Below are 57,671 nucleotides of genomic sequence, written 5' to 3'. Positions count from 1 at the left end.
AATGATTTATATGAAGTATTTAGACAAAATATTAAAAATTGCTGCAAATTTGAGATTTATATTCACTTTTATGAGGAAACTTTAAGAGCATATTGTTTCAGCAAAAATTTCAGGAGCAAACCCGGTGTTGACATCTTTACTCGCTGTTGTACCCGCACCCCTAGAATGGAGTCCTACTGTTGGCATCATCATGATTATTGCCAATATTATTGCGATCGCTTTCGGCAAATTTACAATCCAATATCCTAGCGCAGAACCAGCCGCTCCAGCCCCCAATTTCTTTGGCGGTTTTGGCTTACCTGCCATACTAGCAACTACCGCTTTTGGTCATATCTTAGGAGCAGGTATCATTTTAGGACTACACAACATTGGACGCATCTAGGCTTTAGCTCCAAACCGCCCTGCATTCAACGATTCATTGTTTAGAGTTTTACAGCCAAGAGCCAGAGAGCAAGTTCTCTGGCCTCTCCTGTTTGTACTAAGTAGGTAGACAGAATAAAGCCAAACTGTGTAAAGAAAAGTAAATAAGGCTCAAACCCTTTTTCCCCCCTTTCCCTGAGCGAAGTCAGAGGGCTGCTATTTTTGGTCAAACTATACTGGTAAAGGTGCTAAACCATGTAACTGACGCACAGAACTGATGCAGGCTGGACAATCACAGCCAAACAACTTGATAGCCTCATCACTTTCTGCTTCTGTGAATTCTAATTCATCTGGCTGATTTTGCTGCTCTGGCTCATTTTTAATAGTTTGATTTTCCTCCCCTTCAACTTGAGCTAGTTGCATGGTTGGTTTAGCTGTCGATGGAGTGGTATTATCTACCTGTATACATACCTGACGTGGTGTTGCTGAATGGTTAGAACGGACACAAGATAGATGAGTACCTATAGGGGTAACTGTTTGACCGGCATGAATAGGTCTAGCTATCATGACTGTAGATAGCATGGACATAAAAATAACGGGGCTAGAAAGCAAGGTCAAAACAAATTTTTTGTTCATTTACTTTAAAAATTTTGTAACCATAGGAACAAACCAATTGACCTTGTTAGATCAATGAGTTGTTGATCAGTCCATCTTATACAAATTCTCTGAAAATGTCTTAGTTATTCAATAGAAACAATAGAATTTTTCTATAGTTCGTATCTTGGCAGGAAACAAACTTAAAGAAGAATCCTGAATTCTGTTCGATAATTGTCATGAGTCTGTTTTTAGATTACCAAACACAGATTTACAAGTGTCTGATGTATCTTACAGCGGATTGCAGATCAATGAGGCTTCGCCGTGAGCGTCAGCTGATAGCTTGCGTGGCGTAGCCATACGGTACAGAATCTAAATTCAAAGCCAGACACCAAGCCGGTTTTACTTCTGACTCCTGACTCCTGACTCCTGACTCCTGAATTCTGTTCGATAAGACTAAGTTCCTGAGACGTAGTAAATGCTTGATTGTTAAAAAATATCTATTCTTGCTCAGGTCTAACACTTAAATATCTATCTTTGCGAATAGTTTTGATAACAGTTTGGATGTAACTTTCTGCTGCACCTAATGTTTTTAGTAAATGATTTCCTAACTCTAATGCTGCCTCAAATTCAGGTTGTACCACTTCTTTAGCACCCATTTGGGTTAAAAGATCAATTTCTTTGTTACTGTGTGAACGAGCAATTACATCTAAATTAGGTGCAATAGCCAGAGCATTTTTTAGAAGTAAGCGAGTGCTGGCAGGGTCTGGAAGGGCAATTGCTAAAGCTTTAGCAGTTGCTAAATGTGCTTTTTCTAAAACTAATTCAGAATCTGCATCTCCGAAAATATAAGGTATTTGGTGCATTCGCAGTCTTTGTACAGATGCTTCACTATTTTCAATTACTAAAACGGGATATCCTTCGGTTTGTAATATTTTGACTATTACTTGACCAACTCTGCCGTAACCTGCTACTACTACATGACCAGTCATTATTTCTGGCATGGATATTGTTTTGGGTGCAGAAAAGCGTTGTAATAACTTTGCCAGTAAGGGGTTTCGATGCAAATTATCGGCAATTAAAGGTGCGACTTGGAGGGATAAAGGAGTGAGTAGGAGAGTAATTGCTGTTGTCCCTAATAATAGAGAATAGGTTTGTTGAGATATCAACTCTAATTTTAATCCTACCAAGGCTAATACAAAAGAAAATTCTCCAATTTGGTTGATACCAAAACTGACTATAATAGCGTTTTTTAGAGAGTAGCCAAACTTTAAAACAATACCTAAGATAATTGCTGCTTTACCTAGCATTACTAAAGCTACAAGTCCTAAGATTAGTCCAAAATTGTTGATGAGAATGGCAGGATCAATCAGCATTCCAATTGATGAAAAAAACAGACTTGCAAATGTATCTCGTAAAGGTAAAATTTTTGCTAATGCCTGGTCGGCATAATCAATTTCAGAAATCATTAAACCAGCAACAAATGCCCCCATTGCAATAGAAAGACCTAAGTATGCAGTTGTTAAGGCAACTCCTAAACATAGAGCAATTACAACTAATAAAAATAATTCATTACTTTCCGTAGCGGCGATATTACTTAAAATATAGGGAACTATCCAGCAACTGAATATAATTGCTACTATTACAAATAGTACAATTTTGATGAGAGCAAAGCCCAGTGCTACAGCAATATTTTCTGGTTGTTGTAAAGCTGGTAGTATTGCTAACATCACTCCCAAGGCTAAATCTTGGGTAATTAAAATTGCCAGCATAATTTGCCCATGTACTGTATTAATTTCACCCCTTTCTGTGAGGGTTTTTAACACAATTGCTGTGGACGAAAGAGATAAAACTGCTCCTAAGAAGATTCCTTGGGTGATTCCCGCAGCCCAACCTGTAATTGACGTTACTATGGTTACTAAAGCGATTGTCAAGCCAAGTTGTAATAAACTACCTTTGATGGCAATTTCTTTAACTCGTTTTAATTCTGCTAAGGAGAATTCTACACCTAGTGCAAATAGCAGGAAAGCGACACCAATTTCGGCTAAAGATTTAATGTCAGTAACATTGGCTAATAATTTGAAACCAAAAGGGCCAATTGCAAATCCACTCACTAAATAACCAAGTATGACAGGTTGATGCAGCCGATGTGCTAAAAATCCGCCTAGTGCTGTACCTACTAAAACGATTGTCAAATCAAGGATTAAACTATGTTCATTTATCATGTCGTTTTTTATTCAGTTTAAGTAAATTATAAAAAAACTTGGAGTGTTTAAATTCCAAGTCTCAAATTAATATTTATTGGTAAGTCATAAGTGGCGTGTGGTAGCGTCACTGACCATTATCCCGATTATCCCTTAAGTTTATGGCGGGTTACGGACTATAGTCTTAACCCAGCCTACAAATTGGAGATTTTTTATTTGGAAGTACCTGATTGGCCTGTAAAGTTTTTGGTTAAAGTGCCAAAGATTGAGGTTCAGTTTCAATCAATTTCGCCAAATCTTTCAAGAATGCTGCTGCATGAGCGCCGTAAATAATGCGGTGGTCACAGGTGATATTAACTGTCATTTGTGAACGCACACCAAATAAACCATCTGCTGTGGCTACTACTTGCGGACGGGATGCAGCGATCGCTAAAATTGAACCTTGTCCAGGTGGCAAAATTGCATCAAATGTATCTACACCAAACATTCCCAGGTTAGAGAGGGTAAATGTCCCACTGTTGTATTCCTCTGGTTGTAGTTGTTTAGCTCTAGCTTTTTCTACCAAAGATTTCCAATTGCGAGATAAAGAATAGATATCTACCTGATCTGCTTTTTGCAAGACTGGTGTAATTAATCCACCATCATCCATTGCTACTGCAACAGCAACGTTGATATGAGGATGATACACAATTCCTTGATCAGAATAGCTGGCATTTAATAAAGGGTGTTTTTGCAATGTCACTGCTACAGCTTTTGCTAATAGCGCCGTCATTGTCACACCTTTAGATTTGATTTGCTTGTAAAGCTTATCTAGTCCATCGGTGGTAATTGTGTAACCAACATGGAATGTGGGTACAGATAGACTGGGTAGCATATTCCGTGCTACGGCATTTTGCAAAGTCGTTAATGGTACTGTTTGACCAGGAACGGCATTGCTGACCACTGGAGCCGGTGCAGGTGTTGGTTTTGCAGGTGCTACTGTAGGGGTAACAGGTGGTGTCGGTTGAGTTGGAGTAATAGCAGGGGTAGTAGGTTGTGGCGCTTTACCCACGGCAGCTTCTACATCTTCGGCGACGATGCGACCATAGGGGCCACTACCTGTGAGATTATTTAAATCAACCCGGAGTTCTTTGGCTAACTTGCGAGCGCGGGGTGAAACTACTAACCGTCCTTCCCGATGGTTGGAACCATTTTGAGAAACTGTAGCGGGTGTTGTCAATGAGGCAGATACGGCAACTAGTTCGGGTTCGGGTGCGGATGTTTCAGCCACAGCACCACCACCACCCATAGCCTTGGCGGTTTCGATTTCTGCTTCTGTTTCGGCTACGTAAGCGATCGCTGCGCCGACAGGTGCGGTTTCACCAGCGGGAACTATAATATGGGCGAGAAATCCCTCATAAAAGGATTCCACATCCATATCGGCCTTATCCGACTCGACAACCACCACTGTTTCGCCTTTTTCCACTTTATCCCCTGGTGATTTCTCCCAAGAGACAATTTTGCCTTCGGTCATGGTGGAACTCAGCGCCGGCATAAATACTTCATGAATGCTCATAATGGTGGTTTCAGAATCAATAATTTTATGGACTTTAACAGCTGCTGCCAGATTGAATTGTATCTTGGCACGAAAATTTTTGATAAGAAATGATGGAGGGAACAGGGAGCAGGGGGAGAATTATTTACAATTTATCCCCAATTCTCAATTGGAACCTAAAGCTGAGGGTGATGTCTATAGATCAAGAGCGCCAGCGCTGTCTCTTGGATGCCTGAAGGGCTTTTGTCAGTTCGCTGATAGTTTGTCGATAGAAACTAGGATTTCCATAGATATCCATGCTCCTCACCCGGATTTCTCACACAAAAGCTGAACATTAGCTATAGCTAGGGGTGAGGGTTGAATCTAAAAATTCAAAATTGGTCATTCACCTGTTTGAAATTCCCCTTTAATACTATTACTATGTCGGCAAAGTTTAAATTGTTTTTGATTTTAACACTCAGTATGTTGGCTGCTACTGCTGGGGTTTATGTGATTCAGAATCAACCACCTGCATTGATAACTGGAACTGCTAATGGACATCAACAACAGTTAACATCTGTCTTAGAAAAGTCTTCGCAACTGCTGGCTTACCCTGAGCGTGACAATTATCAAACCATACCTTTAGAAAGTATCAATTCTGCCATGCAAGGCAGTGATCCTGCGAATCTAGCTCTGAATATGCTGAATGAGGTGACATCGGTGGCAGGAAAAAGCCAGATAGAAGTAGCTTATCCTCAACCGAATCAGGCGTTAGTGACGATTACCCAAATCAATCGGACTAAAAATAATACGGTGGGTGCGATTAAATATCGGGTAGAAATGAACCGCTTTGGGCGATCGCTCTTAGTTAGCTCACCACCAGTCTGGGAAATTATCTGGGCTGGCTCTCAAGTGCAATGTTTCTCTAAAGGTTCAGTCCAAAATAAACTTGGACAAAACTGTAATTAGGATTTGTTGAAAAAGTCTTTCCGTTAGGGCTAGGAGTCAGGAGTCAGGAGTCAGGAGTCAGGAAGAAGAATTAGAAGGAGATCAGAATATTCTCAAATCTGGGTAAATGAACGGTTTTTGATGCTTTCATCGCTTATTTTTTTACACCTTCTCCAACTTTTTCAGCCTGAAACTGTTGATATATCTATGTTTTATATTGAGATTTTCGGGAAATATCATAACAGGGAATAGGAAAAAGGAAGAAAAATATTTTTCCTATTTGCCCGTATTCCCTGTTTCTAATGATCGATAACTAGATGTTAAATATCGCCGCGAATTTCTTCGACAACGCCATCTCTTAACACAATTTCCACCTGCATTTTACTAATCAAGTTATCCCCGATTTCTGCCCGGAAAAAGCCTTCCATTTGGAATTGGTTGACTTCTTGATCTAATTCCAGAAACTGCACTTGCTGAAGATTTTGTAGTAGTTGATTTTTTTGTTCTAGCAGTTCACTTTTCTTTTGATTTACCTGGAGTTGGATATTGTCAATTTGTTGGAGGGTTTGGGGTCCTGGTGGTTGTAAACTTTGTTTTTGAATTGCTGCAACTGCTCTTTGTCCTTCTACATCTAATTGTTGCAGTTGCTGATCAAGTTGATTGATCTGAGCTTGCAGTTGTTGTTGCACTTCCTCTTTCCAGAGAGGAGTGACGATGACTTTGACATTAACGCCACGTTTGAGAAGCAATTGAGGGTTGGAAACATCCATAAATATTTTACGTTCACTTTTATAGTTTGCAGGAGAAAAGAGACTAGTACTGCTTTGCGTAATTTGTAATTAGCATTGCGTCAGGGTTTTAGACTTTTGAAATGGGTGGCTTATTTTCGCCATTGTGTACTAGTCACCATTCTCGTCGCGGAGGAAATCCGCGAACTGGAGAATTAATTGGCAAACATTCCGTCAATAATATCTCGATACCGATCCATGACAACATGACGACGAACTTTTAAGGTTTGTGTCATCAGGCCATTTTCAATGGAAAATGGTTCGAGAATTAATTTGAAGGGGCCAATGCGGTCATCAGCTCGATAGCCTGGACGGTCTTTGACTTCCCGATTCAATTCTTGGCGAAATAAATCCTGGATTATTTTACTCTCTAAGTCAATTTTTTGACTGGTTGAGGCAGTAATTTTATCATTCTGAGTTTCTGCCCATTTTTCCAAGGCTTCGAGATTGGGAACAATTAAAGCGCCAATGCTACGTTGATCTTGTCCTACTAGCATAATTTGATCAACATAGGGCGATCGCAAACAAGCATCTTCTATTGGTTGCGGTTCAATGTTTTCCCCATTGGTTAACACAATTGTATCTTTGGCTCTACCAGTCAACACTAAGTCATTTTGGGGAGTCACCCAACCCAAATCACCGCTATCAAACCAACCTTCAGCGTCTATTACTTTTTTGGTTGCTTCGGGATTTTGGTAATAGCCTTGCATAATTTGCGGCCCCTTCAGCAGCACTAAACCACGTTCTCCTACTGGTAGTGGCTGACGAGTTTCTGGATTGACAATTTTCACTTCTGTGCCGGGAATTGGTTGTCCAGATGAACCTCGTAAATTTCGCCAAGGACGACGCGCATTAGTGACTGGTGAGGTTTCTGTCAAACCATAGCCTTGTAAAATCTCTACACCAACAATTTCAAAAAAGTTATCTATGTGCCGGGGTAGCGCACCCCCACCACTAATTACTTGCTTAATTTTGCCACCTGTCGCTTCCCGCACTTTGGCATAAACTAATTTTTCTCCCAATGCCTGGAACGGCCACAAGGCTATTTCTCGGATCTTCGCACCTAATCGCTCACCAGATGAGGCATGAATATGATCTAAACTCAATCCCTGGGTAATTCGTCGTGCTGTGATATATTTCTGACTCATATCCAGCAAAAATTGAATCAGCTGTTGTTTTTTGGCTGGTTGTTCGCGGAACTGCTTCTGCACTCCTTCATAGATCGATTCCCACAGCCGGGGTACAGCAATCATGTAATTGGGTTTGAATTTTTTTAAATCTTGTTTGACAGCACGTAAATTTGTGTAAATTTGTGTGCAGCCTTGAGAAAGCAAGAAATACTCTCCGCTGCGTTCGTAACTGTGCCATGTGGGGAGAATGCTGAGGACTATATTTCCTTTTTGTGGTTGTACGACTGTTCCCAAGCTTTTTACTTGGTGTAGCAAGTTCTGATGAGATAGCATTACACCTTTGGGTTTGCCTGTAGTCCCAGATGTATAAATTAATGTTGCTAAAGTTTCGCTGCTTTGTTTAACGGTGGCTAAGGTGTGATTACTACCAATTTCTAGCACCTGGAGAAAGTTCACCACGCGAAAATTTTCTGTTGTTGGTGGGGTTTCATCGGCAAGTAAGATAACCAGTTTAATGGGTAAGTCGTTCAGACCTTCTTTGATTTTATTGAATGTTTTGATATCTTCGACTACTACGACGGTACTACCACTATTAGCGATGATAAATAGTAGTTCTTCTCGTTCTGCTTGGGCGCTGCGGACTGCATTCACTGCCCCCGCAGTCATAATACCTTGGTCAGCAATAAACCAACGCGGGCTATTGTCGGCAATTAGGGAAATGCGATCGCCAAATGTAGGCGTTTCACCATTACCTACATCCATGATTAATGCCTGTAACCCAGATGCAAATCGTTGGATCTGTTCTGCTAACTGATTATAAGTGATCTGGATTTCTGGTTTAGCATGGGGGTTATGGAGAGCGATCGTATTACCAAATTCCTTGGCCGCCAAGGGCCAAATTTCTGGTAGCGACTCCACATTTGTATAATCTACCAAACGCTGTAATTCTCGGTATTCTCGCTCGGTGATGTTAGATAAGTAAGAAGATGCAGGTTGTATTTTTGTCATAAAACAATGATTGAGCAGTAAATGGGTTGTTCTTGTTAATAACAGTATTTAATAGGCACTTTCCCTACTGTGTATAACAATAGCGTAATCGTCACATCCATATTTACAAAACTTTATGCTAAACTACATTTATATAAGTAAAATTCAATGGTTCAGTTGTCATGCGGTTCCATGAGTTTTGCTTTCAGCCCTGCAATGATGTCCAAATAATTGCTAATTCGTAATTAGCTAAGATGCAAATGCGGAAATCTTTAATTACGAATTACTGTTATCACTACAATTATCAAGGAGGTGATCAGTTATAGGTTTAATGGATGCATTATTAATCACAGTCATCAATGCTGTTGCTTGTCTAGCTTTACCCAAGTTGCTATCTATGTTTCTGGCTTTTCAAGTCAAACCTCTTCAGCCATCATTGATAGACTCTAGGCTACATACAGCTAAGATAGAAACTACTAGTTTCCCCTATTGTACAGTCTATGCGTTGACTGGTAGTCAGTTCTGTAAATTCAGTCCTCGATTTTGTTCCCAGTGTTCTCCTAATGGACAGGAATAGCGGCATTTCATAAATGCTAATTTGAGATTTTTAATGGGAAAATCAGTCGTAAATCAAGACTATTTTGCAATAATTTTGGTTTTCAAATAGGGGGAGGTTTGATCAATTCTGACAGGATAAGTATTTGGTGCTAGGTTTTTTAACCCTACATTGACTTGAAAATAAATCCCTTCCCCTAACCTCTCTCCCTCATTCACTTCAATAGTCCGAGAGAGACATTCCACCGGAACGTCTCTACCAGGGTTTCAAGCCACGCACATTTAATTTTTGGAGATTTTCCAGAAATATTTGGCAGATAACTCATTAAGTTTAAGTTTTTTGAAGATATGTATTTTTATATCAATATTTCAATAGTTTTTTAAACATATTTAATTCACTTATACATACCAAAAGAAATTCAAAAACTTAGATGTCATCACTCACACCTCTTTTGATTCAAAATAATAATTAGTAATCAGAACCAATTTTTATAAAGGGGTATTATCTATGAGTTTCATGGATGGTGTACTTTTGACTCTCTTAAATACTGCTGCTTGTCTGGTATTACCTAAGCTACTATCTGTAATTTTTGGTACGCAAGACCAAGGCGAAAGTGCTACATAATCGTCATTGGTCAACAAGAAGCAAAGGGGCTGAGGAAAAAAGTTGTTTCCCTAATTATTTGGTCAGCAGTCAAGATTTAGAATTACGTTTTTTCTGCCGCCAAATTCCCCTCACTAGGCGAATTTCATCAAAACTGTAACTTTCACCTAAATGATCTCGGATCGGTGTCAGGGAAATATCGCCTAGTACTTCTAAAACTTGCCAAATCTTTTGTTGATGTTCTAGAGGTACTAATTTGTTTAAATCTATGGGTTGATTTTTTTCAATTAAATCTGAGATGTGACGGATAATTGTGGTGGGACGAATGTTGCGTTTTTGGGCAATCTCTTCTATGCTCAGACCCTGTTGATATAACTCTAATGTCGTTAATTCGGTATCAGAGGGGAAATTAGGCAGTGGTGCGTAATCAACTTGATTTATTGTTAATGGCTGTAAACCTTGTTCTTGACGATAGGCTTGAATTTCGGTTAGGAACTTTGCACCATATTGGGCTAATTTGTGACTACCTACACCTGAGAGTTCACCAAATTCATGTAAGGTTTTGGGTTGTACTTGCGCCATTAATTTCAGGGTAGAATCATGAAAAATGACGTAAGGTGGAACTGCTTGCTCATCAGCAATTTGTTTGCGGAGCGATCGCAATCTGTGCATGAGAACTTCGACTTCAGCCTCTTTAACATTCCCCTCCTCGTAGCTGATTTTTTGGGCTATGGGAACCGCAATAGAGACAGTACGCTGTTTTCGCATTACTTCCCAACTGAGGGGGTTAAGCTTCAAAACCGAGTAACCATCAGGGGTTTGCTCTAGTATACCTTGATGTAAGAGCGATCGCCCCAACATCCTCCACTCATCTACAGTTTTATCTTTACCAATCCCGTAAGTGGATAATTGATCATGTCCATTCAGGGCAATTTTTTGGTTTTTCGCGCCTCGCAACACATCAATTATATAAAGCATTCCATATCTTTCTTTGCACCTAGCCACACAAGATAAAAACTTCATCGCTTCAATAGTCCAATCTTGCACAGGTTTGGGATAACGACAATTATCACAATTGCCACAATTACCTGCAAATCTTTCCCCAAAATAACCTAATTGAATAGTGCGTCTACAGTCTGTCCCTTCTGCATAATCAATTACCTGTCGTAGTTGCTGTTTCGCAATTAATTGTTCTTGTGGATCTGTTTTTTGATTAATACTCCATTCAATCGTTTTCACATCAGCAAAACTAAAAAAGAGCGTACACCGTGAAGGTTCATCATCTCTCCCCGCCCTTCCTGATTCTTGATAATAACCCTCAATATTACGCGGTAAGTCAGAATGAATTACAAACCGCACATCAGGCTTATTAATTCCCATTCCAAAAGCAATTGTCGCCACCATTACCCGCACATCATCCCGAATAAATCGAGTTTGATTTTTAGAGCGTTCATCATCACTTAATCCCGCATGATATGGTAAGGCTGCAACTTTATCTTTTTGTAATTTAAAAGTTAATTCATCAACCTTTTTACGGGTTAAACAATAGATAATTCCTGAACCTTCATTTTCTCTAACAATTTCTAATATTTCAGCGTAAGCGCGTTTACTTTTAGCCCTAACTTCATAATAAAGATTTTGGCGGTTAAAACTAGCAATATGAATACTTGGTTGCTTTAATCCTAATTGTTCAATAATATCAGCCCGGACGCGATCTGTAGCGGTAGCAGTGAGGGCGATAGTAGGAACATCAGGATAGCGTTTCCGCAGTAACTTTAACTGGCGATATTCTGGACGAAAATCATGTCCCCATTCGGAAACACAGTGCGCTTCATCAATAGCAAAGGTAGAAATGCCAATTTTCTCTTTAACTACATCCAAAAGCGGCAGAAATCTATCACTAACTAACCGTTCTGGGGCGACGTAGAGTAACCTAACTTTACCATTCATAATTGCCTCTTCACGCGATCGCACTTTATAGGAGTTGAGGCTACTATTGAGAAATGTGGCAGAAATGTTATTATTTCGCAATGCTTCCACTTGGTCTTGCATCAATGCTATCAACGGCGACACCACCACCGTTAAACCTGGTTTTAGCAGTGCAGGTAATTGAAAGCACAAAGACTTACCCCCACCAGTCGGCATCACCACCATTAAATCACGATTTTGCAGCGCATCTTCAATAATTTGCCTTTGTCCAGGGCGGAATTGATCATAACCAAAGTGATATTTAAGCTTTTTTTCGAGTTCAGGATACTGAAGCATGGTAGATGGCTGTTTCTCTGTTGTCTGCGTGGGTTGTGATAAAGATATTAGGATTTTAACTCACGTTGACGAATAGGGAGAGGGAATAGTAGCTATGATTATAGAGAAAGATGATAAAAAATTGTCTGAATCATGATTTCCAGGATTTAAGGATGAACAGGATGAAGATGAGAACTTGATCACAAAATTACCAATTATAGTAAATAACTATGACACAAGAATTAATAGATTTAAGACAAAGCATTTTAGAAGGTCGTTATGATGATGCTTTGGAAATTATTGATGATTTGGAGGAGATGAGTAAACAGGGAACATTGCGAAAGATAGAAGCTTTTTTAGTTAGGTTGGTTATTCATCTAATTCAAAATCAAGTTGAACAACGTTTAACTAATTCTTGGATTGCTTCTATTTCTGATTCTGTGATTCAAATCGATAAATTAAATGTTAAAGATAATCAAAAATCTTATTATATTCAATCTAATAAATGGGGAGAATATTTAGCATAAGCAGTAGAAATGGCAATTCGTCCAGCTAGTGCAGAGATTTTTGGAGGTACTTTAAAAGCGAGTCAGATTTCTCAAAGATTGAATCGAGAAGAATTGATTGATTTTGCTCAAAATCTCTTGTTGTTAACTTATGAATATTCACCCAAAGATTTAGCAAATATAATTGATAATTATTTAGCACAATTACCAGGTGGTGAGGATTGGTTTGAGTAATCTTAGGGCGGGTTGGCAACAGCGTAATGCACTACCACAATAGTCACATTTGCTGTTTCGCAAAAATTTTCATTAAACTCAGTATATAGCAATTCCCAAGCTCATGAAATACACCCCACCCGCGCTGTCGCGCACCCTCCCCTTACCAAGGGGAGGGTTGGGGAGGGGTAATTTTGTATCTAACTAGAGTGGGAAAGGCTATATCACGCAAAGAAATGATGAATTTAAGCTGTTTCCATAAATTTTATAATTACCACACAGTATTCAACATTAAAATGTAACAATATAAATTGTTAACTTTCTTTGCAAACTCACTTATGAAAGCAATTTGGAACGGCACAGTTTTAGCCGAAAGCGACAAAACCGTAGTTGTGGAAGGAAATCATTACTTCCCTGCTGATGCTATTAACAAGGAATATTTTACAGAAAGCAACACCCACAGCACTTGTCCTTGGAAAGGTGTTGCTAGTTACTACAGTATTGACGTAAATGGACAAGTTAACAAAGATGCTGCTTGGTATTATCCCACAACGAAAGAGAAAGCGAAAAATATAGAAGGTTATATTGCTTTCTGGAAAGGTGTAAAAGTCGAAGCTTAAGAAAGTTTCTGGGAATATTTTGGTGGTTGATACGACTCAACCACCATATTTAACAAGTTGAAGATGTTTAAAAAGTTTACGCTTGTATCCATGTCCCCCTTTAAAAAGAAATAACTTTCTCAAAGTCATCCTTATTAAGGAAGATTGATGAAGATCTAAGGTTTTAGATTATCTAGCGATTTTAAAATTAACACTAAGTAGCTAAAGTCTGTCAAGTGCATCAATTTTGTCATAGATGCTACTTCAACTTCTAAAATTTAAATCAAAATTAATTCTCAAGATAGAAGGCTGTTATAAATAACAGTTCTAGCTTAGAAAGTAGATAAGTCACTTACGATTCGGTAAGGAGAATTTTATGTCTACTAAATCACAAGCAGGACGTGAACATCAACGCGGCCCTGATAAAGGTGAAGCTTATGGAGTTGCAGCAGTAACTCAAGCACTTGCAGGTATTGATTTTCCTGCAAGTAAAAAAGAAATACTCCAACAAGCAAAAGGTCACGAAGAAATTCACTGGACAAAAGACAAAACCATAGATTTAAGATCATTACTTGATCAAACAGGTCAAGATAGGTTTGAAAGTATGCCGGAGTTGGTCGAAGCTATTAGTCAAAGGTCGAGAGAAGAAGAACTATCATAGCTGCTTTGGCTTGCAAATTCTAACACTTGTATTTGTAAGCCACAACAACAAATTCCAGAGGATGTTTGATAGCTTGCGTGGCGTAGCCATAAACTTTTTGCTGTGGTATCTAGCATTTGTAGATTTCCCTCAATCCTCCTTGGGAAGGGGGAATCTCAATCAATTCTGATACTAATCAAACATCCTCTAATATTGATTGGTTTATGATTTATATCTAGAAATAATCTTAAGACTGATCTTATGAAAGGTAGGCAGAGCCTACTAAGTTGCATTCCCAGTCAGAGACTGGGAACGAGATATACTATAGCGATATGCACTTGAATGAGATAGATCATAGCCCCCTCATCGCTTGCGGGGAGGGGGTTGGGGTTCTTGTATATCACTCAACCGAGAACCGCTATAATCAAACATCCTCTAATATTAATTGGTTTATGATTTATATCTAGAAACAATCTTAAGACTGATCTTATGAAAGGTAGGCAGAGCCTACTAAGTTGCATTCCCAGTCAGAGACTGGGAACGAGGTAAAACCTATCTTAATATAGATTGGTTTATTATTTACGCATCATTTTAAAGTAACTATCCCACAATTTTCTTTGTGTGTCTATTGAGAAACGATTTACCTGTTCTTGGAAATCTAATGAGTTTTTTACTAGGTCTTCTTGTAGTTTTACACTTTGTTCTAAAGTTTCTGGTGGATCTGATAAGTTTAGATTCTGCATACTCGATAGGGTTGAAGTCCAGTTATGAAAAACTATACTTTGGAATTCGCTTAATTGTCTAAAAAACTGTTCAAAGCTGTTAAACCAATCCATTGTGAATACTCCTATTGGCTAGTGTTGTTTATTTTATTTAGCCTCAATTTTTAAGTTACTAAATGTGGATTATTTTATTTATTTCTTAGGAGTGATTTATTGAGAAATATTTGGGGATATTCTAAAGCTTAAAATAGTTGATTATTAAATTTAAAAAAACAAAACGATTTGTTAGATAATCTGACAATGAAAATCTATGATTGTGATTTATTTGAGACTAATGAAGCCTTTGCTCTGAGTAACGTGTTGTTTAATCGCTTGCTGAGAGTTCCTGAAGAAGAATTAAATGTTTTTGAGCGATCGCTCTAGGATATCCTTGAGGAGCTTCAGGAGCGCAAGTCTTGGTCACTTTACTCTGACAGTGGCAGTGTTAATTAACCCTATTCCTTTGCAATCACAATGTCATTAGATTTAATCACAGCATAAGCTTCAACTCCCTCAACCAATTCCAAATCCTCAGCCGAAACTCTAGTAATCATCGAAGTTAACTCAACTTTATGCACAATTTCCAAGGTCACTTCCGTATTCACACTTCCTGTAGTGACTCTTTTCACAACTCCCTTGAGAACATTGCGCGAACTAACTTTTAATGATTTTTTGGGATTAATAATTTCCATCTCAGGAGTATGAGTTTCCACTTTCTCTGGTTGAGTTGGTAGAGGTACTGGTGGTGAGGAGTATTTATTCAGTCCACGTACTAATTCTCGCAAAATCTCAGTTTTAGTTCGCTGAGAGTGCTGACAGAACTCTTCTAAAATCTTGCGTTCTTCTTCTGATGTTTGAAATGTCACCCAACCTTGTTCTTTTCTCGGCATAAATTTACCAATTTATTTGGTATATATAATCTTGATCTAATCCTAGCAATCATCAATCCTTTTTAAATCTACTCGTGTTCGTTACCACCTGGAAAGAGCTTTCTGCTGTTCGAGGTAAAATTGCAAAAGAAATCCTCAAACATTTTATTTTGTGAACTTTTTTCTTGGTTGTGCAGTTTGGGCATATAAAGGTTGGGTGGGCGAACTTTATCCCCCAGGAACTCGCACCACTGAGTTTCTACGTCTCTACAGTCGTCGCTTTACCACGGTAGAAGGTAATACGACTTTTTACGCCGTTCCTAACTCTGAAACTGTCACTCGTTGGGCTACAGAAACACCTCCAGGCTTTGAATTTTGCTTGAAGTTACCGCGAGAAATTACCCATCAAGGATTATTGCGATCGCATATCCCTGAAGCTTTAACATTTTTAGAACAGATGCGCCCTCTAGGTAAGCACTTGGGGCCAATATTTGCCCAATTACCCCCAAGCTACTCACCTGCATTATTGGATGATTTAACGGCTTTTTTGACAGCTTGGCCACGCACAGATATCCCTTTAGCATTAGAAGTTAGGCATCGTGATTGGTTTCAAGAACCCCATGCTAGTAATTTGAATGCGCTGTTAGAACAGTTAGGGGTAGGGAGAGTATTGTTAGATACACGACCAATTTATACTGGGGATGATGACCCACAATTAACATCAGAACGGCGTAAACCTCAGCTTCCAGTGCATTTTAGTGTGACTGCGCCTTTTACTTTGGTGCGCTTTATTTCTCATCCACAGTTGTTAGTTAATCAGCCATTTATGGCAGAATGGGTAACGCAGATTCAAACCTGGCTTAGATCAGGAGTACGGATTTATTTCTTTGTCCATTGTCCTACTGAAGATATATCTCCTCAGAATGCTCAGTATTTTCAACAGCTATTAGAACAAAGTGGGGTAGCAGTTCCACCTTTACCTTGGAACAATCTGAATCAGCCACCGAATCAACTTAGTCTGTGGTGACTATAATTTGATACCGTATATTGTAATATAACAATTCCCAAGCTCATGAAATACACCCCACCCGCGCTGTCGCGCACCCTCCCCTTGCTAAGGGGAGGGTTGGGTAGGGGTAATTTTGTATCTTACTAGAGTGGGAAAGGCTATATACGTAAATTGCAGGAAGAATTTTCAGGATTTAATAAATGCTCAAAAAGAGCGATAATTAGACATAGGCTGGAAAAATTAGAACCGAAATCCCTGCCTATAAAGGTTTCTAGAGATATCTAATGCGATCGCACAATTTTTGCTGTGTTAATTGAGTAAATATATGGAAGAATTTACGTCAAAGGAGATTGAGATGAGCCGTCTTCTTTATGAAAGCTCTGTTTCATATCAAGGATATCTCATCATTCCATTTGTTTTTGGTAAAATAGATAATTATGAAATTTTCTCATACAAATTATTGTCAGAGATTGGACGTAAAAGTAATTTTCATAAATTAGAAAATCCTGCAAAAATATATGATAAAAGCATCAGCAATATAGTTGATATTGCCAAAGAACATATTGACAGAAATGCAGAATTTATAAATTATGAGGATGGATTTAAATCGCGTTATGTTTACCGCCACAATTTAATAATTGTGTACACAGAGAATAATAAAATTTTTTATGACCACTATCCGCCAAATTCTTTAAATAATATTGCAGCACCAAAATTATTTTCATCAGAATATGAATGTTTGCAATGGGTTCAGCAAGGACTTGAAGGACGAGATATTAAAGAGAAAGCGCAATAATTTTGACAATTGGTAATTAATAAGTAGGTAGGCAGAATAAAACCAAACTGTGTAAAAAAAGTAAACAAGGCTAAAACCCTTTTTCTCCCTGCTCCCTGCCCCCTTCCCCCTGCCTTATCCCAACGACAATTTTTAACGCCAACCTACTTATCTCGTTCCCTCTATCTCGTTTAAAGAACAATTTCCTCACCTTTTTCAGTGAAGCGTACCTCTTTGATTTTCCATTCAGCATTACTAGTTAAGGTTTTGCGGAGACTACCAAACAGTGCAAACTGCTCACAACTAGAAAGAGACGCTATTTGCCGTTTTGATTCAGGAGAGATTCGCAAATCAATTGTAGCCACACCATTATTGACGTTGACACGATACCCAGACAAGCTAAAATCGGCTGTATCTCCTTGTTCTAAGACTTTACCCACTGTTTCATTCATGGGTTCATCTGCTGAGACTGAAGCTGTTTTAGCAACGTAATCTTGACATTGAGCATCACTTGTGTATAGGGTAACTTTGGTAGTTTTACCAGAGATAGTTTTAGAAGTTGAAGTCGGTGGCTGTTCAGTGGGGGTTGGTTGAGTTGAAAATGGTTGAGTTTCGACTTGAGAATTAGAAGGACTTGGGGAAGTTGTGTTTTTTGGTATTGTTGGTGTTGAGGTTAAGCTATCACTGCTATCAGGTGTACAACTGCTGATGCTGGCACAAACTGCTACTAAAATTAGGGGGAAAATATATCTTTTTTTGGTGTTCATAGCTGGGAAGAAATCTACCGGAGTTTCCAGGCTTATTATAAATAATCAGCGTTGCTAAATCAAAGATGAATTTATATGTAGACACTTGACAAGAAGTATAGCGGTGTCTAAAAGTCTATAAATTTTAGTCCAGTGTTGAACGATGACTTTATGCGCCTAACCCAAACTATCGGTTAAAATATTGCTATTCAGTAGATACTATCCCAAAAAATATCCAACTAAATATCAATTATATGACAGCCATCACCGTTAACTTAAATCCTATCATCACACTCACAGACAATCAATTTTATCAACTTTGTCGGGAAAATCCTGATGTTAAATTTGAACGTAATTCAGAAGGAGAATTATTAATTATGTCACCCACTGGCGGAGAAACTGGAAAACGTAATTTTGAAATTGATATTGATTTGGGAATTTGGAACCGCAAAACTAAACTAGGAGTTTGTTTCGATTCTTCAACCTGCTTTAAACTCCCTAATGGTGCAAATCGTTCTCCTGATGTCGCTTGGATAAAAAAAGATAGATGGGATGCACTTACACAAGAAGAACAAGCCAAGTTTCCGCCTATTGCACCCGATTTTGTATTAGAGTTAATGTCACCAAGTGATGGTTTGCAAGAAGTCCAAAATAAAATGCAGGAATATATAAATAATGGTGTAAAATTGGGTTGGTTAATTAATTCTAAAATACGTCAGGTGGAAATATATCGTCTTCATCAACCAGTAGAAATATTAGAATCTCCTATTGAATTATTTGGAGAAGATATTTTGCCAGGATTTATTTTAAATTTACAGACAGTTTGGTGAAAGGTAAGAATTCAGAATTCAGAAGTCAGGAGTCAGAAGATTTGCTTACAACAGTAATCTAGAGGAGCAAGTGTTTCTATGAATTATCAATAACGACTTTAAAACCCTAATTTATACTGAATCATATATCCTGACAACTTACAAATTGCAAACAAAATATGGAGAAACAAATATAGATGGTGCAACCGCGCAAGCAATTTGCTCAACATTGGTTAAAAAGTGAAAAGGCACTAGATGCAATTGTCAAAGCAGCACAGTGTCGAGAGGGTGATAGGATTTTGGAAATTGGCCCTGGTACAGGAATTTTAACTCGGCGTTTATTACCTTTAGCTAAGTCACTAGTTGCTGTAGAAATTGACCGCGATTTGTGTAAATTATTGGTCAAACAACTAGGTCAAAAAGAAAATTTTTTACTGCTGCAAGGGGATTTTCTGACATTAGATGTACCATCTCAATTGTTAGCATTTAACAATTTCCAAAAGCAAAATAAAGTTGTTGCCAATATTCCCTACAACATTACTGGGCCAATTATTGAGAAGTTACTCGGTACTATCACTCAACCCAACCCAGAACCCTATGATTCTATTGTGCTACTGGTACAAAAAGAAGTAGCAGAACGATTATATGCTAAACCAGGTTCAAGAACTTTTGGGGCGTTGTCGGTACGGGTGCAGTATTTAGCTGATTGTGAGCTAATTTGCACAGTCCCTGCTAGTGCATTTCACCCACCTCCAAAAGTAGATTCGGCTGTAGTGCGGTTGCTCCCTCGACAGATAGAAATTCCGGCAAATAGCCCCAAAAAGTTAGAAAATCTGGTTAAATTGGGGTTTGGGGCAAAACGAAAAATGTTAAGAAATAACTTACAATCGGTCATTGACCGCGATCTCTTGACCCAATTACTGGAACAATTAGGAATAAACCCCCAAGTACGCGCCGAAGACCTCAGCGTTGCACAATGGGTAAACTTAAGTAACTGTCTAACTTTTGAGTAAATCCACTAAAGCCGAAGCACTAAAAATGCATTCTTATAGCTTAATTGCACCTGCCAAAATTAACTTATATTTGGAAATCATTGGTAATCGTCCTGATGGATATCATGAGTTAGCAATGATACTCCAAAGTATTGACCTTGCAGACCAAATTGATGTCCATGCTGCCAGCACTCAAACAATTCGCGTTTACTGCGATCACCCACAAGTACCCATAGATCAAACCAATCTAGCATACCGGGCTGCGGAACTGATGGCCAGGAAATTTCCTGACGCTTTTAGTAACTTTGGCGGTATTGATATTACTATCAAAAAACGGATTCCTGTCGCTGCGGGTTTAGCTGGAGGTTCGACAAATGCAGCAGCAGTTTTGGTAGGAATAGATTTACTCTGGAACCTGGGACTAACTAAATCAGAATTAGAAGAATTGGGAGCTACCCTGGGTTCAGATGTGCCGTTTTGTATTTCTGGGGGAACAGTAATTGCAACAGGTAGAGGTGAGCAACTTTCCCCTTTACCAAATTTAAATCACATAAATATAGTATTGGCAAAATATCGCAGTTTAGAAGTTTCTACTCCTTGGGCATATCAAACCTATCGACAAGTATTTGGTAGTACTTATATTAAAGATACCAAAGATTTAGTTGCCCGTGCCAATGCAGTCCATTCGGGAGAAATGGTGAAAGCCATCGTGGCTAAAGATGCAGCAGAAATTTCTCAAAAACTGCACAATGATTTAGAAAAAGTCGTATTGCCAGCTTATCCCCAAGTTCTACAACTGCGAGAATTATTTGCTAGTCAAGAAGGAGTTTTAGGAACCATGATGTCTGGTTCTGGCCCTTCTGTATTCGCAATTGTCGAATCTCCAGCACAAGCAGAAGTAGTCAAGCAGCAGATACGCACAGCAATCCCTGACGAAGATTTAGAATTGTTTGTGACTGGGACAATTACAACTGGAATTCAAATAATTCGTAATTCGTAATTCGTAATTCGTAATTCCGCTACGAAGAAGCAAGCTATACCTTATACCCCACAACCTTTTATGAATGAACCAAATATCACACCATCAACAGATACTAGCGGACAAGTACCACCAACTCCATTACGCTGTATAACTGGGGCTATCATGTCAGGAGGGCTGGGATTTGCGATGTATTCTCTCATGATAGCGATCGCAACTACATTTGCTGCAAAGCCTATCCATTCTGATAACTTACTTGCCATCAAGATTAGCGCGGCTGTTCGTACCCTAGTTGTGGGTATCGTAGCTTTGGGAGCGGGGATATTTGGCATAGTGGGTATTGGTTTGTTAGCCTTAGCCATACAATTAGTATTTCAGCAGCTAACAAAACCCAAAGAGACTAATTCGTAATTCGTAATTCGTAATTCGTAATTCGTAATTCGTAATTCGTAATTCTAACTACTCCGAACTCCTGACTCCTTAAATTAACAAGAAATACGGTTTGTTAAATCAGAATGAGATTTAATAACTTGCAGCTTTGCATTTGCAGACACATGAACTAATTGATGTTGTTTTCGCCAAATTGTTGGTGACAAACCGTGATGTTGACGAAACTGGCGGGAAAAATGACAAGCATTTTGATAGCCTAGTTTTGTGGCAACTGCTTCAATTGTCTGATTAGTATTTTTTAGTAAAGGACGAGCGGCAGCCATACGACGCTTAACAATCCAAGTATTAACACTTTCTCCCGTCTCTTTACCAACTAGTGTAGTCAAGTAAGCAGGAGAATAACCCACAGCTTCTGCGACATCTGACAAAGTAATCCCTTGATGGAAATGAAGTTCAATATAGTCGAAAACTTTTTTGAGATGGGGAACAGTTGGAAAAATTGATTCTGAATTAACTACAATATCTGGAACCGCTGAAATTTGGGGAGATTTATTAGCATACCAATTCTTAAAAAGAGCTTGTTTTTCTAATCGGATAGAAATTGCTTTTAGTAATTCATCCACAGTAGAAGGTTTACTCAAATAATCATCTGCTCCCAACTCCATCGCTTTTCTCATAGATATCTTAGAATTACTAGCAGTGAGAAAAATAAAAGGAATAATTGCTGTGAAATGATTTTGACGTAACTTAGTTAAAACACCGTAACCATCTATATGCGGCATGATCAAATCACAAATTACCAAATCAGGTAAATTCTCTTCTGCCTGCTGGATACCAACCAGACCATTTTCTGCTCCTATCGTAACAAAACCTTCAGCCTCAAGACCGTCTAAGAAGAGATTGCGGGTAGTAGCATCATCTTCAATTACAAGAATTTTTTTCGACGATTCGCGTATCATTTTGCAACCAATATAAAGTGTTAACAGCGATTTATTAAAAAATTCTGAGCATTAAGCTATTCAAAAATCAGAACAGGGAACAGATGGTAATACCACAGTAAATGTACTACCTACATCAACTTCACTTACCACCATAATTTTACCTCCATGTAAATTAACAAGAGTGTTGACAATTGATAAACCCAAGCCTGTACCAGGAATTGCATCAACATTACTACCTCGATAAAACAGTTCAAATAATTTTTGTTGATCTACTTTAGGAATACCAATTCCCTGATCTTGAATCTGAAACATAACTTTCTCATGTTCACAATAAACAGTGAAATGTATAACATTATTGTTAGGAGAGTATTTAATAGCATTTGCGAGCAAATTATTCAAAATTGGTTTCAGCAGTTTCGTGTCGATCCAGACTTTTGCACAGTTACCTTGGTGATAAAACTTAATATGGTATTCACTATTAATTAACAGGAAATTTTTGATTAAATCATGGCAGAATTCAACTAAATCAACCTGTTGAGGGTCAATTTGAACTTTTTCTAAATCTGTTGTAGAGAAAAACCAAATATCATCTAATACCTGGGTTATTTCTTTGACTGATATGGCAATTTTCTCCAAAAATAGTTGAATTTTTTCTCCTTTCCATTTATTGATATGTCGTTTGAGTAAGCTATTAGAAAAAGAAATAACATTTAGTGGTGTGCGGAATTGATGGGAGACTATAGCCACAAGATGCGCTCTTAGTTCGCTGTTTTTTTTGGCTTCTTCCAAAGTATTTTGTAATTTTGATTCTGCATATTTGTAGTCTGTAATATCAATAGTAGTCAGTACTTCAACATCTTCACCTTCAAAATTCAGCACTTTATCAAGTCGAGTCCAAACACCCACTAACCATCGTTCTTTACCCTGTTTAGTGAGTATTTTTAACTCTTGATATTCAGAATTAGTTTCCTGACTTTGTTGTGATTTTCTACTCTTGATGACTTGGTTAAATTCAACCCCTGCTAACAGTTCCCTGTTTGAATAGCCAGTCAGTAACTCCGCAGCAGAATTAGCATAACAAATTTTTTTACCTTGAATTAGAAAAATATTCGCATTAATAGCTTCTACTAAACTAAGAAATCCAGACTCTTTCAGCCATAGTAAGTTATTAAACTGCTTATATTTGAGTTCAGCAATATTTTCTTGTAAATGCACCGGAGATTGCTTATGTTCTAGCAACTCCCAATTCTGCATACTCAATTCAACCAATTCGTCACTAATTTCTCTAAAAATAGCACAGTTAAACTCTCTACCTTGGTGTTTTATATAAGTAAGATTTATTTCTCCTAAAAATATTCTTCCTGTTTTTGTACAGTAGCGAGATTTAAATGTGCGGTGATAGATGTTTGTATCTTTCCATAGTTCTGACCAATTCTGTAACGAAAAATCTATATCTAAATCACCTAAATTCATGGAAAGTAATTCATCGCGGGAATACTCTGTCAGGTAACAGGTGGGATTATTAACATAAAGAAACTGTGCGTTTTTTCCTAGACAAAAAGCAGCATCTACAACTTGATTGATAAGAAAATCAGCAAATTCCAACTTCACCTCTGGCTGTAAACTCAATTGGGAATTGGATGTTTCTAATGTGGAATCGCCATAATTCATCTCTCTACTCACTCCTGGTTATCAGATGGTAATGTAAGCGGTATTGAGTTGATCATCAGAAAGTTACAAAATTTTGATTTTACTATTCATTCACAACTTAAATTGAATAAGTTGATTTTAACAATAAAAAAACTCTAAGTTTCATTTAGTTGCATATCAAAATGAAATTGTTGTTTTGATTAAGTACCTTGTTGGTGATAAGACAATACAAGCATTGGCTAAATTGTATTTTTAATCGGCTAACAGAGAGTAAAGTTGATTATATATGGCCTTTCCCACTCTAGTTAGATACAAAATTACTCCTCCCCAACCCTCCCCTTGGTAAGGGGAGGGTGCGCGACAGCGCGGGTGGGGTGTATTTCATGAGCTTGGGAATTGCTATAAATGAGGATGAATGTGGGGAATAATCTCAGATCCTTAATTGTTTTCAGGTTAATACCTTTTTTGTAATGAATATTCTCAGTGTATTTATTTGCAAGTTAAGTTATAAAACTATAGAAATTTGATTTTATTAGCTTATAGCCTTTCCCACTCTAGTTAGATACAAAATTACCCCTCCCCAACCCTCCCCTTGGTAAGGGGAGGGTGCGCGACAGCGCGGGTGGGGTGTATTTAATGAGCTTGGAAATTGCTATAATACAGATCAATGAGGTACAGAATCTAAATTCAAAGCCAGACACAAAGCCAGTTTTACTCCTAATTCCTGACTTCTGCTGTAATAAGGCTTTAGTGCTGTAAAACTAACACTGTATGGAGAATACATCTCATACAACAAAACGTCTATTTTGTCAAGATTGAAATGTTTACATATTACCTCGAATTGGTGACATCAAGGGAGAAAATGGTATTTTTGACTTGAATTATTGTAATTCTCTTTTTAACGCATTTAACTATATAAAAATATGCCTAGTCATCTTTCTTGAGATATAGATCTTTCTCAATAAAATCCTACTAATGACAGAGCATCTGACAAAAGGCATATAAAATAATAAGAATAAGTGTGTTGACCTATACAAAAGCTTCAATATATGCTTTTTATTATCAAAAATATTACTACAAAGGCCAGACATCAACTAGAGGAAACAGAAGAGAAAAATATTCTTCTTCCTCCTGACTCCCGAATTCTTACAAAAAATTTAAGAGCGAAAAAATAGACAAGTTGATCAAAAAATAGTTCATGTATCCGGTGTTGAACTTTTAGTAGGCTTAAACAAAGAAGCTACTTTGGCAATACGATTAACTTGATCAGCAGATTAAGCTAGATATATATTAGGTAATAAAATGTTATATCACCTAATTAAATCTGCTTCTGCTTTTCATAATCATCAATATCTATCATGGAGACTTTTAACCCCAGTGTATTGGAGGGAAATAAAATACAAAATAAGCATAAAAATTCATTTGATTAGAGGATGTAAGGGTTGCACAGATAAATTGCAATAATATGTCCTTCTGACCTGTAATAACCTCTGTGCGTAAGAATTACATTTTTTTTCTTTGTGGTGAGAATTTGGCAATCTGATTAAAAACCTTATAGGCCATTGACTAGTTTTTTTGTTCATACATAGGAGTGCATACTATGAACCAGAATGTTGCCGATTATAATAGACCAGCCAATAAGAAAATTAATACTGAACAAATAGAACAAATAGTCAAAGCAATTATATCTGGAAAGTATTCTTGGGCTTGTGTATTACTTTTGCGTTTTTCTGGACACAATCCTATAGACTATATACCCTACCGTACTTATATCAGATTGCTGAAAAATAATTGCCTACTGGGTGGTTATCAGCAAAATAAAACTTCTAAAAAGGATGTGGAAATGTTTGACCTCAAGTCAAGTTGGATTCACTTCTAAGAATACACACAGTTGAGGATATGCCAATTTGGGTGAGTGCAAAGTAGCAGAAAGAAAAAAGCGAGCTTTTGCAACTATTTTGGCTGTTCTGTACTAGCTGGTGTTGATGAAAATTTTCTAGCCATCTGTGGATGGTTTGACAACTCCTTTTGACAGTGAATCTAAAATCCTAACTTGGTACAGTACTTGTCGGTTAAGCTCAAAAAATAAAATTATGTAGGTCTATGTAGGTTGGGTTGTTCGTTTTGTTCGTTGCGAAGCAATGGAATGTATCCCTTCGGGACACTGCGTGAACAAGAAGTGTGGTATTCGCAAAGCGTCTCGAAGAGAAGCCATAACCTAAATATTTACAGGCATTTGTTGGGTTTCGTTCCTCAACCCAACCTACAAAAATTCTTAACCGAGCATTATTGCAACTTGGTATTATCCTCAGATAAATTTCTCATAATTGCCTGTGAGAAAAAATGAAGGATGAAATTTCTTAATTCTTAATTCTTAATTTATTCTCATCATGATTTACCCACTTAGTATATCTAATAGTCGCCTGCAACCTATACTCAGAGAGATTGTATGGCAGAAGAAGCTAGAAGTAGCCCAAATGCAGCAAGAAATGTCTTTGGCTTCCTTACAACGCCAATTAACTGCTGCTCCGACTGTACGAGATTTTTTTACTGCTTTGCAGCAGAGTTTTTATAAACCCAGTTTGATTGCAGAGGTAAAAAAAGTATTACCTAATCAAGATACTCTCAATCAAGATTTTGATCCTTTAGCGATCGCAAAATCCTATGAGCGTGGTGGTGCTACTTGTCTGTCTGTTGTCACTGACCAAAAGTTCTTCCAGGGAGGTTTTGAGCATTTACGTACTATCCGATATCGGATAGCGTTACCTCTGTTGTGTAAAGATTTTATTCTTGATCCTTGCCAAATTTATTTAGCCAGATCTGCTGGTGCTGATGCGGTATTATTGATTGCTGCTATTCTTACAGACCAGGAGATACATAATTTTCTGCGGGTAATTCACTATTTGGGAATGAATGCTGTCATTGAAGTTCATAACTTGACCGAATTAGATCGGGTACTCAAGTTAGATGATGTCCGCATCATCTCTATTAATAACCGCAGTTTAGAAGATTTTAGCGTTAATCTTAGCACTACTCAGCAATTAATGGCAGCTAGGCGATCGCAATTACAAAATTTGAGTATTCTTGTCGTTAGCGAGTCAGGAATTGAAACATCTGCTGATATAGCTTTAATAGCTGATGCTGGTGCTAATGCAGTGTTAATGGGAGATTCTTTGCTGCAACAAGACAATGTAGAGGAAGGTGTGCGTAGTCTAATCAAGGCAAAAGTTCCAGTTTATAAAGACCTTGTGAAAAAGGGAGCTTAATTAATTAGTTGCTAAAGTAATTCGTAATTTGTAAGAGTTTTATATTTTCCAAATGGGGAGCTTATTTACAACATAGCTGTATTATAGCAATTCCCAAGCTCATGAAATACACCCCACCCGCGCTGTCGCGCACCCTCCCCTTACCAAGGGGAGGGTTGGGGAGGGGTAATTTTGTATCTAACTAGAGTGGGAAAGGCTATAGCCTATTTGATAATTGCTCTTACCAATTACCAATTACCAATTACCAATTACCTATTACCCTTTTCATGTTTTTACTACTTTTAAAGTTCTCAAACTAGTATCTGCACAACCGTTAATAAATCCCCCTAAAGCCTGAATTTGTTGCAGATATTCTAAGGCTGATTTTGTAATAATTTCTCCCGGCATTAAAACAGGTATTCCTGGGGGATATGGACAAACTATTTCCGCGCAAATTCGTTGCGGTGTTTTCTCCAAAGGTAATGTTTCACTATTAGCAAAAAAAGCCTCACGGGGAGAAATGCATATAAATTGGCTAATCATAGCATCGTTTCTATATTTACATATTTTGTACTGACTTGTCAATTGTGGTATCCGAATCAAATTTTTCAACTCCTGCACTAATGCATTAATATCAGGTTCTATATTACCCAAACTAATAATAAAAGTAAGATTTTGTAAGGATGAAAATTCTGGAGTTACACCCATTTCATTGAGGATTTCTTCAGCTGCAAAACCTGTTAAACCTAATTTAGAAACGTTTACAGTTAAGCGTGTTTGATCTAAATCCACAAAACCTGGACTGCTGGTATGGAGAGGAATAGATAAACCAGGAATTTGACTGATTTGACTTTTTGCTGAAGCTGCTAATTGCAAAGTCTGAGACATCAACTTTTCCCCATTCATTGCCATTTGTTGACGTGCGGCATCGAGAGAAGCTAAAAGTATAAAGCTGGGACTAGTAGATTGTACTAGCTGCAAAGCTTTATTAATTTTGTTAACGTCGATTCTGTTACCTTGGATGTGTAACATTGATGCCTGTGTCATCGCACCGAGGGTTTTGTGGATAGATTGCACAGTTAAATCTGCACCTGCGGCTAAAGCTGGTGTGGGTAATTGAGGGTGAAAAGCAAAATGTGCGCCATGTGCTTCATCTACGAGCAAGGGAATATTATATTGATGGGTAAGAAGTGCGATCGCACTCAAATCTCCACAAACACCGTAATATGTAGGGTAAACTGTCAGCACCGCTTTTGCGTCAGGATGTGTTTCCAATGCTGTTTTTACCGCTTCCGGTGTAATACTGTGAGCAATATCTAAATCCTCATCATATTCAGGCTGAATAAAAATAGGAATTGCACCAGAAAGAATTAACCCAGAAATCACCGAAGAATGCACATTTCTCGGCAGAATAATTTTATCCCCCATACCACAAGTAGCGAGAATAGCCGCTTCAATTCCACAGGTAGAACCATTAACTAAAAACCATGTTTTCTCAGCCCCAAAAGCTTCCGCTGCCAGTTCTTGTGCTGCGAGAATCGCATTTTCAGGAGTAAATAAATTATCTAATTCAGCCAATTCCGTTAAATCAGCGCGAAAAACTTCTTTACCAAGTAAATCGGTTAAAACTGAGGAAATTCCAGCACCGCGTTTATGTCCTGGAGTGTAAAACGGTGCATGGGGACGAGAGATGGAGTTTTTTAAAGCATCAATAAGAGGTGTTTGGTTTTGATTGAACATTTTGAAGGAAGAGAAAAAATTGCCTCCTGCTTGGAGGTTTGAATATATGAGTCTCAAAAAAACCTAATATATAAAAATAATTATTACAATACATTAATACAGAAGCGCCTGGAGAACTATTTGTGGTAGCTAATCCCCCTCGTACTCAACCTAGTGATAACAAGATTTTGGCTAAAAGCAGTCAAAAACTCAGCAACTTTGCCCAAAGACACATTGGAATCAACCCTGATGATATTCAACAAATGCTTGATATCTTAGGTTTTTCTAGTTTAGATAACCTAATTGATCAAACAGTACCACAGGCAATTCGCTTTAATCAAACCCTACAATTACCAGCAGCACAAAGCGAATATGCAGCACTAGCGAAATTAAAACAAATAGCCGATAAAAATCAAGTTTATCGCTCATTTATTGGCATGGGCTATTACGATTGTATTACTCCTGCTGTAATTCAACGTAATATTCTCGAAAATCCCGGTTGGTACACAGCTTACACCCCTTATCAGCCAGAAATTGCCCAAGGACGTTTGGAAGCATTGCTAAATTTCCAAACGATGATCATTGATTTAACAGGTTTAGAAATTGCTAACGCTTCTTTGTTAGACGAAGCAACAGCAGCAGCAGAAGCCATGAGTATGAGTTATGGTGTCTGCAAAAATAAAGCCAATAACTATTTTGTCTCTCGTGAATGTCATCCTCAAACCATTGATGTATTGCAAACTAGAGCTAAACCTCTGGGGATAAATATCATTATCGGTGATCATCAAACATTTGATTTTGCAGAACCGATTTTTGGTGCAATTCTCCAATATCCTGCCAGTGATGGCACAATTTACGACTACCTCAATGTTATCACACAGTCCCATGCTCAGGGTGCATTGGTGACTGTAGCCGCAGATCCTCTCAGCTTAACTTTACTGACACCCCCCGGTGAATTTGGGGCTGATATTGCTGTAGGAAGTACACAACGCTTCGGTATTCCTTTAGGCTTTGGGGGACCACACGCTGCTTATTTTGCAACGAAGGAAGAGTATAAACGACTAGTTCCAGGAAGAATTGTCGGTGTATCAAAAGATGTTAATGGTAAACCTGCATTACGTTTAGCTTTGCAAACCCGTGAACAGCATATTCGCAGAGATAAAGCCACCAGTAATATTTGCACAGCCCAGGTATTATTGGCAGTGATGGCGAGTATGTATGCAGTTTATCATGGGCCAGATGGACTGAGGGGAATTGCCGAAAATATCCACCAGTTAACCGTAACTTTAGCAAATGGACTCAAACAGTTAGGTTACAAAATAACTTCGGAAAACTTCTTTGATACCTTACGGGTAGAATTAGGAAATACCAGATTAGATGCAATTCTTGATGCTGCAAACGAGAGAAATATTAATTTACGCATCTTTGATAACGCAACTGTTGGAATTTCCTTAAATGAAACTACCACACCAGAAGATTTAATCGACCTTTGGCAAATTTTCGCATTGAAAGATAATCTGCCTTTTACTGTAGAAGAATTACCGATTACCGATTACCCATTATCACGTCAAAGTAAATATCTCACACATCCAGTCTTCAACCAATATCATTCAGAAACCGAGTTATTACGTTATCTGCATCAACTAGAAACCAAAGATTTATCATTAACAACATCAATGATTCCCTTGGGTTCCTGCACAATGAAGTTAAATGCAACTTCAGAAATGATTCCTGTAACCTGGGCAGAATTTGGGAAAATACATCCTTTTGCACCAATTTCTCAAACAAGAGGTTATCAAATTCTCTTCCAGCAATTAGAAGCATGGTTAGCAGAAATTACAGGTTTTGCAGGAATTTCTCTCCAACCTAATGCTGGTTCTCAAGGTGAATATACCGGACTTTTGGTAATTCATGAATATCATCAAAATCGTGGAGAAGGACACCGAAATATTTGTTTAATTCCTCAATCTGCACATGGAACGAATCCGGCAAGTGCAGTAATGTGTGGAATGAAAGTAGTAGGAATCGCTTGTGATGATCAAGGTAATATTGATGTTGATGATTTAAAAGCCAAAGCCGAAAAATATAGTCATGAACTTGCGGCTTTAATGGTGACTTATCCTTCAACTCACGGTGTGTTTGAAGAAGCAATTCAGGATATCTGCGCTATTGTTCATAATCACGGTGGACAAGTTTACATGGATGGGGCTAATATGAATGCCCAAGTAGGTATTTGTCGTCCTGGTGATATTGGTGCAGATGTTTGTCATTTGAACTTGCACAAAACCTTCTGTATTCCTCACGGTGGTGGTGGTCCCGGTATGGGGCCTATTGGTGTCGCTTCCCATCTTGTACCCTTTTTACCTGGACATTCTGTAGTAAAAATGGGTGGTGAATTGGGTGCTGTTTCTGCTGCACCTTGGGGTAGTGCAAGTATCTTAGTAATTTCTTGGATGTATATTGCCATGATGGGTGCAGATGGTTTAACGCAAGCAACCAAAGTAGCAATTCTTAATGCTAATTACATCGCTAAAAGACTGGAATCATATTATCCCGTTTTGTATCAGGGAAAAAATGGTTTAGTAGCACATGAATGTATTTTAGATTTGCGAAGTTTGAAGAAATCAGCGCATATCGAAATTGATGATGTTGCGAAGCGGTTAATGGATTATGGTTTTCATGCACCTACTGTATCTTGGCCTGTTGCTGGGACAATTATGGTTGAACCTACGGAAAGTGAATCTAAACAAGAATTAGACCGCTTTTGCAATGCTTTGATTGCAATTCGTGAAGAAGTTGCTGCAATTGAATCCGGTAAAATGGATATTCAAGATAATCTTTTGAAAAATGCACCTCACACTGCGGAAAGTTTGATTATTGGGGAATGGAATCATCCCTATTCTCGTGAACAAGCCGCTTACCCTGCACCTTGGAATAAGGAATATAAGTTCTGGCCAAGTGTAGGGAGAATAGATGCTGCTTTTGGTGATAGGAATTTTGTTTGTTCTTGTTTACCTATGGAGGCTTATAGTTAAATAGTCTCACGCAAAGGCGCAAAGACGCAAAGGGTTTTTTATTGCGTTTTTGTGTCTTTGTTGAAAGAGTATTTCTTTATCATAATTTGACAACTATCGAAAATTTACCTACTGTAGAATATGGGGTATAATATTTAATACATTTGATTAATAAAGGAGTCTATATGGTTAGATACGCCTTAAATAAGGATAGTATTTTCGTGGATGCTCAATGTAATTTATATGATAAAAATGAGATTTTTAAATGTATATTCTGTAATTGCCAACTTTTTTATAAAAAAGCACATCATAAAGCACGCAAAGAAACACCCTTTTGGGTTTCTGCACATTTTTCTCATAATGCCAATATAGAAGAAAATAAAGAAACCGGAATAGATTGTATTAGCAATAAATTTGTTAGCAGTAAAGGTGAAAGTTCAACTCACAGAGAAGCTAAAAATGAAGCAACAGATGTAATTAAAGCAACTACTGAAATATACTTTAAACAAGATAAATTTCAACCTATACAAGAATACCAATACCCAGGGAGAAGGGCAGATATTGCAGTAATTAATAAAAAGGGTACAGGTTTTCTCAATTATGAAATACAGACTTCACCCACAGGGTTTGACTCTATTATAAAAAGAGTAGATAAGGATAGAATTAACCATGTAGGGCAAACAATTTATGCAATTGGAGAAATAAGCAAAAAAGGAGATTGGGGTAAAGGTGTTGGTGGTTTAAGTGCTACTCAAGGTACACTTTTAGATTCATGTATACGTCAATATGGAATAGCCCAAGATATTCAAACAGTTGTTACTCAGATTGAACGCATAACTTTTCTAGACAAGAGAACTGGATTTACTTATACAGACGACAAAAATTTAGAACAATACATCCAATTTAATCAATACAACGAAAAAAATGGACAGAAAAAAATTAGTAATGTCACTACAGATACAACAGCCGAAGTTATACACGAAGCAATTCTAGAACATGAAAAACTTATGAAAAACACTAAAATATTTGATATGGGTTCAACAAGTAACTCTTCTGTTTTGTCTATAGATGATATATCTGATGAATTTAATGATGAAGATACAGATAAATATGAAACATCTGTATCAGAATTAGATTTCAAATTACTGAATAATCTCAAGTTAGTTTGTCAAACAAATCAAGGGCATATAGGTGCGGCAATAGAGTTTAATATTCATATCCAAAAAGCAAAAACTGTCTTGTTAGGAGAAAGAGTAGATTCTTATCAGTGGATAGATTTTGAAGATTTGTATATCTCGAAAGCAGATTTTACTTCAACCACAAACTCATATCAAAAAACTAACTTGGAAGAACAACAAGAAAATTCTTCATATTTAGAAATTATTAACAAAGAAATAATTACTATTGATATACTCAATGCAATCAAAGATTTTAATCAGGAAATTGCAAGTAAAGTACAGAGAGTTAAAATTGGTGACTATTGCACCTGGAAAAATGCACCTAATTGGTGGAATCCTAATGGAGAAAAAATCAATGATATCAAAGATGGAAAAGTACGTCTTGATATTTTTAGTGAGCGTAAATATATTCCTATAGAGGAAGTGATTCGCATTGAATCTGTGGAATAGAATAAAATCTCATCTTCTAGCTTAGAGAAAGGAACGCAACCCAACATAATGAAAATATATTATTCATATTTTTTGTCTGAATCAGGATGTCCAGGATTTTAGGATTTATAGGATTGTTATTGATGAATTGTCTGTGAATATTGAAAAATGATAATTACAATCACAGTATATTATCTATCATCCAAAAATTGCCATTTTTCCTAAACAATAAAAAAATTACATCCTGTACATCCTCTAATCCTGGTTATCCTGATTCAGACAGATTCTTATTGATGAATTGTCTGTGAATATCTGGATATTATAAAATACAGTTACACCAACAGTCAACAAATAATTTAACGGATAATTTATTATCTAACATCCTAAAATCTGTACTTCTCATAGACAATCAAACAACAACATCCTGAAAATCCTTAAATCCTGGTTCAGATAAATTAAACCTGATATCTAGGATTAAAAACCTTCTTATATTCCAACTTTAACGCACCAAAATTAATCAATAATCCCACAGGAAAATTATAAGCTACCACATAGTTTTTTGCTTGTGCTAAATGAACATCTTCTAAAGAAATAATCGCTTTCAACTCTACCACAACCTGATTTTCAACTATAAAATCTGCCCTTCGTATTCCTACTTCAATTCCCTCATAATAAATTGCTTGTTCTACCTCTCTGCCAAAACTTAAACCTGATTTTTTGAGTTCAATTTCCATACATCTTTGATAAATAACCTCCTGAAAACCATTTCCCAAAGTTCGATGTATTTTCATTGCACAGCCATTAATTATATATGTAATTTCGTCTAATTTTAGATTTTGGGTATTAGGTATTTTCATGAAATTACAGGATTGTGGTTTTTAGATGATTGGTGGGATGATTAAATTGTGATTGTCAGAATCAGGATACCCAGGATTTAAGGATTGACAGGATTGCTATTGATGAATTGTCTGTGACTATTTAAATAGTGTAAAATACCCTTACACTAACAGTCAATAAATATCAGTAGATCATCTACAAATAATTTATTTATCATCCCAAAAGCTGTATTATTCATAGACAATCAAACAATTACATCCTGAAAATCCTCTAATCCTGGTTATCCTGATTCTGACAAAAAAATATCCTCCTCACAAAAGGTATAATTAATTATGAATACATTAGAAAAGTTAGAATTACTGAGTGAAAACTGTAGTGATAACATCGCACTTTGTCCAGAAGTAGTAATCTTAAAGATTCTTTGAGAAGAATCACAACTGGATATCAGATTTTATATAATTTTTTGATACTTAGTAAAATCCACCATTTTGATTATGATTTCTGAAATTAGCAACATCAAAAAACTCATCAAAAATACTATTCTCGAAGAAACACAAATCATAGAAGTAAAAATACCTGAAACTAATGAAATAGCCTTAGCAATGCAGGTTGATATTGATAACAAGATTGAAGCATGGAAAATCATGAGAAAGCTTCTTTCTCAAACTCAACGTTATCCTGTAATAGTTGCTTGTTGGTTTAATCAAGGAGAAAATTGGGCAGATGATGTCATTAATAATGATTTATTCTGCCGCTTTGAATATCAACATGAACCTTCTTATAATCAATATCAAAATACTGTTTATAAAGGATTAATTGCACAAGTTGATGAAATTAATATTCAGAAATTTTTAAATGAGAAAATAGAAATATCATTAGCAGAATTCAATCAAAATTTAGCGGCATTAGAACAACAAAATCCAGAAGATTTATTTGTTGATTTGAGCTATTTGCAATGGTATGAACCAATTAATCAACCCCTAGTATTACTATTATTACCTATTCAAAATTGTTGGGAAACGCTGGCTTATCTGCATTGGTATGGTGCTAGTTATATAGGCAGTGATAAGGTAATGGCTATGTTAAAATATTGGCATGAACAATATGCAATAGAGTTAGTCTGCCATTATGGAACTATGTTACAAATAACGGTGAAAAATAAACCCAAAACTTTTAAAGAAGCCTTACAATTAGCAATTGAACAAGAAACTATTGCACCCTGTACGACTATTTTACCTGGGATTTCTCTTCAAGATCATGCCTGTGCTTTATTAAAAACTGATCATTGGTTTCTGCATGAACGTCCTTAAATTTCATCAAGTCTCAATTACATCTCTATAATATATTTCTAATTCTTCTCTCACTGATATAGCAATTCCCAAGCTCATGAAATACACCCCACCCGCGCTGTCGCGCACCCTCCTCTTACCAAGGGGAGGGTTGAGGAGGGGTAATTTTGTATCTAACTAGAGTGGGAAAGGCTATAATGGTTGATAACCTAAAGCAAAAACATTGGAACTATCTAAGGAAAAATATTTTGGTCTGGGTGAGGCTATTTTTACATCAGGTTACAAAAATGATTTCAATTTATCACTAGTACCTTGTTGGGTAAATATATATTTTTCCTAAACTATAAAAAATCACATCCTGAACATCCTTAAATCCTAGATATCCTGATATGGCTTCGCTATCAGACAAATCTTACTTTTTAGTAAGTTAGTTACTTTTAAGTGCCTACTTGTCAGAATAAATTGACATAGTTTAAACTCGATAAAGTAAGATTTAGTACATCAATTTCTTAATTAGATCAACGCCTGTAGATGTAGTTTTTGGGGAATTTTATTTATGGCTAATATCCTTCACATTGACTCCAGTCCACGTGGTGAACGTTCAATTTCACGCACACTTTCCTACGAATTCATTACTTCTTGGAAAGATATCCATCCTGAAGATATAATAACTTATCGAGATTTAGGTCGTAATCCTGTTCCCCATGTAAATGAGTCATGGATTGCTGCTAGTTTTACACCACCCAACGCACGCACACCTGAACTAACTGAAGCAATTTCACTCTCTGATAGCTTAGTTGAGGAGTTGCTAGAGGCTGACCGTTACGTTCTTGGAGTACCGATGTACAACCTTAGTATACCATCTACTTTTAAGGCTTACATTGACCAAATTGTTCGTGTTGGCCTCACCTTTGCAATTGGTGAAAATGGCTACCAAGGTTTAGTTCCTAGCCATAAAAAACTGCTGGTTATTACCACTCGTGGTGGTACTTTCCCCCCAGGAACTCCCGCTGCTGCTTATGATTTGCAAGAACCCTATCTCCGTACCATTTTTAGTTTTATTGGCATCACTGATATTACTTTTATCCATGCAGATAGCCTAAATTTGGGTGATGAGGCGCGGGAAAAATCTCTAGAAGCAGCTAGAAATGCGATCGCACAAGCTGTAGTTAATTGGTAATTTAACATCTATGGGGACGTTCTACGGAATGTCTCCACACCTATATTCATAATTTGGTGCTGATGGAATTTTTAATGAATTCTGGGGGTATAAATTTTCGTTATAAAACTTAAATTCCCCATTATAGCAATTTCCAAGCTCATGAAATACACCCCACCCGCGCTGTCGCGCACCCTTACCAAGGGGAGGTTTGGGGAGGGGTAATTTTGTATCTAACTAGAGTGGAAAAGGCTATATTTTAATAAATTTTCTAATTCTTCTCCCACGGATAATGGTCGATAACCTAAAATATATTCTTTAATCCCTGAAAGTCTGTTAAATCTACTTTCACCATTTTGACATTAAGAATTTCTATATAATGGGTTGAATATGTACCGTCAACTTCCCATTTTTATTGTGATAATTTACAAAGATGCCAACCGAGAAAACCACTTGCACCAGTAACTAGGAGCTTTTTCGTATCTCCTAAATATAATCAACTAAGTTTTTTTCAACCTGATAATACAGGTCTTGTGTATGTAGATGCAAGGGATAATCAACTATATCTATTGTAATAATACCTGAAAGCGTTTCTCATCTCTGACTTTATCAAAATCTGAGTCTGTTTTGGCTAGTTTCTTGTACTTTTCAGGAACCAGTTGAATGGCTTTTTCTAGGTTCTCAATTGTTAATTCAATGTTGTCTTGTAAGGCATAATTACAGGCTTTGTTGTAATATGCTTGATGTAAATTGGGTTTGAGGGTAATTGCTTGATTGTAAGATGCTAATGCTTCTTTGTAGCGTTGTAATTTTGTCAGCGCAATTCCTCGATTTATCCAAGCTTCGTATTTGTCTGCGTGAATAGCGATCGCTTCGTCGTAGGCTTTAACCGATTCCTGGTAACGGTTTAAGGCAGTTAGAGCGTTTCCCTTATTATACCAAGCTTCGTTTTTATTTGGTCGGATAGCGATCGCTTTTTCGTAAGATGCCAAAGCTTCTTCAAAACGATGCAACGCTATCAATGCATTACCCCGGTTAACCCAGGTTTCTGGACTATCGGTTTTAATAGCGATCGCTTGATCATAGAATGATAGTGCCTCTTTGTAACGATTGCTATCTAAAAAACTATTGCCTTGACGTAACAATTTATCAGCTTTTTGACTATCCTTAACTTCTGTTAATAGTTGAGTAACATTACTTTCTTGTACAACCTGCTTGGTATTTTCTGCTGATGATATTGCCAAATCACCACAGCCAATTGTCAAAAAACTCATAAACCCACAGGCAATAAAGCATCGCCAAACAACCATGCTGCACCTACACAACTCATGAGATGATGTTAAGACTTTTTGATATTTAATAATCGTATCGAAATCAACCAAAGTATTATTAATTATCTTTTGTTTTATTGAGGAAAAAATGAAGATTCGGATAAGTTTTGTTTAAAGCCTATGTATCATATCATGTTTAGGTAGAATTAATCAATTAATTTACTTAGATGTCTGTTTCATCACTGTTACCTATTGCCAACACCAGGGCATGAGTCATAATATCTCCTATGTCTGCTAGTGATCATGTTGTGAGAACATATAAAAATAAAAACTCAACTACAGTCAACGCAGTCTGAACAGAATGGAACAACATCAGAAGTCAACCGTCGTAATTACGGGCGCATCCTCAGGTGTCGGTTTGCAAGCCGCAAAAGCTCTAGCTCAAACTGGTAAATGGCACGTAGTAATGGCTTGTCGGGATCTCTCAAAAACAGAACAAGCAGCCCAGACAGTGGGAATACCAAAAGACAGCTATACAATAATTCATCTTGACTTAGCCTCTTTAGACAGTGTTCGGAAGTTTGTACAAGATTTCCGCGCTACTGGTAAGCCATTAGATGCTTTGGTCTGCAATGCAGCAATATATATGCCTTTGATTAAAGAGCCGTTATGGAGTCCAGACGGATACGAGTTAAGTGTAGCTACAAATCACCTCGGCCATTTCCTTTTGTGTAACTTGATGTTAGAGGATTTGAAGAAATCATCAGCTTCAGATCCTAGACTGGTTATTTTGGGAACGGTAACACACAATCCCAAAGAATTAGGTGGAAAAATTCCCCCCCGTCCAGATTTGGGCAACTTACAAGGCTTTGAAGCAGGATTTAAAGCACCTCATACCATGATTGATGGTAAGAAATTTGAACCCGTCAAGGCTTACAAAGATAGCAAAGTTTGCAATGTCCTGACTATGAAGGAACTGCACCGACGCTATCATGAATCCACAGGTATTACCTTCAGTTCTCTTTATCCTGGATGTGTAGCCACAACAGCCCTATTCCGTGACCACTATCCATTATTCCAGAAACTCTTCCCTCTATTCCAGAAGTACATTACTGGAGGGTATGTGTCAGAAGAGGATGCTGGTAAACGAGTTGCAGAAGTAGTTGCTGATCCTGCATACAATGAATCTGGTATGTATTGGAGTTGGGGAAATAGACAGAAAAAAGATCGCAAATCTTTTGTACAAGAAGTTTCCAACGAAGCCAGCGATGATGATAAAGCCAAGCGTCTCTGGGAACTAAGCGAAAAATTGGTTGGACTAGCTTAAAAAATTCTTGTTTTGTGTTCTCAAAATAAACTTATACCCCTAGCACTCTGAGATTTAAGATAATTTCAGGGTGCTACCCTCTTATCAGTGTAAGATTTATCTTCTTTCTTCTCTTTCTTTTCTTCTCTTCGCGTCCTTCGCGTCTTCGCGGTTATTTTCCTAACTCCTAACTCCTAACTCCTAACTCCTAACTCCTGACTCCTAACTCCTAACTCCTAACTCCTGACTCCTAACTCCTAACTCCTAACTCCTGACTCCTCAAACTGCATTTGTTAATCTTGGTTAGAAAAAGTATGGGAAAATAAAATGTATGACGATTGAATCTAACTCCTCTCATCCACCTCAAACAGAACCGAAACCTGACTATGACTTGCAACCAGATGACTTTGACGGTGGTGCAGGTGAAAATGGACTAACAGCAGAAGGGTTGGCTGCAAAACAAGTTTTGTCCGCAATTTCGTCTTTACAATCTTCTCAAAATACAAATGCCCTTAAACGTGCTACGTCAGGTTTTAAAGAAAGTTCTATTCATAAGATTATAGTTAAACCGAGAGCATTAATTTTTACCTTATTAGCGATCGCACTCACTTTTATTGGTATCGCCATTAATAACTCGTTCCTGGGCATCTTGGGAACCACCGCAACTTTAGTGTTATCCTTAGCGATGCTTTTACCTTGGTTGCAAGATGTCATCCAGGAATGGTTTTCTCCCCAAGAAAAAACGATTTTTATAGCCTTTATGGGCTTGTTAGCGGGCATTTTTGGCTTGTTACGATTTAGCGGTGTGGGCGATCGCTTGCTAATGTTGGGAAACAAGATAAACTGGGATATTGCTGGTACTCTAGCTGACTGGTTTGGCGCTTTAGGGCAAATTTTGATAGCTATTATCGCCGTTTATGTAGCTTGGCGACAATATGTAATTTCTAAAGACTTAACAATTCAACAAAACTTGCTCACAGCCCAGCAAAACATCATCACCCAACAGCAAACCATAGATTCTTACTTCCAAGGTGTTTCCGACTTGGTGCTAGACGAAGAAGGATTATTAGAAGATTGGCCACAAGAAAGAGCGATCGCAGAAGGACGGACTGCCGCTATTTTTAGTAGTGTAGATGGTAGTGGTAAAGCCAAAATTCTCCGGTTTCTCTCCCGTTCTAAATTACTCACACCATTAAAACGCGATCGTCGTTTAGGTAGAGCCATTCTCGACGGTATCGGTGGCTACGCCGAAGACCGATTAGAAGGTGTCCGCGTCATCGACTTAGGAGTAATGTTAGCAGGTGCAGACCTTGCTGATAATGATTTACGTTGGACTGACTTGAGTGAAGCTAATTTAGTTCGTGCTAATCTCAGCGGTTGCGATTTAGTCAAAGCCAACCTATCCCGTACCATTTTATATGATGCCAACCTCAGCAATGCTGATTTAAACGGAGTGCGTTTATTTTACGGTTTATTGGAAAAAGCCTCACCCCGCAGTCGCACCCACCCACCTGAGTACGAAACTGGAGAACACACAGGCGCAGTCGTCGAAAATGCCGATTTTACCGACGCACAAAGAATGTCTGAATCAACCCGTCACTACTGCTGCGCTTGGTGTGGTGAAAAATCCAGAGAGACTATTCCCGGTGGTTGTGAAGGCATTCCTAATAAATTAGGGAGATAAAGCTGGCAAAACTCAGTTTTTAGCTATACTAAAAACGGGTAAAAAGTGTCATTCTGAACGAAGTGAAGAATCTCCGAGATACTTCTCTACGAGACGCTCCGCGAACACTGCACTACGTTCCGCTCAGTATGACGTAAGTCATGATTTCATCCGTTTACAGTATATCTGGGAGAATGATGTTTAAGGAAGCACGCACATCATCCAATGGACTTTCCCATAAAAGATTCCATTCAATGCCAAACAGAGGTTTAGCCTGTTTTGCCATTATCCATCCTTGAGCTATGGCATCCATGTATTTTGTCGAAAGTTCAATATCATAAACAACAGCTTTGAGCAGATTTTTCGTTAACAATGCCAACCAAAAGCGTGTTGCGTATAATTGAGAAACATAGAATGCTTCTAATTGGATTTCATCCAGAATATTTGTATTGCAACCAGTGACGATATGCCAAATATCATGGGTTTCGGTGATATGCGCTGAAAAAAATTGGTAATCATTTTCTACTAACCCTGGTTGTAAAGGCTGTAAATTGTTTTCTAGCATATGTTGAGCATAGGCATATCCAAAGGTATTAGCTGGTAGACTATAGAGTTTTTGTAAATCCACATCACCCACCCGTGGACGCTTTTGAAAAGCTTGTTTTCCTTGAGGAGTTTTGGAGAGAAAATCAATTATCTTGTCCAAGCCAGAGGAATCACTGACAACATTTACCAGTTTGCCAATATACTCAAAATCTCCGTCAGCCGCTCTCACTAAATTGGTAACAGCTTCAATTACACTATCCTGCCATATTTGCTCTGATGAATCTACAGACTGCATATTAAAAACCCTTTGTTAAAGTTGATGTTTTTAGTTTGACCTCAATAAATTCTAACTCAGAAGACTATTTATAAGACGTACGCGTCATTAATAAATTTAGGCGTAATGTCATGTTAAGTAGTCGGACAAAATTAAATTCATTGTTGGAGAGAGAGAATTCTTAACAGATAACAGGAAAACAATCTGTATAATTAATTCTGCCTGCATACTTAGCAGTTACTACGCTTAGGGTAGAGAAAAAGCCAGAAGGAGTATTCCCTGTGATTGTGAAGGAATTCCTAATAAATGAGAGAGATAATTAATAGTTACTTTTACGTCAATTTCTGGAACTATATCTAAAAACTTCAGTCTACATAATCACTAAACCCAGTTCATGTTGAAATCTGGAGTTTTTCAGGAAAGTATATTATTCAGTTGTAGTTTATAGCAATTCCCAAGCTCATGAAATACACCCCACCCACGCTGTCGCGCACCCTACCCTTGGTAAGGGGAGGGTTGGGGAGGGGTAATTTTGTATCTAACTAGAGTGGGAAAGGCTATAAGTTCTCAGCTTTACCCTGATTTCCAAAAACTATAGCTTTCAAAGTAGACGCGGTTTAGATGTGGTATTAGCAAGCAAAAAACCTCGCTAAAGATTGAACTTAATTAACTCAGTATTTCTGAGCAATTCTTATGAAACACCTCAAATTATTGCAGATATCGACCATTGCATTATTGAGTTTGGGAATGTTGCAAAACATATCTTTTGCTCAAAGGACAAGACCAAATAATTCCCAATTGAAAATTCCTTCATCTCCATCTATAGAGCTTAATTCGACTCAAATCAAACTTAATCCCTTCTATCTGGAGCGCGAACAAAAAGCCCCTGTCACAATTAAAAATCAACTTGTGGATCTCCGCCGTGATATCCAGGTAAAAAATCTGACTTTCCAAGTAGGCTACACAAGTGCTTTAGATTATAAATTAGAACAACTAGCGGCTACTAAAGCACCAGATGATTTACCAGCACAAGCTAGTACACAAAATGCACTGGCAGCAGACATTCTCAGAGTAGATTTAGCTGAACGTGACAAGTTTGAACGACTCAACCCAAACATAATCCCTGAGTTACAATTAATCAAGCGTCGTGGCTGTTTTGCCTCAGCTAAGTCCTTTGACTGGCGGAATTTAAATAAAGTCACACCTGTGCGGAATCAAGGTGGTTGTGGCAGTTGTTGGGCGTTTGCTACTCTAGGAGCCTATGAAGGTAATAACTTAATTCGCAATAATACTGCATCTGATACTTCAGAACAGCACATTGTTAACTGGGGTGGAGCAGGTAGCTGTGGTGGTGGTTGGTGGTCAAATGCCTTCAATTTCTTAATTAACAACGGTACTGCCACAGAAAGCACTGTACCTTATACCGCAACTAATAATACTTATAACCCCGGTGTATCTACTCCCTACCGTTCTATAGCTTGGGGATATGTCAAGCCTAACGGAGGAATTCCGACTGTGGAAGAAATGAAACAGGCGATGTGTAAGTATGGCCCATTAGCGATCGCTGTCCGAGTTACACCTGCTTTTCAAGCTTACACTGGTGGTGTATTCAATGAGCAAGCCAGTGGAGCAATTAATCATGGTGTTACCCTCATCGGTTGGGATGATCAAAAACAAGCTTGGTTAATCAAAAATTCTTGGGGTACAGGTTGGGGTGATAATGGGTATATGTGGATTGCTTATAACAGTAACAGTGTTGGTTATGGAGCTGCCTGGACTCAAGCAAGAAGTAACTTTTACAAAATTTCTCCTCAACTGTTAGAAAAAATCACTCCCTTGAAGGTCAACCCAAATCTCCGCATTAGGTAATTGGTGAGATCAAGATTTAAAGATTAACAGGATTGATTTGAAAATTATTTAAGATTAATCCTGTTTACATATAGGGGTTTTGAGTTCAGTGAGGTACAGTTTTAATTTTGCCAAGCCTCTAGGCAGGAAAACTACAGACTTGGCAATTAATTACCCAGGTTAAACTTAGAATTTTTTATGTTTTTACCCCAACGAATTTTACCTATATTTTTCATAGGTTTTTGTTTGCTTGCTACCTTGAATATCGTCTTACAAGTAAGTGCGAATTCTAATATTTCTATGTCAAATTCTGAAGCAACTGTTAATGATACCAACAATAATGGTCAAATCATTCTTGAAAAAGATAGTGTTCTAATTGTCAAATTGTTAGCAACCCCAGGGACAGGCTACAGTTGGCAGATGATTAAAAATGATCCTGATAAGCTCAAACCTTTGGGAGATTCAGTATTAGAACCATTAACAGATCAAGCCCCAGGAGCATCAGAAAATCAAGTTTTCCGATTCTCAGCCCAAAGTTCGGGTTCAACTGTGTTAGAACTGCACTATTTACGTCCCTGGGAAAAGAATATTCCTCCTTTAAAAACCTATCAAATTAACGTCCAGATTCGTTAAAGATACGTTGAGCTTTCGGGTAAAGTCAGGATTTCTACACCATCTTCTGTGACTGCTATAGTATGCTCAAATTGAGCGGAAAGTTTGCGATCGCGCGTTACCGCAGTCCAACCATCATTTAACATCTCTACTTCATAGGTTCCTTCATTAATCATCGGCTCAATGGTAAACACCATCCCCGGTCTCAAACGCTTACCTCTACCCCTAATGCCATAATGGGGAACATCTGGAGATGTGTGGAAAATATTACTAATACCATGTCCCACAAAATCCCGCACCACAGAAAAGCCATGCGCCTCAGCATACTCTTGAATAGCTGCGCCAATATCTCCAATCTTCGCATCTGGATTCACTTCCGCAATACCTAAGCGCAGACACTCTTCTGTTACTTCTACCAATTTTTGCACCTTGGGCGCAGATGCACCAACAATAAATGTCTTGGAAGTATCACCATGATAACCATCAACAATCGGTGTGACATCAATATTGATAATGTCACCTTCCCTCAAAATTTGTTTAGCATTGGGAATACCGTGACAGATCACCTCATTCACACTGGTACAAATCGACTTGGGAAAACCTTTGTAGTTCAGAGGGGCGCTTTTCGCACCGTGTGCTTGTGTCCACCGTTCAGCTTCATCATTGAGTTGGAGAGTAGTCACACCCGGTTTTACCAAAGGTTCTAAATGTTGTAAAAGTTGCGCGGCTAAACGTCCAGCCCGCCGCATTTTTTCTATTTCTCGCTGGGATAAAATAACTATTGGTGCAGTTTTCATGACTCTGTTGTTAAAAATATAGTTAAACCTGTTTCTGCGGCTTTCCGTGCAGCATCTGCTACCTTTAGCGTATATAAACTTTGCTCCGGGGTGACATACAAAGCAGTTCCATGAAAAAGATGATCTAATACCATATTCGTATCTTTAGCAAACAATCCCCGACGAGTACCCAGATCAATCAATGTTGTTTTCTCTGCCTGTACTAAAATTCCTGTGTCACCATCTAGAATTAACCCCCCTTTTGCACCGTTAATTTCAAATTTGCGTTCTGATTGCCACAGACTTTCACCTTTACCATAAATCACTTGGGCTAACAACCCACTGGTAAAGCACAATTGCACCACGCATAAGCAGGTTTGATAATAATCTGTTTCCGTCTCCCAATATCGCTGGTGACAATTCACGCTTAAGACTTCGCCAAACAAATCAGTCAGCCTATGTAAGCGAGAAAGAGCGCCAATTAAAGGAAAGCCGAAAAGCTCATGGTTATATGTCCACTTACGCGGTGCTGGATGTTGGGGGTTGACCGTGCTGTAGCGGACATAAAATAAATCACCCAGTTCGGCTAAATGTTGTTTTAAAGCTTCATGCCAGCCACCCAAAAGTTCAATATGTTCGACGTGCAGCAGTTTATTTTTCGCTTTGGCTAAAACGACTAGTTCTTCTGCTTCGTTGATATCCACAGATAGGGGATACTCAACAATTACGTGTTTGCCGCTAGAAAGGGCTGCATGAGCAATTTTACCATGATCACGATTCACCGTGGAGATGACAACTAAATCCAAATCTTCCCGTTCTACTAGTTCTTGCCAAGAATTGATCATCTGAGTTTGATATTCTTGAGCAAAAGCTGCTGTCTTTCCGGTAGTATGTCCAGAAATTGCGACTAAATGCGATCGCTCATCTTCCTGTAATGCTGTAGCCCTGAGTTTTGCCGCATACCCAGTACCCACTAAACCCACCCGCATAGTTCTATTAGCCAAGTGTGCATCAGAGTTATACATGATGTTCCGTAGTTCTATTTGTTGGGTTTTTGGCTGAACAAAGTTAATTTAGCCACTGTACAAGCACTCTTAACTTACTCATACAGTGCCATCAATGCCATAGGTATTCTATCAAAAAGCAAGTCTAAAGCATTTTTCAGAAATCCTGAGTGCTGAGTTATGAACTCAGTGACTTCTCTGCCAGATCTGCACTTAGCTGATAATTTCACTTTTTTACTCATAACTCGGTAATCGTTACTATCTGAGTTAGACATAAGATAATTTGTGGAGAACTCGTCCCCAGTAGGAGTTTCAAACCCTTATTCTCTCGCTCTTAAAAATCATAACTCCGTTCGCGTAGCGTCTCCGTTCGGCGAAGCCGTGCCGTAGGCATAGGAGAAACTCCGAACTCAGGTTCGTTACTGTTTTGATGCCTATAAAAGTTTTTTTGCCATCTATCTGGTCGAGGATTTTACATAAATAAAACTTATTAGTAACAAGTAACTAAATTTCATTACTAATCGTGGTCAATTTTCGGTTACAACGTTTAATTTTTCCCGTAGTATCAGAATTAAAGCAAATAGAAATCAGCAGCTAATCCCATAAGACTAGCTGTAGGCTTTGCTTTAAGATAACTTATACTGCCGTTTTTACAAGAGAGGATTACTCAATGGCTACTTACACCGTAATACTGAAAACTCCCGACGGTGAACAAACGATTGAATGTGGTGATGATACCTATATTTTAGATGCTGCTGAAGAAGCAGGTCTTGATTTACCATACTCCTGTCGTGCTGGTGCTTGCTCCACCTGTGCAGGTAAAATAATCTCTGGTACAGTTGACCAATCTGATCAATCATTTTTAGATGATGATCAGATTGAAGCTCAATATGTATTGACCTGTGTGGCTTACCCAACTTCTAACGTAACCATCGAAACCCACAAAGAAGAAGACCTTTACTAAAAGTATTGACATCATCCCCCCGCTATCATGCTTGCGCGTTATAGTGGGGGTTTAATTTCGTTGCCGAGCATTTTTAGTTGTGTGCCAGGATAATAGAACTGGAGAATTTTGGTACTTGACCAACCTAGTTTGGCTAAATTTTGAGCTCCTGTTTGACTCAAGCCAACACCATGTCCTAGTCCACCACCGATAAAGGCATACCCCCAAATATCTGGTTTACCTTTGTTGATAGGTTGCAGATAAAATAGTGTACTGCGGGGTGCGGCAAAGGCACTGCGAACTTCATCTTTGTGCAGTGTAAAAACGCCGATATCTGTTTTTATAGCCAGATCCAAAATCCTTCCACTTTCGCTCCGCTTGGTTATTGCTATGGCCTCAATAGTTTTAAATTTGGCATAGGGACTCTTTTTCACCAGCAAAAATTTCTGCAAATCCTTAGTAATATCTTCTAGGCTGGTTTGCTTATTCCAGCGGAACACATCCCAGGTGCTTTCATTAAATCCTTGTTCCAGGTTAATAAACTGCCGGAAGTTGTTTTCGTCGGCTAAACTCTTCTCAGTCAAAGGCCAAATATTTGTAGCTGCATCTACTACTGGGCGTAGGTAAGGACGATCTTCTCCATTCCAAACATCGCTAAATGAAGCAGTCACGCCACCTGTGGTAGAAGAATAGAGTGCGTCTACTAACTCGTTATTATAAGTTAGTACCATTCCCCTCGTCGCCGCGATCGCTTGATCGGTTGTCTTAGCCACTCCATTCAACCCATCATAAACCTGGCAGTGAGTATCAGCACACAATTGGTAATCATCAATAGCAAACCTGCGTAAATTCCTCAGAGCATAGGTACGAGCAATAATTGCCTGTGATTCTAAAGATGTTTTGGGCGCACTTGTGCCAATTTCATAAGGCAAAACCCCACGCAAATAAGTTTCTAACGGCACTTTATTTACTAATGAGTAAGTACCATAGGCATTGGGTTGTAATTTCATCCGTCCAGCATAAAGACGCGTATTCCCGCTTTTTTGATCTTTTTTGACCCGGATCAGGTTTTTGTCGGTGCTAATTTCCAGATCATTCTGGCTATATCGTTTGTCATTTACTACCCAACTCACTCGCGGTACTTGTTTGCGAATCTGGGTATCTAAATAGGGCAGTTTTTGTCCTGAAGTTTGTATACTTTGCAATAGCAAACGTCTTACTAAAGGGGTGCTGTAAACATCTCGTTTAGCCCATACTTGCCAGCGTTCTGGTTGAGCTATTTCTACCTCTAGTCCCTGGGAACGCCAGTTGTTAGCGCTGTCTTCTGCTGTTTCAAAGGTACGGAAATTACCTAAAACAACTACTTCGTCAATTTTTGGTTGAGGTAAGGTTTCTATGACTGTTTCTAGTTGGATGGGGTTAGCAGTGACTAGTGTTTGCTGCTGATTCCCCTCTTTCCATTTGAGCTTAATGCGATCGCCTTTCGTCGGTGTCAACTCTAGTTTAGCCGTGGGTGTCGCTCCAAATCGTTGGACAATCCCAATTTTTAGCTCCACATCTTGATTATTGTTCACAGGACTTGATGCAGCAGCCAGTCCCAATAAACAAAAGGTTGTCAGTATCTTGTAGGAAGAACGCCAAAAAAAGATTTTCATGAAAACTCTATTTTGCTCCCATAGTGAAGCTTCGGGGCAGGTTGGAATTTGCTTTATAACGCTTTTATTGTATTGCACACTCAATACCATAATATCATTTACTAGTTTTACGTCAAATACTTGCAAGTTAAAGTCATAACGACTATGATTTATTTACGGACATAAAACAAAACAGCGAAATTGCTTATGGTGAGAATTCAAGAAATTCCCTTAAATCAAATTCAGCGGCCATTACCACGTCAGAATGATCCCCAAAAGGTAAAATCCTTAATGGCATCAATTGCTGAAATTGGACAGCAAGAACCAATAGATGTCCTAGAAGTAGAAGGACGTTATTATGGCTTTTCTGGTTGCCATCGTTATGAAGCTTGCCAAAGTCTAGGCAAAGAAACCATTTTAGCCAGAGTCAGAAAAGCTACTCCCAGTGTTCTCAAAATGCACTTAGCTTAAAAAGTTGCCAGCATATACAGCAGGAGTCAGGATTCAGGATTCAGGAGTGAAACTGGCTTTGTATATAGGTTTCAATTTTGATGCTGTACCGTATGGCTACGCCACGCAAGCTATCGGCTGATGCCCACGGCGAAGCCTCATTGATCTGCAATCCGCTGTATCTCATAATTAAACGTATTGAGTCAGAAAAGTAGATATTGCAATATAGCAATTCCCAATCTCATGAAATACACCCCACCCGCGCTGTCGCGCACCCTCCCCTTGGTAAGGAGTAATTTTGTATCTAACTAGAGTGGGAAAGGCTATATATCTGTACATAGTTTGATTTGATTAATTATTTGGAGCAAAAAATTATGTCATCTTCAGCAACAAAAAATATCAATATCGGTATTGATGACGTTAGTAGAGCCAAAATTGCCGAAGGTTTATCTCGCTTATTGGCTGACACCTATTCACTGTACCTGAAAACTCATAATTTTCATTGGAACGTCACAGGGCCAATGTTTCAAACCTTACATCTCATGTTTGAGACACAGTATACCGAACTAGCTTTAGCCGTTGATTTAATTGCCGAAAGAATTCGAGCATTAGGCTATCCCGCACCAGGAACTTATAGCGAATATGCCAAACTGAGTTCTATTCCTGAAACTCCAGGAGTTCCTAAAGCTCAAGAAATGATTCACCTATTAGTAGAAGGACAAGAAGCTATAGTCAGAACTGCACGATCTATCCTCCCATTGGTAGATGACGTAAATGACGAACCTAGTGCAGATTTGTTAACTCAAAGAATGCAGGTGCATGAAAAAACAGCTTGGATGTTGAGAAGTTTGCTCGAAGAATAAAATATAATAATGGGGTATAATAGATAACAATGCCTTATACCCCATGCCTTATGCCAAATGATGACTTTACCCAAAATTTGCAAAGTTTAATGCAACGGGTAGGTATTTCTAGTTTTAAATCTCTCAGTCGTGCTGCTGGTGTTTCCGAGCGGCAAATTGTGCAATTACGACGGGGAAAGCTGGAGCAAATGCGAGTTGGGGTGCTGCTAAAGCTATCAAAAATCTTACAGCTATCATTAAGTGAATTAGCAGCAACTTTTTCTGATGTCAGTTCCACGGTTAACAATCAGTACGCGGATACTGATACAAAATTATTACAAGAAATTGCTGATTTAAAAGGTGAGTATCAGCGACTTGTACTGAAACTGGAACAACAGCGCGAGTTGTTACAGCAAGAGTTTCAGGAATCAAGTTTGCAAATGTTGGAGTCTTTATTATTGTTCTGGCCTACAGCAGCACAGAAAGCAAAGGATAACCCCCAGCTAGAAGCTATCAAAATGCTACCTTTGGTGCAGAAGCCTCTTGATCGATTATTGCAAGCTTGGGGGGTGGAAGCGATCGCTACTGTAGGCGCAGAAATACCCTATAATCCCCAACTACATCAATTATTGGAGGGAACAGCAGAACATGGCGAAATAGTGAAAGTGTGTTATATTGGATACCGTCATGCTGGCAAGCTGCTGAATCGAGCGAAGGTAATCCGGCTATAGTTTAGCGATTCTCTGATGTCGATATTCATTAAGTCAAATTGATTAAATAATGATTCAATATTAACTGCTCATTTATGCTCAATTAATTAATATCAAAAACTGGGTAATTATAAGTTTATATTTAACAATTTTGTATAAACTTTTAACCAAAAAATCCAACTTATTGATTGGCTAATTTATAATTAGCAAACTATTATTTTCATCACGAAAAATTTATGCAGTTTAGATAAATAGTATTTTTTAAATTTCCTATTTTGGTATATACTAGCTACAACAGAACATCATTGACATCAATCAGAGTAACCTAATTATGAGTCAGCAGGTGAAAGTTCTTACACTCAAAAAAAATTTAAATGCTGAAACTTCATCAGAATTTCAGCAAGATATTGCCCAAATTCTAGAAAGTGGCGTAAAAACTGTATTAGTTGATTGTCAAAATATCACATTTCTAGATAGTTCTGGGCTAGGCTCTCTAGTTTTGGCTTTTAAAACACTACGAGATGGTGGCACTAAAATGGTTCTCTGTTCAATTAATGAACAAGTGAGGATGATATTTGAATTGACTAGTATGAACGAGATATTTGAAATCTTTCCCAGTCAAGATGCCTTTAATCAAATTCTACTCACCAAAAATTAATCGAACTTAATTTGTAAAATAGATAAATCGTCATCAAAGGCTTCTTTGGAGTTTAAATTGATGAGATAATTCAGTACATGATCAAGTTGGCAATCAACTGAATGCTGTAAACTAACCAGTAACTGAATCAATCCATCTAAACTCCAAAGAGTGCCATCTAATTTAGTAATCTCGTATGCACCATCGCTAAAAATATAAAGATGACTAAACTCATCTACATTACAATATCCATCAACATATTTTGCTTCAGGAAACATACCCACTGGCATACCTGGTGTTTTCAAAGTTTTTATTTCCATTGTGGTGGGAGACTTTCCAGATACTAATATTGCTGGTGGATGTCCAGCACTTGCATAAACTAACTGACGACTAATTCGGTTATAAACACCGTACCAAATAGTAAAATATTTATCATTTTGATAATTGATCTGGAAAGTATCATTTAAAGCTGTTAACACATGACTAGGTTGATAGTAATCCAGACCTTTGAGCGCACGAGAGCGAAGTAGATTCAGTACAGAAATAGAGGGAAGAGTCGCTCTGAGTCCATGACCCGCAGTATCTAATAGATAAATTGCCAAAGAATCAGAATCAAGCCAGTAATAATCGAAGCAATCACCCCCTAATTGTCGTGAGGGAATAAAACGATAATTAATAGCCACAGGTGTAGATATAGGCAAAGGCAAAAGGGAGGTTACATATTCTGCTGCTTCTGCTAGTTCTGTTTCTAACAATAACTTTTGGGTTTGTATATCTCGGTTCAATTGATGTAAGCGTAATCCTGCTCTTACCCTAGCTTGGAGTTCATTTTGCTCGATTGGTTTAGAAATAAAATCATCAGCACCAGCATCAAGTCCCTTAACCCGATCTGCAACTGAATCTAAGGATGTTAATAAAATAAAGAATGTAGTAGATAAATTAGGATCTTTCTTAATACGATTGCATACTTCTAGCCCATTTAAACCAGGCATCATCCAATCACAAATAATTAGGGCTGGAGGACAAGCAAGTGCTTGCAAAATTCCCTCCTGTCCATTACTGGCAGTGATTACCTGATAACCCTGTTTTTCTAACATCCTTTTTAGGAATATTTGTATTGAGTAGTCATCATCAATTACTAGAATTTGAAACATAATAAATGGTGTACACAATTAATATTTTATACAAAAATAAAAATACAGTGATGAGCAATTTGTTAGTAGTATTTTATGATTGTGACTACTAACCTGGTTGAGAAACTATTCATTTTTAATGATCTATGATAGTAGAATTCAGGAATTAGGAGCAAAAGCTTTATTGAGCATAAATTTGGGTTGGGATAAAATTTTAAAACTTATGTAACTGGAATAAGGCGTAATTTGCTCCCGTTTTGGATATAATTAAAATTATGTCTGTGATAGAGGGTTTAGCCAGAAAACTAGGGCTTTTTTAAGCTGATTTAAGTCTCGATATACTTCTTGTTTAAACCATTGTCCTAAAGCATCAAAAGGAGTAAAAGAAGTTCCTGTTTGCCATTTAATTTCTTGACCTAATGGTGTGGTGTGATTTCCAGATAAAGTTTGTGCAGTCACCATTTCTGGAAAGCGATTTTGTAAGATTTTGGTTATTGTTACTGATTGATCAAGATTATCATTGCTAAATTTTATGATTAAATTACGCCGGATATGATAAAGTTCTTGTACTAGTTGGTTGGTTTCTAAAGGTGTAGGTGTAAACTCAATTGCCAAGGTAGAATTTAATTGTTCTACTAGAGGAATAGCTTCCTTAGCAGTGTAGTTGTTAAAGGAAATGAGAATATTCCCAGCACGTTCCACTTTAAAAAGACTACCAATGAGCAAATGGAGTTTGCAACCCATACTGTGTCCAACACCATAGGTCGGGAGATATAGCTTGCGTATTTCACCAGAATCTTGCAAGCGTTCTAGGGTTCGTTCAAATTTAAGTAGTACAGATTGAGCGATCGCTCTGTGATCTAAAGTATTGACAAAAGGTGTAGCTATAACAACATACCCTTTAGCTGCCAACTCTTCTAATAACCAGCGGTAAGTGAGGTGGGGTGCAGTAGCGACAAATGCACCCCCCAAGAAATGGATGATACCGATGGGATTGCGGGGAATAATTACCCAGTTACCTCTGATTTCTTTCCAGTCCATGCCAATGTGCGAATGCCTACTTCATGTTCTTTAATGTTACTCTGTTCCTGCCAGAAGATTACCTAATCATGATGGAGAGGGCTTAATCTTCTAAAAATATAAATATATGGTTCGCCTCACCAAACAACTGTGCCGGCGCATACTAGACAAACAAAAACGGCAAAATTTTCACTAAAAACAGCAAATTAATTTCCTCTACAAATATGGTTAATGCTTATATTCTTATATAAAAGGATAAAGACAAAAAGTAACTTAGTCAGCAATGGACTAGAGATCAAGTAAATTGATTTGAAGAATTTCCGGATCTAGCAAAATTGTCTATGTATATTGAGTTTTAACCATGACTATGCAACCTCTTCATTTCATACTGCACATCTAAAGCAATTTGTAATGCTTCATTTAATAATCGACCATGCTCACTAGCTTGTTCAGTAACTTGCATGGATGTTAAAGTTGCTAAATTATTAGCAAATAAATCTGAATTATTGAGAATAAAATTTTTATTTTCCCGTAAAATCTTTTCTGTTTTTAAGGCGCGGATTAAATCAGATCTAGTAAGTTTTAGAGCTTCAATAACTTTCTCTCTTTGCTTTATAGCTACTTCTGGATTACCTGCTTCTTCTATTTGGTCATTAATATTTATAACTTTAATAACATCATTATATCTTTTCACATCATTGATTAAAATTTGTAGAGAATTGGTCATATGATTTTTCACAAATTCACGTTTATTTATCCAAAGCAAATATAATATAGTTTGGATGACACCTCCAACCCAAATACCAAACCCAAATAATAATATCCAAGATGGTGTTGTGATCCAAGTGGCAAATAATTTTATAAGAACATCAAATAAAAGGTATGTAAATGCAAAAATAGAACAGCTGATAAAAATTACAGTAGCACCCTCAGAACCTTTAATTTTATCTATTAAGTATTTCCCTAAGTTCTGAATATTATTCGTAATAATTATCAATTCATGATTAACAGGCAAATTAGTCAATTTTTGCAATTCATGATTAGTAATTTCCAATCCCTTTAAATCATCCCGCACAGCTTGCCAATCCTTCCTATCATAGTAATTTAATCTAATATAGCAATCAAATTTCGGGAATGGTAATTGGAATGGCATTTTGCCAAAACTTCATGTAATTTCGCTAAAATTGGCTAAAAAATTGATATTTATCCAATTTGTCGATTGTCCGCCCAGCAAAAATGATTGAGATTAGTTTAATACCTGGGATAGATGACAACAAACATTGCCGCTTGTGATTTAGTTTACCTTTGAATAAGAGTAAATAAATAGAATCCAGCAATAGTAAATATAAATAAAATAGTAGTAGAATATACTACTACGTCCCTCACTATAAATAATATCCAATCCTTTCTAAGTTCTTGTTTAAATTTTAGTTCTCTTAACTTGCGCTCAAGTTCCATATCTTCTTTCGCAGATAAATTGACAATCCCATTGGTATATATATCGTCAATGACTTCTGCTGTGCTACCGATGTCTTCTTCCCTATCAAAAGTTTCTATAAAGCCTTCTATTTGTTGATTTTCCTGGCTAGAAATAATTGGCAAATTGTCCTGAGTTAGGTTTTTGATTTCTTTTTTGATCACCTTTTTTACAATTTTGACGATTAACGATTCCAATCTTTTTTCTGTCATATGTGTGGAAATTGAATATTTTATAGTAGAATTACTTTTTAAGTGTAGTTTAACTCAATCTCAAACAACTGAAGTTGAGGCTACAGCAACAAAAAAATCATGTCAATCGTGAAAAAATAAACTCTCATAATTAGCAGAATATGTACTTGGAATATAAAAATTAAACTAGTTCTCAAGAAATTATAGATTATTACCCTGGTATTTTTTACCAGGAAAATATGCCAGTATGATTAAATCAGTGCCAAGTCACGCTCATTAGAGTAAAGGTAAAAATGGTAACTGTAGTAGTCCTGATTAATATCCTCATCTCCCTAATACTCCTCTATGTAGCTCGACTAATGTGGCGAATCAAGCAAAAGTTGGGAATCATTGCCGATAGCTTAAACAGCTATGAACGTGTTAGCCATGCAGTTTTGTATACAGCACCAGAAAATATTTATACAGGCCAGCAGGAAATTTACAACTTACGCCAAAAACACCAAAAGCTCAAACTGCAAGTTCAACAAGTCCAGCAAATTCTCAGCCTTGTCGTATTAGGCAGAAAAATGTGGCAGAGATTTTTTTGGCAGCCAGATTCTACCTCCAGAAATAAAAATAGTCCCACTTATCAGCTAATCAATCAAAGCAACTTCACAGACTGAATATATTGTCAGCAGAGATTAACTAGATCAAATCCCACCTAAAATGGGTGTAAGGAGAGAAACAATAAAGATGTCTAATAACCGTTCTGGATTATTTATTGGCGGTTTGATGCTGGGAGCTACTATCGGTGCTTTAACCGGCTTGCTTGCTGCTCCTCGCACAGGGCGCGAAACCCGTAAACTTTTAAAAAAATCTGCTGATGCTTTACCAGAATTAGCAGAGGATTTATCAACCAGTGTGCAAATTCAAGCAGATCGCCTTTCTGCCAGCGCACTGCGAAATTGGGATGACACTTTAGAGAGATTGCGGATAGCGATCGCTGCTGGTGTAGATGCTACACAACGCGAAAGCGAAGCCCTAAAACGGCAAAATCCTGCTGATCCTGAAAACACCGATTCTCTAACTCAGCATCTAGAACACTCTTGATACCCCCTACCTGAAGGATGGTTATGGCTTCCTAAGTCAACCATAACCTCAAGGTTTTTAGCTTACTTTAAGATAAACAGCATAACCGTGATTGACCCCCTGTTTTGGCTGGGAATGTCCACTTTCCTAGTCGCTGCTAGTCTAACTGCTGTCTTGGTGGCTTTGATACCCACCTTGCAAGAGTTAGCGCGCGCTGCTCGCAGTGCCGAAAAGTTCTTTGATACTCTCTCACGGGAGTTACCGCCCACTCTCAACGCCATCCGTAATACTAGTTTGGAACTGACAGACTTAACTGATGATGTTAGTGAAGGTGTCAAAAGCGCTAGTCAAGTTGTTAAACAAGTAGATCAAAGCCTAGATATTGCCAAAAAACAAGCTCATAATATTCAAATCAGCACACGCAGCCTCGCAGTAGGTGTTAAAGCTGCTTGGAAAACCTTCACGCGCCAAAAACCTGCTAGACGCAGCCCTGAACGCTTACCCATGAACGAAAAATCAGAGCTAACCCTGCGAGAGAGAGAAGCGTTGAGGCAAGAAAATAGGCGCACACAAACAGAATTATACCGCCCTAATCATAGTTACAGTGAAGCTATTAATTGGGAAAGTGATTTTAATGATGAAAATTTAATTTCAAAATCTGCACCTTCAGAAGATTGGTCTGATTGACAGGGATTGGGTATCAATACTTGTCGGTTAAGGCTAAAAAACGGAAATCCGTAGGTTGGATTGAGGAACGTTCACGAAGTGTGGCGTAGCCATAAACCAACATTTACAGGCATTTGTTGGGTTTCACTTTGTTCAACCCAACCTACAAAAATTCTTAACCGAACAGTATTGGATGGGAGAGGATATTATTTATCTGTCCCCTGCCTTCTGATCTCTATCTCTTCTCTGTCACCTGTTACCAATTACCCTTTGCGTAGATACCTTAGATTAGAGTAAAGTAAAGAAGTGTAAAGAAGTATCACTTTTCCCGTACTCTTTTAAAACAACTTGTTTCACTTCTGCCGTTAATATTCGTATAAAAAATTCCATGCAGCTTTGTTTTTGGCAACGATTTTTGGTATCCATTGCAGTATTGTGCTTCACTGCGTCAATTTGGGCGCTGCCATCTCCATCAGCCCTAGCTTATGAAAATCCTGATTTACTACCCAACATATTTACCCCAGTTGTCGATTTAGCGAAAACGCTTCCTGACCCCCAAGAAGAAAAGCTAGTCCAAGAATTAGAACAATTTGAAACAGATACTGGCTGGAAATTACGAGTATTAACCCAGTATGACCGCACTCCAGGTAGAGCAGTCATCAAATATTGGGGTTTGGATGACAAAAGCATTCTCTTAGTTGCTGATGCTCGTGGTGGCAACATTCTCAGTTTTAGTGTTGGCGATGCGGTTTATGAATTTTTACCCAGAACTTTCTGGATTGAATTGCAAACCCGTTTTGGTAACTTGTACTTTGTGCGAGAACAAGGGGAAGACCAAGCCATCCTGCAAGCTTTAGATTCAGTCAAAGGCTGTTTACTCAAAGGTGGTTGCAACGTCGTTCCTGGTCTACCAAGGGAACAATG

Annotated in this window: 55 protein-coding genes and 1 pseudogene (1 of these 56 running past the window's edge); 33 read left to right on the top strand and 23 right to left on the bottom strand. The window is 37.9% G+C overall.

Features of this window, described 5'->3' with window-relative positions; genetic code table 11:
* The first annotated feature begins 124 nt into the window (after positions 1-124).
* Positions 125-382: a photosystem I reaction center subunit PsaK gene (gene psaK, locus ACOWPH_RS25470; protein ID WP_015212909.1), complete on the top strand. Its 258-nt coding sequence runs from the start codon at positions 125-127 to the stop codon at positions 380-382.
* 209 nt (positions 383-591) lie between these two features.
* Here psaK and ACOWPH_RS25465 read toward each other — a convergent pair whose 3' ends face one another.
* The 3 genes from ACOWPH_RS25465 to ACOWPH_RS25455 all read right to left on the bottom strand — a co-directional run bounded on the left by ACOWPH_RS25465 (position 592) and on the right by ACOWPH_RS25455 (position 4,713).
* Positions 592-996 (bottom strand): hypothetical protein, encoded by a 405-nt coding sequence (locus tag ACOWPH_RS25465; RefSeq protein ID WP_042464536.1) that lies wholly within the window; start codon positions 994-996, stop codon positions 592-594.
* Between the two features lie 458 nt (positions 997-1,454).
* A complete protein-coding gene (locus ACOWPH_RS25460) occupies positions 1,455-3,179 on the bottom strand; it encodes a cation:proton antiporter (protein ID WP_015212907.1) in 1,725 nt (574 codons plus the stop codon).
* A 229-nt stretch (positions 3,180-3,408) separates the two neighbouring features.
* Positions 3,409-4,713 carry a dihydrolipoamide acetyltransferase family protein gene (locus ACOWPH_RS25455; protein WP_015212906.1) on the bottom strand — a complete coding sequence of 435 codons (1,305 nt, stop codon included), beginning with the start codon at positions 4,711-4,713 and terminating at the stop codon, positions 3,409-3,411.
* Positions 4,714-5,112: 399 nt separating this feature from the next.
* Between ACOWPH_RS25455 and ACOWPH_RS25450 the strand changes: the two genes are divergently transcribed.
* Positions 5,113-5,640, top strand: coding sequence for a hypothetical protein (locus ACOWPH_RS25450; protein WP_015212905.1), 528 nt, complete (start codon positions 5,113-5,115; stop codon positions 5,638-5,640).
* Between the two features lie 299 nt (positions 5,641-5,939).
* On the opposite strand, the gene ACOWPH_RS25445 is transcribed toward ACOWPH_RS25450, so the two are convergent.
* Together ACOWPH_RS25445 and ACOWPH_RS25440 are read right to left on the bottom strand one after the other, a co-directional pair.
* Positions 5,940-6,389: a YlqD family protein gene (locus ACOWPH_RS25445; RefSeq protein ID WP_015212904.1), complete on the bottom strand. Its 450-nt coding sequence runs from the start codon at positions 6,387-6,389 to the stop codon at positions 5,940-5,942.
* 173 nt (positions 6,390-6,562) lie between these two features.
* A complete protein-coding gene (locus tag ACOWPH_RS25440; protein WP_015212903.1) occupies positions 6,563-8,545 on the bottom strand; it encodes an AMP-dependent synthetase/ligase in 1,983 nt (660 codons plus the stop codon).
* Positions 8,546-8,855: 310 nt separating this feature from the next.
* On the opposite strand from ACOWPH_RS25440, the gene ACOWPH_RS25435 reads away from it, so the two are divergent.
* On the top strand, positions 8,856-9,101 hold the full coding sequence (locus tag ACOWPH_RS25435) for a hypothetical protein (RefSeq protein WP_015212902.1): 246 nt from the start codon (positions 8,856-8,858) through the stop codon (positions 9,099-9,101).
* Positions 9,102-9,773: 672 nt separating this feature from the next.
* Here ACOWPH_RS25435 and recQ read toward each other — a convergent pair.
* Positions 9,774-11,948 (bottom strand): DNA helicase RecQ, encoded by a 2,175-nt coding sequence (gene recQ, locus ACOWPH_RS25430; RefSeq protein WP_015212900.1) that lies wholly within the window; start codon positions 11,946-11,948, stop codon positions 9,774-9,776.
* A gap of 209 nt (positions 11,949-12,157) precedes the next feature.
* Here recQ and ACOWPH_RS25425 point away from each other — a divergent pair, with 209 nt between their 5' ends.
* The 4 genes from ACOWPH_RS25425 to ACOWPH_RS25410 all read left to right on the top strand — a co-directional run bounded on the left by ACOWPH_RS25425 (position 12,158) and on the right by ACOWPH_RS25410 (position 13,906).
* Positions 12,158-12,454: a DUF29 family protein gene (locus tag ACOWPH_RS25425; RefSeq protein ID WP_042464530.1), complete on the top strand. Its 297-nt coding sequence runs from the start codon at positions 12,158-12,160 to the stop codon at positions 12,452-12,454.
* Positions 12,455-12,463: 9 nt separating this feature from the next.
* Entirely contained in the window at positions 12,464-12,667 is a 204-nt protein-coding gene (locus tag ACOWPH_RS25420) for a hypothetical protein (RefSeq protein ID WP_042464526.1), read from the top strand.
* Positions 12,668-12,984: 317 nt separating this feature from the next.
* Complete coding sequence (locus tag ACOWPH_RS25415; RefSeq protein WP_015212899.1) at positions 12,985-13,266, top strand: DUF427 domain-containing protein; 282 nt, start codon at positions 12,985-12,987, stop codon at positions 13,264-13,266.
* Positions 13,267-13,621: 355 nt separating this feature from the next.
* Positions 13,622-13,906, top strand: coding sequence for a DUF2795 domain-containing protein (locus ACOWPH_RS25410; RefSeq protein ID WP_015212898.1), 285 nt, complete (start codon positions 13,622-13,624; stop codon positions 13,904-13,906).
* 554 nt (positions 13,907-14,460) lie between these two features.
* On the opposite strand, the gene ACOWPH_RS25405 is transcribed toward ACOWPH_RS25410, so the two are convergent.
* Positions 14,461-14,721: a hypothetical protein gene (locus ACOWPH_RS25405; protein ID WP_015212897.1), complete on the bottom strand. Its 261-nt coding sequence runs from the start codon at positions 14,719-14,721 to the stop codon at positions 14,461-14,463.
* A gap of 186 nt (positions 14,722-14,907) precedes the next feature.
* Between ACOWPH_RS25405 and ACOWPH_RS25400 the strand changes: the two genes are divergently transcribed.
* The gene (locus ACOWPH_RS25400; protein WP_242043090.1) at positions 14,908-15,030 is read left to right on the top strand and encodes a hypothetical protein; all 123 of its coding nucleotides are present in this window, start codon (positions 14,908-14,910) and stop codon (positions 15,028-15,030) included.
* Between the two features lie 71 nt (positions 15,031-15,101).
* On the opposite strand, the gene ACOWPH_RS25395 is transcribed toward ACOWPH_RS25400, so the two are convergent.
* Entirely contained in the window at positions 15,102-15,536 is a 435-nt protein-coding gene (locus tag ACOWPH_RS25395) for a TOBE domain-containing protein (RefSeq protein WP_015212896.1), read from the bottom strand.
* Positions 15,537-15,687: 151 nt separating this feature from the next.
* Between ACOWPH_RS25395 and ACOWPH_RS25390 the strand changes: the two genes are divergently transcribed.
* Positions 15,688-16,542, top strand: coding sequence for a DUF72 domain-containing protein (locus ACOWPH_RS25390; RefSeq protein ID WP_015212895.1), 855 nt, complete (start codon positions 15,688-15,690; stop codon positions 16,540-16,542).
* A 337-nt stretch (positions 16,543-16,879) separates the two neighbouring features.
* Complete coding sequence (locus ACOWPH_RS25385; protein ID WP_015212894.1) at positions 16,880-17,320, top strand: hypothetical protein; 441 nt, start codon at positions 16,880-16,882, stop codon at positions 17,318-17,320.
* Positions 17,321-17,490: 170 nt separating this feature from the next.
* Here the strand turns inward: ACOWPH_RS25385 and ACOWPH_RS25380 are convergent, their stop codons facing one another.
* Positions 17,491-18,066, bottom strand: a complete 576-nt coding sequence (locus ACOWPH_RS25380) for a hypothetical protein (RefSeq protein ID WP_015212893.1) — start codon at positions 18,064-18,066, stop codon at positions 17,491-17,493.
* 233 nt (positions 18,067-18,299) lie between these two features.
* Here ACOWPH_RS25380 and ACOWPH_RS25375 point away from each other — a divergent pair, with 233 nt between their 5' ends.
* From ACOWPH_RS25375 to ACOWPH_RS25360, 4 genes are all read left to right on the top strand, one after another.
* On the top strand, positions 18,300-18,875 hold the full coding sequence (locus tag ACOWPH_RS25375) for a Uma2 family endonuclease (RefSeq protein ID WP_015212892.1): 576 nt from the start codon (positions 18,300-18,302) through the stop codon (positions 18,873-18,875).
* 176 nt (positions 18,876-19,051) lie between these two features.
* Positions 19,052-19,867, top strand: a complete 816-nt coding sequence (gene rsmA, locus ACOWPH_RS25370) for a 16S rRNA (adenine(1518)-N(6)/adenine(1519)-N(6))-dimethyltransferase RsmA (protein WP_015212891.1) — start codon at positions 19,052-19,054, stop codon at positions 19,865-19,867.
* Positions 19,868-19,892: 25 nt separating this feature from the next.
* The gene (gene ispE, locus ACOWPH_RS25365; protein ID WP_015212890.1) at positions 19,893-20,846 is read left to right on the top strand and encodes a 4-(cytidine 5'-diphospho)-2-C-methyl-D-erythritol kinase; all 954 of its coding nucleotides are present in this window, start codon (positions 19,893-19,895) and stop codon (positions 20,844-20,846) included.
* 60 nt (positions 20,847-20,906) lie between these two features.
* Positions 20,907-21,236: a DUF3082 domain-containing protein gene (locus tag ACOWPH_RS25360; protein WP_015212889.1), complete on the top strand. Its 330-nt coding sequence runs from the start codon at positions 20,907-20,909 to the stop codon at positions 21,234-21,236.
* Between the two features lie 74 nt (positions 21,237-21,310).
* Here ACOWPH_RS25360 and ACOWPH_RS25355 read toward each other — a convergent pair whose 3' ends face one another.
* Together ACOWPH_RS25355 and ACOWPH_RS25350 are read right to left on the bottom strand one after the other, a co-directional pair.
* Positions 21,311-22,174 (bottom strand): response regulator transcription factor, encoded by an 864-nt coding sequence (locus ACOWPH_RS25355; RefSeq protein WP_015212888.1) that lies wholly within the window; start codon positions 22,172-22,174, stop codon positions 21,311-21,313.
* Between the two features lie 60 nt (positions 22,175-22,234).
* Positions 22,235-23,827: a sensor histidine kinase gene (locus ACOWPH_RS25350; protein WP_015212887.1), complete on the bottom strand. Its 1,593-nt coding sequence runs from the start codon at positions 23,825-23,827 to the stop codon at positions 22,235-22,237.
* A gap of 1,579 nt (positions 23,828-25,406) precedes the next feature.
* Here ACOWPH_RS25350 and ACOWPH_RS25345 point away from each other — a divergent pair.
* Positions 25,407-25,685: a HetP family heterocyst commitment protein gene (locus ACOWPH_RS25345; protein ID WP_015212886.1), complete on the top strand. Its 279-nt coding sequence runs from the start codon at positions 25,407-25,409 to the stop codon at positions 25,683-25,685.
* A gap of 511 nt (positions 25,686-26,196) precedes the next feature.
* Positions 26,197-27,072: an indole-3-glycerol phosphate synthase TrpC gene (trpC, locus tag ACOWPH_RS25340; protein WP_015212885.1), complete on the top strand. Its 876-nt coding sequence runs from the start codon at positions 26,197-26,199 to the stop codon at positions 27,070-27,072.
* 264 nt (positions 27,073-27,336) lie between these two features.
* Here trpC and ACOWPH_RS25335 read toward each other — a convergent pair whose 3' ends face one another.
* Positions 27,337-28,791, bottom strand: a complete 1,455-nt coding sequence (locus tag ACOWPH_RS25335) for an aminotransferase class I/II-fold pyridoxal phosphate-dependent enzyme (RefSeq protein ID WP_015212884.1) — start codon at positions 28,789-28,791, stop codon at positions 27,337-27,339.
* A 122-nt stretch (positions 28,792-28,913) separates the two neighbouring features.
* Between ACOWPH_RS25335 and gcvP the strand changes: the two genes are divergently transcribed.
* Together gcvP and ACOWPH_RS25325 are read left to right on the top strand one after the other, a co-directional pair.
* Complete coding sequence (gcvP, locus tag ACOWPH_RS25330) at positions 28,914-31,805, top strand: aminomethyl-transferring glycine dehydrogenase (RefSeq protein ID WP_015212883.1); 2,892 nt, start codon at positions 28,914-28,916, stop codon at positions 31,803-31,805.
* A 164-nt stretch (positions 31,806-31,969) separates the two neighbouring features.
* Positions 31,970-33,412, top strand: a complete 1,443-nt coding sequence (locus ACOWPH_RS25325; RefSeq protein ID WP_015212882.1) for a hypothetical protein — start codon at positions 31,970-31,972, stop codon at positions 33,410-33,412.
* A 434-nt stretch (positions 33,413-33,846) separates the two neighbouring features.
* Here ACOWPH_RS25325 and ACOWPH_RS25320 read toward each other — a convergent pair whose 3' ends face one another.
* Entirely contained in the window at positions 33,847-34,248 is a 402-nt protein-coding gene (locus ACOWPH_RS25320; protein WP_015212881.1) for a GxxExxY protein, read from the bottom strand.
* 474 nt (positions 34,249-34,722) lie between these two features.
* Between ACOWPH_RS25320 and ACOWPH_RS25315 the strand changes: the two genes are divergently transcribed.
* Both ACOWPH_RS25315 and ACOWPH_RS25310 read left to right on the top strand, forming a co-directional pair.
* Positions 34,723-35,538 (top strand): DUF4253 domain-containing protein, encoded by an 816-nt coding sequence (locus ACOWPH_RS25315; RefSeq protein ID WP_015212879.1) that lies wholly within the window; start codon positions 34,723-34,725, stop codon positions 35,536-35,538.
* A 535-nt stretch (positions 35,539-36,073) separates the two neighbouring features.
* The gene (locus ACOWPH_RS25310; protein ID WP_015212878.1) at positions 36,074-36,697 is read left to right on the top strand and encodes an FMN-dependent NADH-azoreductase; all 624 of its coding nucleotides are present in this window, start codon (positions 36,074-36,076) and stop codon (positions 36,695-36,697) included.
* A gap of 286 nt (positions 36,698-36,983) precedes the next feature.
* Here ACOWPH_RS25310 and ACOWPH_RS25305 read toward each other — a convergent pair.
* A pseudogene (locus ACOWPH_RS25305) lies at positions 36,984-37,154 on the bottom strand (NAD-dependent epimerase/dehydratase family protein); the annotation flags it as partial.
* 88 nt (positions 37,155-37,242) lie between these two features.
* Positions 37,243-37,986: a tetratricopeptide repeat protein gene (locus tag ACOWPH_RS25300; RefSeq protein ID WP_015212877.1), complete on the bottom strand. Its 744-nt coding sequence runs from the start codon at positions 37,984-37,986 to the stop codon at positions 37,243-37,245.
* A gap of 322 nt (positions 37,987-38,308) precedes the next feature.
* Here ACOWPH_RS25300 and ACOWPH_RS25295 point away from each other — a divergent pair, with 322 nt between their 5' ends.
* Both ACOWPH_RS25295 and ACOWPH_RS25290 read left to right on the top strand, forming a co-directional pair.
* Positions 38,309-39,274 (top strand): protochlorophyllide reductase, encoded by a 966-nt coding sequence (locus tag ACOWPH_RS25295; RefSeq protein WP_015212876.1) that lies wholly within the window; start codon positions 38,309-38,311, stop codon positions 39,272-39,274.
* Between the two features lie 310 nt (positions 39,275-39,584).
* A complete protein-coding gene (locus ACOWPH_RS25290; RefSeq protein ID WP_015212875.1) occupies positions 39,585-40,937 on the top strand; it encodes a pentapeptide repeat-containing protein in 1,353 nt (450 codons plus the stop codon).
* A gap of 154 nt (positions 40,938-41,091) precedes the next feature.
* Here ACOWPH_RS25290 and ACOWPH_RS25285 read toward each other — a convergent pair whose 3' ends face one another.
* A complete protein-coding gene (locus ACOWPH_RS25285; protein ID WP_015212874.1) occupies positions 41,092-41,757 on the bottom strand; it encodes a Coq4 family protein in 666 nt (221 codons plus the stop codon).
* A 672-nt stretch (positions 41,758-42,429) separates the two neighbouring features.
* On the opposite strand from ACOWPH_RS25285, the gene ACOWPH_RS25280 reads away from it, so the two are divergent.
* Positions 42,430-43,605, top strand: coding sequence for a C1 family peptidase (locus tag ACOWPH_RS25280; RefSeq protein WP_015212873.1), 1,176 nt, complete (start codon positions 42,430-42,432; stop codon positions 43,603-43,605).
* A 177-nt stretch (positions 43,606-43,782) separates the two neighbouring features.
* Positions 43,783-44,217, top strand: a complete 435-nt coding sequence (locus ACOWPH_RS25275; RefSeq protein ID WP_015212872.1) for a protease inhibitor I42 family protein — start codon at positions 43,783-43,785, stop codon at positions 44,215-44,217.
* On the opposite strand, the gene map is transcribed toward ACOWPH_RS25275, so the two are convergent.
* Both map and ACOWPH_RS25265 read right to left on the bottom strand, forming a co-directional pair.
* Entirely contained in the window at positions 44,214-44,993 is a 780-nt protein-coding gene (gene map, locus ACOWPH_RS25270; protein ID WP_015212871.1) for a type I methionyl aminopeptidase, read from the bottom strand. The two genes, ACOWPH_RS25275 and map, sit on opposite strands and share 4 nt — an antisense overlap.
* Complete coding sequence (locus ACOWPH_RS25265) at positions 44,990-45,997, bottom strand: Gfo/Idh/MocA family protein (RefSeq protein WP_015212870.1); 1,008 nt, start codon at positions 45,995-45,997, stop codon at positions 44,990-44,992. The genes map and ACOWPH_RS25265 overlap by 4 nt, the downstream gene beginning before the upstream one ends.
* Positions 45,998-46,646: 649 nt before the next feature.
* On the opposite strand from ACOWPH_RS25265, the gene ACOWPH_RS25260 reads away from it, so the two are divergent.
* On the top strand, positions 46,647-46,940 hold the full coding sequence (locus ACOWPH_RS25260; protein ID WP_015212869.1) for a ferredoxin: 294 nt from the start codon (positions 46,647-46,649) through the stop codon (positions 46,938-46,940).
* A gap of 38 nt (positions 46,941-46,978) precedes the next feature.
* Here the strand turns inward: ACOWPH_RS25260 and ACOWPH_RS25255 are convergent, their stop codons facing one another.
* Positions 46,979-48,574, bottom strand: a complete 1,596-nt coding sequence (locus ACOWPH_RS25255) for a SpoIID/LytB domain-containing protein (RefSeq protein ID WP_242043089.1) — start codon at positions 48,572-48,574, stop codon at positions 46,979-46,981.
* Positions 48,575-48,760: 186 nt separating this feature from the next.
* Here ACOWPH_RS25255 and ACOWPH_RS25250 point away from each other — a divergent pair, with 186 nt between their 5' ends.
* The 4 genes from ACOWPH_RS25250 to ACOWPH_RS25235 all read left to right on the top strand — a co-directional run bounded on the left by ACOWPH_RS25250 (position 48,761) and on the right by ACOWPH_RS25235 (position 51,213).
* Positions 48,761-49,024 carry a ParB N-terminal domain-containing protein gene (locus tag ACOWPH_RS25250; protein ID WP_015212867.1) on the top strand — a complete coding sequence of 88 codons (264 nt, stop codon included), beginning with the start codon at positions 48,761-48,763 and terminating at the stop codon, positions 49,022-49,024.
* 353 nt (positions 49,025-49,377) lie between these two features.
* Positions 49,378-49,866: a Dps family protein gene (locus tag ACOWPH_RS25245; RefSeq protein ID WP_015212866.1), complete on the top strand. Its 489-nt coding sequence runs from the start codon at positions 49,378-49,380 to the stop codon at positions 49,864-49,866.
* 50 nt (positions 49,867-49,916) lie between these two features.
* Positions 49,917-50,576 carry a nucleotide exchange factor GrpE gene (grpE, locus tag ACOWPH_RS25240; RefSeq protein WP_015212865.1) on the top strand — a complete coding sequence of 220 codons (660 nt, stop codon included), beginning with the start codon at positions 49,917-49,919 and terminating at the stop codon, positions 50,574-50,576.
* Between the two features lie 310 nt (positions 50,577-50,886).
* Positions 50,887-51,213 (top strand): STAS domain-containing protein, encoded by a 327-nt coding sequence (locus ACOWPH_RS25235; protein ID WP_015212864.1) that lies wholly within the window; start codon positions 50,887-50,889, stop codon positions 51,211-51,213.
* Here the strand turns inward: ACOWPH_RS25235 and ACOWPH_RS25230 are convergent.
* The 4 genes from ACOWPH_RS25230 to ACOWPH_RS25215 form a co-directional block, all read right to left on the bottom strand.
* The gene (locus ACOWPH_RS25230; protein WP_015212863.1) at positions 51,210-52,346 is read right to left on the bottom strand and encodes a PP2C family protein-serine/threonine phosphatase; all 1,137 of its coding nucleotides are present in this window, start codon (positions 52,344-52,346) and stop codon (positions 51,210-51,212) included. The genes ACOWPH_RS25235 and ACOWPH_RS25230 overlap by 4 nt on opposite strands.
* 252 nt (positions 52,347-52,598) lie before the next feature.
* A complete protein-coding gene (locus ACOWPH_RS25225) occupies positions 52,599-53,366 on the bottom strand; it encodes a DUF1350 family protein (RefSeq protein WP_015212862.1) in 768 nt (255 codons plus the stop codon).
* 334 nt (positions 53,367-53,700) lie between these two features.
* Complete coding sequence (locus tag ACOWPH_RS25220; protein ID WP_042465635.1) at positions 53,701-54,420, bottom strand: hypothetical protein; 720 nt, start codon at positions 54,418-54,420, stop codon at positions 53,701-53,703.
* A 224-nt stretch (positions 54,421-54,644) separates the two neighbouring features.
* Positions 54,645-55,034, bottom strand: a complete 390-nt coding sequence (locus ACOWPH_RS25215; RefSeq protein ID WP_015212860.1) for a hypothetical protein — start codon at positions 55,032-55,034, stop codon at positions 54,645-54,647.
* A 272-nt stretch (positions 55,035-55,306) separates the two neighbouring features.
* Between ACOWPH_RS25215 and ACOWPH_RS25210 the strand changes: the two genes are divergently transcribed.
* From ACOWPH_RS25210 to ACOWPH_RS25195, 4 genes are all read left to right on the top strand, one after another.
* Positions 55,307-55,675, top strand: coding sequence for a hypothetical protein (locus ACOWPH_RS25210; protein WP_015212859.1), 369 nt, complete (start codon positions 55,307-55,309; stop codon positions 55,673-55,675).
* A 70-nt stretch (positions 55,676-55,745) separates the two neighbouring features.
* On the top strand, positions 55,746-56,102 hold the full coding sequence (locus ACOWPH_RS25205; RefSeq protein ID WP_015212858.1) for a YtxH domain-containing protein: 357 nt from the start codon (positions 55,746-55,748) through the stop codon (positions 56,100-56,102).
* 87 nt (positions 56,103-56,189) lie between these two features.
* Complete coding sequence (locus ACOWPH_RS25200; RefSeq protein ID WP_042464520.1) at positions 56,190-56,768, top strand: DUF948 domain-containing protein; 579 nt, start codon at positions 56,190-56,192, stop codon at positions 56,766-56,768.
* Positions 56,769-57,135: 367 nt separating this feature from the next.
* Positions 57,136-57,671, top strand: partial view of a TPM domain-containing protein gene (locus ACOWPH_RS25195; RefSeq protein WP_015212856.1) — the 5' portion only. It continues 274 nt past the right edge of the window; the window shows 536 of its 810 coding nt (coding positions 1-536); it begins with the start codon at positions 57,136-57,138; its stop codon lies off the right edge, out of view.

It is taken from the genome of Anabaena sp. PCC 7938 (genome assembly GCF_049315035.1).
Taxonomy (GTDB): Bacteria; Cyanobacteriota; Cyanobacteriia; order Cyanobacteriales; family Nostocaceae; genus Anabaena; species Anabaena cylindrica.
Note: the sequence above shows the minus strand (reverse complement) of the source record. Positions and strands in the feature narration are given on the sequence as shown.

Bases quoted from the DNA above. Each gene is read 5' to 3' on its own strand.
- ACOWPH_RS25455 (WP_015212906.1), bottom strand. From the start codon at position 4,713: ATGAGCATTCATGAAGTATTTATGCCGGCGCTGAGTTCCACCATGACC.
- ACOWPH_RS25235 (WP_015212864.1), top strand. From the start codon at position 50,887: ATGAGTCAGCAGGTGAAAGTTCTTACACTCAAAAAAAATTTAAATGCT.
- ACOWPH_RS25325 (WP_015212882.1), top strand. From the start codon at position 31,970: ATGGTTAGATACGCCTTAAATAAGGATAGTATTTTCGTGGATGCTCAA.
- ACOWPH_RS25405 (WP_015212897.1), bottom strand. From the start codon at position 14,721: ATGGATTGGTTTAACAGCTTTGAACAGTTTTTTAGACAATTAAGCGAA.
- ACOWPH_RS25315 (WP_015212879.1), top strand. From the start codon at position 34,723: ATGATTTCTGAAATTAGCAACATCAAAAAACTCATCAAAAATACTATT.
- ACOWPH_RS25440 (WP_015212903.1), bottom strand. From the start codon at position 8,545: ATGACAAAAATACAACCTGCATCTTCTTACTTATCTAACATCACCGAG.
- ACOWPH_RS25385 (WP_015212894.1), top strand. From the start codon at position 16,880: ATGAGCCGTCTTCTTTATGAAAGCTCTGTTTCATATCAAGGATATCTC.
- ACOWPH_RS25375 (WP_015212892.1), top strand. From the start codon at position 18,300: ATGACAGCCATCACCGTTAACTTAAATCCTATCATCACACTCACAGAC.
- ACOWPH_RS25230 (WP_015212863.1), bottom strand. From the start codon at position 52,346: ATGTTTCAAATTCTAGTAATTGATGATGACTACTCAATACAAATATTC.
- ACOWPH_RS25350 (WP_015212887.1), bottom strand. From the start codon at position 23,827: ATGAATTATGGCGATTCCACATTAGAAACATCCAATTCCCAATTGAGT.
- ACOWPH_RS25300 (WP_015212877.1), bottom strand. From the start codon at position 37,986: ATGGTTGTTTGGCGATGCTTTATTGCCTGTGGGTTTATGAGTTTTTTG.
- ACOWPH_RS25260 (WP_015212869.1), top strand. From the start codon at position 46,647: ATGGCTACTTACACCGTAATACTGAAAACTCCCGACGGTGAACAAACG.
- ACOWPH_RS25205 (WP_015212858.1), top strand. From the start codon at position 55,746: ATGTCTAATAACCGTTCTGGATTATTTATTGGCGGTTTGATGCTGGGA.
- ACOWPH_RS25250 (WP_015212867.1), top strand. From the start codon at position 48,761: ATGGTGAGAATTCAAGAAATTCCCTTAAATCAAATTCAGCGGCCATTA.
- ACOWPH_RS25445 (WP_015212904.1), bottom strand. From the start codon at position 6,389: ATGGATGTTTCCAACCCTCAATTGCTTCTCAAACGTGGCGTTAATGTC.
- ACOWPH_RS25395 (WP_015212896.1), bottom strand. From the start codon at position 15,536: ATGCCGAGAAAAGAACAAGGTTGGGTGACATTTCAAACATCAGAAGAA.
- ACOWPH_RS25225 (WP_015212862.1), bottom strand. From the start codon at position 53,366: ATGGACTGGAAAGAAATCAGAGGTAACTGGGTAATTATTCCCCGCAAT.
- trpC (WP_015212885.1), top strand. From the start codon at position 26,197: ATGATTTACCCACTTAGTATATCTAATAGTCGCCTGCAACCTATACTC.
- ACOWPH_RS25420 (WP_042464526.1), top strand. From the start codon at position 12,464: ATGGCAATTCGTCCAGCTAGTGCAGAGATTTTTGGAGGTACTTTAAAA.
- ACOWPH_RS25335 (WP_015212884.1), bottom strand. From the start codon at position 28,791: ATGTTCAATCAAAACCAAACACCTCTTATTGATGCTTTAAAAAACTCC.
- ACOWPH_RS25245 (WP_015212866.1), top strand. From the start codon at position 49,378: ATGTCATCTTCAGCAACAAAAAATATCAATATCGGTATTGATGACGTT.
- recQ (WP_015212900.1), bottom strand. From the start codon at position 11,948: ATGCTTCAGTATCCTGAACTCGAAAAAAAGCTTAAATATCACTTTGGT.
- ACOWPH_RS25210 (WP_015212859.1), top strand. From the start codon at position 55,307: ATGGTAACTGTAGTAGTCCTGATTAATATCCTCATCTCCCTAATACTC.
- ACOWPH_RS25345 (WP_015212886.1), top strand. From the start codon at position 25,407: ATGAACCAGAATGTTGCCGATTATAATAGACCAGCCAATAAGAAAATT.
- ACOWPH_RS25320 (WP_015212881.1), bottom strand. From the start codon at position 34,248: ATGAAAATACCTAATACCCAAAATCTAAAATTAGACGAAATTACATAT.
- grpE (WP_015212865.1), top strand. From the start codon at position 49,917: ATGCCAAATGATGACTTTACCCAAAATTTGCAAAGTTTAATGCAACGG.
- ACOWPH_RS25280 (WP_015212873.1), top strand. From the start codon at position 42,430: ATGAAACACCTCAAATTATTGCAGATATCGACCATTGCATTATTGAGT.
- ACOWPH_RS25265 (WP_015212870.1), bottom strand. From the start codon at position 45,997: ATGTATAACTCTGATGCACACTTGGCTAATAGAACTATGCGGGTGGGT.
- ACOWPH_RS25415 (WP_015212899.1), top strand. From the start codon at position 12,985: ATGAAAGCAATTTGGAACGGCACAGTTTTAGCCGAAAGCGACAAAACC.
- ACOWPH_RS25215 (WP_015212860.1), bottom strand. From the start codon at position 55,034: ATGACAGAAAAAAGATTGGAATCGTTAATCGTCAAAATTGTAAAAAAG.
- ACOWPH_RS25275 (WP_015212872.1), top strand. From the start codon at position 43,783: ATGTTTTTACCCCAACGAATTTTACCTATATTTTTCATAGGTTTTTGT.
- ACOWPH_RS25380 (WP_015212893.1), bottom strand. From the start codon at position 18,066: ATGAACACCAAAAAAAGATATATTTTCCCCCTAATTTTAGTAGCAGTT.
- ACOWPH_RS25295 (WP_015212876.1), top strand. From the start codon at position 38,309: ATGGAACAACATCAGAAGTCAACCGTCGTAATTACGGGCGCATCCTCA.
- map (WP_015212871.1), bottom strand. From the start codon at position 44,993: ATGAAAACTGCACCAATAGTTATTTTATCCCAGCGAGAAATAGAAAAA.
- ACOWPH_RS25360 (WP_015212889.1), top strand. From the start codon at position 20,907: ATGAATGAACCAAATATCACACCATCAACAGATACTAGCGGACAAGTA.
- ACOWPH_RS25355 (WP_015212888.1), bottom strand. From the start codon at position 22,174: ATGATACGCGAATCGTCGAAAAAAATTCTTGTAATTGAAGATGATGCT.
- ACOWPH_RS25435 (WP_015212902.1), top strand. From the start codon at position 8,856: ATGGATGCATTATTAATCACAGTCATCAATGCTGTTGCTTGTCTAGCT.
- ACOWPH_RS25410 (WP_015212898.1), top strand. From the start codon at position 13,622: ATGTCTACTAAATCACAAGCAGGACGTGAACATCAACGCGGCCCTGAT.
- ACOWPH_RS25285 (WP_015212874.1), bottom strand. From the start codon at position 41,757: ATGCAGTCTGTAGATTCATCAGAGCAAATATGGCAGGATAGTGTAATT.
- ACOWPH_RS25460 (WP_015212907.1), bottom strand. From the start codon at position 3,179: ATGATAAATGAACATAGTTTAATCCTTGATTTGACAATCGTTTTAGTA.
- ACOWPH_RS25465 (WP_042464536.1), bottom strand. From the start codon at position 996: ATGAACAAAAAATTTGTTTTGACCTTGCTTTCTAGCCCCGTTATTTTT.
- ACOWPH_RS25450 (WP_015212905.1), top strand. From the start codon at position 5,113: ATGTCGGCAAAGTTTAAATTGTTTTTGATTTTAACACTCAGTATGTTG.
- ispE (WP_015212890.1), top strand. From the start codon at position 19,893: ATGCATTCTTATAGCTTAATTGCACCTGCCAAAATTAACTTATATTTG.
- rsmA (WP_015212891.1), top strand. From the start codon at position 19,052: ATGGTGCAACCGCGCAAGCAATTTGCTCAACATTGGTTAAAAAGTGAA.
- ACOWPH_RS25255 (WP_242043089.1), bottom strand. From the start codon at position 48,574: ATGAAAATCTTTTTTTGGCGTTCTTCCTACAAGATACTGACAACCTTT.
- ACOWPH_RS25310 (WP_015212878.1), top strand. From the start codon at position 36,074: ATGGCTAATATCCTTCACATTGACTCCAGTCCACGTGGTGAACGTTCA.
- ACOWPH_RS25290 (WP_015212875.1), top strand. From the start codon at position 39,585: ATGACGATTGAATCTAACTCCTCTCATCCACCTCAAACAGAACCGAAA.
- ACOWPH_RS25400 (WP_242043090.1), top strand. From the start codon at position 14,908: ATGAAAATCTATGATTGTGATTTATTTGAGACTAATGAAGCCTTTGCT.
- ACOWPH_RS25425 (WP_042464530.1), top strand. From the start codon at position 12,158: ATGACACAAGAATTAATAGATTTAAGACAAAGCATTTTAGAAGGTCGT.